Below are 57,671 nucleotides of genomic sequence, written 5' to 3'. Positions count from 1 at the left end.
TAGAGGGTCTTCACACCAAATTTGTACGCGGTCAGCAGGTCTTGCAGCAGTTTCTTCATCGGTACCTTACCGCTTTCGTAGCGTGCAGGGTCGTAGTTCGTGTTGGCTGAGATAGCCTGGTCAACAAACTTTTGCATAATACCAACCAGGTGCAGATAACCGTCGTTAGAACCGATGTTCCACAGCAGTTCGTAGTTATTCTTGAGTTCCGTGAAGTCCGGCACCACCTGTTTCAGGATGCCGTCTTTCGACGCTTTTACAGAGACGAAACCACGCGGTGGCTCAATACCGTTTGTCGCGTTGGAAATCTGAGAAGAGGTCTCAGAAGGCATCAGCGCAGTCAGTGTTGAGTTACGTAGGCCGTGCTCCATGATCTCCTGACGCAGGCCATCCCAGTCATAGTGCAGTGGCTCATCACAAATAGTATCGATATCTTTCTTGTACGTATCGATTGGCAACAGGCCTTTCGCGTAGTTCGTTTCGTTAAATGAAGGACACTTGCCTTGCTCTTTTGCCAGCTCGACCGAAGCTTTCAGCAGGTAGTACTGCATCGCTTCGAAGGTACGGTGAGTCAGGCCATTTGCACTGCCGTCGGAGTACTTCACGCCGTGTTTCGCCAGGTAGTAAGCGAAGTTAATCACGCCCACACCCAGAGTACGACGGTTCATGGTTGAACGGTACGCAGCTGGCAGCGGGTAATCTTGGTAATCAAGCAGGGCATCCAGAGCACGAACAACCAGCTCAGAAAGCTCTTTAAAGTCGTCCAGGCTTTGAATCGCGCCCAGGTTGAACGCAGACAGAGTACACAGCGCAATTTCACCGGAATCGTCTTCCACGTTGCTCAGCGGTTTGGTCGGCAGAGCAATTTCCAGACACAGGTTAGACTGACGAACAGGGGCAACTTCAGCGTCAAACGGGCTGTGGGTGTTGCAGTGGTCAACGTTCTGGATGTAGATACGTCCGGTTGAAGCACGCTCTTGCATAAGCAAAGAGAACAGCTCGACCGCTTTCACACGCTCTTGTTTCACGGACGGATCGTTTTCGTATTTCACGTACAGACGTTCGAACTCGTCCTGATCCTGGAAGAAGGCGTCATAAAGACCCGGGACATCCGATGGTGAGAACAGCGTAATGTAGCCGCCTTCAACTAGACGCTGGTACATCAACTTGTTCAGTTGTACCCCATAGTCCATGTGACGAACACGGTTTTCTTCTACACCACGGTTGTTTTTCAGAACCAACAGGGACTGAACTTCTCCGTGCCACATTGGGTAAAATACCGTTGCCGCACCGCCGCGAACGCCACCCTGAGAACAGCACTTCACCGCTGTTTGGAAGTATTTGTAGAATGGGATACAACCGGTGTGGAAAGCTTCACCGCCACGGATTTCAGAACCCAGAGCACGGATCCGGCCCGCATTAATACCAATACCGGCACGCTGTGACACATAACGAACGATTGAGCTAGCCGTTGCGTTAATTGAATCCAGGCTGTCACCACATTCGATCAGTACGCATGAGCTGAACTGACGAGTTGGTGTGCGAACACCAGACATAATCGGTGTTGGCAGAGAGATCTTAAACGTTGACGTCGCATCGTAGAAGCGCTTGATGTAGTCAAGACGCGTTGCCTTCGGATACTTAGCGAACAGACACGCCGCAACCAGAATGTAGAGGAACTGAGCACTCTCATAGATCTGACCGGTCACACGGTTTTGAACGAAGTATTTACCTTCAAGCTGTTTAACGGCTGCATAAGAGAAATTCAGATCACGACGGTGATCGATATAGGCGTCCAGCTCATCCAGTTCAGCTTTGGTGTAATCTACCAGCAGGTGCTTGTCGTACTTACCCATCTCTACCAGTTTAGAGATGTGATCGTACAGCGTTGGTGGCTCATATTGACCATACGCTTTTTTGCGCAGGTGGAATACGGCCAGACGAGCAGCCAGATACTGATAATCCGGCGTCTCTTCCGAAATCAGGTCAGCGGCTGATTTGATGATCGTTTCGTGAATATCTGATGTCGTAATGCCATCGTAAAACTGAATGTGAGCACGCAATTCTACCTGAGAGACCGAAACGTTGTTCAGCCCTTCAGCTGCCCATGTGATGACTCTGTGGATCTTATCCAGATCAATATTTTCTTTGCGGCCATCACGCTTGGTGACGGTAAGTTGTTGGTTCATTCTGCTTCATTTCCCTAACAAAACTGATTAAAGCCGCTTTTTTATGTAATTTTTGTAAATTTGATTACGGCTTTGTGATCATGGTCTACCTACATATTGTAGCTCAAACACAATATGTAGGGGTACGTTAGCTTTCGGGTTACAAGATAGTGCTATCGGATGGTTATTTCAAGGCACCAGATCTTGGATGACTTGTGGATAACTAACAAAATTAAAAAAAACGGTAAGTAACCACTAACCGATGAAATAAGGGCAGGTTTGAATGCAGAAAACTGACGTTTGAGGATCGGTTTATAAGTAACCAGAGATAAAAAAAAATTCCTTGATCTTTACCCAAAAATACAGTCAAAAATCGCCTTGGTTAAAATTGAATCTAGAGCACGTAATTCTCGAAAATTTAACTAAAAAAGGCGGTCGCTTTGTGCTACCGCCTTTGCATTTTTGTTACAGTTTTGAGACTACTCTTTAATGGTATGTACGATGTAGTTGACATCGACATTTCGGCCCAGTTTGTAGCTATCTGTCAGTGGATTGTAGTGCAAACCGGTGATGCCTTTTTCCTGCAGCGCAGTACTGTCGATCATCTTCATCATTTCAGACGGACGGATGAATTTTTCGTGGTCATGCGTGCCCTCTGGCACAATCTTGAGCAGCTTCTCCGCACCAACGATGGCGAACAGGTAAGACTTGATATTACGGTTGAGGGTTGAAAAGAATACGTGCCCTCCCGGCTTGACCAGCGCAGAACAAGAACGAATCACGGAGAGCGGGTCGGGGACGTGCTCCAGCATTTCCATGCAGGTGACAACATCGTACATGCCGGCATTGTCCTGAGCATGCTGTTCTATGGTGCTCTGGATGTACGTCAGTTGGGTGCCTGTCTCTAATGCATGCAGGCGGGCGACTTCGAGCGGCTCTTTCCCCATGTCCAGGCCCGTCACATCAGCGCCTTCACGCGCCATACTCTCGGCCAGAATACCGCCACCGCACCCGACATCGAGCACTTTCTTGCCAAACAGTCCGTCGGCGTTTTTGAGCACATACCCAAGACGTAACGGGTTGATCTGGTGCAGCGGTTTGAACTCGCCATTCAGGTCCCACCAGCGCGAGGCCATCTCTTCAAATTTTTTGATTTCGTTTGGGTCTACGTTTTGAGTATCAGTCATAGCGGTACTTCTTCTAAATGAGCGTGCTTCCGTGAATGAAGAGCATTATAGCGGTAACTGCGTCGCTGGCTACCACTTGACGAACATTCCCGTAGCGCTGAACAAAAATTAGTCTCTTTTCAGCGGGATATGTAAACAATGTGCAATTTCTCGGCATTTAATCCACAACAAAGCTCACAACCTGATAAAAGGGGAGGGAAAGTAATGCCGAACCGTTGAATTGTGTGTTATATTTTTGCACCTTAAACGTATTGTACATACGATCTATAAATAGAGGGATAATGGCTCTATGAGCGATCTAGCTAAAGAGATCACGCCCGTAAACATCGAAGATGAGCTGAGAGGCTCGTACCTCGACTATGCGATGTCTGTAATCGTTGGTCGTGCTCTTCCGGATGTGCGTGATGGCCTTAAACCAGTACACCGCCGCGTGCTTTTCGCGATGAACGTACTAGGCAACGATTGGAACAAACCATATAAAAAATCCGCCCGTGTTGTCGGTGACGTAATCGGTAAATATCACCCTCACGGTGATAGTGCTGTATACGACACAATTGTCCGTATGGCTCAGCCGTTCTCACTGCGCTACATGCTGGTCGACGGCCAAGGAAACTTTGGTTCGATCGATGGTGACTCAGCAGCAGCAATGCGTTATACCGAAGTTCGTATGGCAAAAATTGCCCACGAGCTGCTGGCTGACCTAGACAAAGAAACGGTTGACTACGTACCAAACTACGACGGTACAGAGCAGATTCCAGCCGTATTACCTACGAAAATTCCTAACCTGCTAGTGAACGGTGCATCCGGTATCGCAGTGGGTATGGCGACGAATATCCCGCCGCATAACCTGGGTGAAGTTATTGATGGCTGTCTGGCATACATCAATAACGAAGAAATCACCATTGATGAACTGATGGACTACATTCCTGGTCCCGATTTTCCAACGGCAGCATTGATCAGTGGCCGTAAGGGAATCATCGACGCATACAAGACTGGCCGCGGCAAGATCTACATGCGTTCGAAAGCGGAAGTGGAAGCCGACAAGAATGGCAAAGAGACCATTATTGTCACCGAAATTCCTTACCAGGTGAACAAAGCGCGTCTGATTGAAAAGATCGCAGAGCTGGTAAAAGACAAAAAAGTTGAAGGCATCAGTGCCCTGCGCGATGAGTCAGACAAAGACGGTATGCGCATTGTTATCGAATGTAAGCGTGATGCGGTCGGCGAAGTGGTTCTGAACAACCTCTACGCCAACACTCAGCTTCAAACAACGTTCGGTATCAACATGGTTGCGCTGGACAATGGCCAGCCTAAGCTGTTCAACCTGAAAGAAATGCTGAAGTGTTTCGTTGATCACCGCCGTGAAGTGGTGACTCGTCGTACGATCTTCGAACTGCGCAAAGCCCGCGAACGTGCTCATATCCTTGAAGGTTTGGCACTGGCACTAGCCAATATTGACGACATCATCGATCTGATTCGTAAAGCGCCAACACCAGCAGAAGCAAAAGCGGGCCTGATTGCTCGTGGTTGGGATCTGGGTAACGTTGCAGCTATGTTGGAACGTGCCGGTACTGATGCGGCTCGCCCTGAATGGTTGGAACCGGAATACGGTATCCGCGATGGCCAATACTACCTGACTGAGCAGCAGGCTCAGGCGATCTTGGATCTGCGTCTGCACAAACTGACCGGTCTGGAACACGAAAAAATTCTGGATGAATACAAAGCTCTGCTAGATGAGATTGCAGAACTGATGCACATCCTGGCCAGCACTGAGCGTCTGATGGAAGTGATTCGTGAAGAGCTGGAAACCGTTCGTGATGCATTTGGTGATGCTCGCCGCACTGAAATCACGGCAGCCAGCCATGACATCGATCTGGAAGAGTTAATTGCTCGCGAAGATGTGGTTGTGACGCTGTCGCACGAAGGCTACGTGAAGTACCAGTTGTTGAGTGATTACGAAGCTCAGCGTCGTGGTGGTAAAGGTAAGAGTGCCACTCGAATGAAAGATGAGGATTACATCGAGCGTCTGCTGGTGGCGAATACTCATGACAACATTCTGTGTTTCTCTACTCGCGGTAAGACTTACCGTCTGAAAGTGTATCAACTGCCGCTGGCTAGCCGCACTGCACGTGGTAAACCGATTGTGAATATCCTTCCGTTGGAAGAGGGTGAGCGCATCACAGCGATCTTGCGTGTGGATGAGTTCTCTCAAGACAAGTTCATCTTTATGGCGACGGGTGACGGTACAGTGAAGAAGACGTCACTGGATCAGTTTGCTAACGTACGTTCTAACGGCTTGATCGCCGTGAATCTGCGTGACGATGACTCCCTCATCGGTGTCGATATCACGAACGGTGACAGCGACATTATGCTGTTCTCGAAAGCCGGTAAAGTGGTACGCTTTAGCGAAGATAAAGTGCGTGCCATGGGCCGTACTGCGGCAGGTGTTCGTGGTATGAAGCTTGCTGATGACGATCAGGTTGTATCATTGATTGTTCCGGCAAACGAAGGCGACATTCTGACAGTGACACAGAACGGCTACGGCAAACGGACTGAACTGGCGGAATACCCAACCAAAGGCCGTGCGACTCAAGGCGTTGTGTCTATCAAAGTCTCTGAGCGTAATGGACCAGTCGTGGGTGCAGTACAGGTGGAAGAAGGCGACGAGATGATGATGATCACCGACGCTGGTACTCTGGTACGTACTCGTGTGGCTGAAGTCAGCCAGGTGGGTCGGAATACTCAGGGTGTCACCTTGATCCGTACTGCTGAAGATGAGTCTGTGGTTGGTTTGCAGCGCATTGATGAAGTTGAAGAAATCGAACTGGATGAGGAAGGCGAAGTGGTTGAATCAGTTGAGGCTGATGAAGCGACGGAAACACCGGCATCCGATGTGAGCGATGACGTAGAGTCTGACGACGCGTAACTTGAGACTTCTGATTCAAAAAACCGAGCGATGAGCTCGGTTTTTTTATACCTGAAGAAAATAACTATTTACTTTCTATGCATATTTTGATGAATTAACCGTTCGTTTTATCGATATCAAGGAGCGATATCATGTCTTTAGATACCTGGTTGCTGTATCTGGTTGCCGTATTGATACTGACGGCGTCTCCCGGGCCAAGTTCGTTATTGTGCCTGACCCGCGGTGCGTTATACGGTTGGCGAATCGGTGTATACACGGCTTTGGGAAGCTTGTCGGCGATCACCATGATTCTCACCTTGTCATTTACTGGGTTGGGCGTGCTGATTACGTCGTCAGAATTGGCTTTCAACCTGATTAAGTGGTGCGGTGCGGCTTATTTGATCTACCTCGGTTACCAGTCGCTAACCTCAACGCAGCGCGACTACACGGCAGGAGAGTCACAATATTCGGATGGTGGGAGGCGTGGATTCGTCAAACATTATGTCGCTGGCTTCATCGTTGGGGCCAGTAATCCCAAAGCGATCTTGTTTTTCACGGCCTTATTCCCCCAGTTTATCAATCCAGACGCCCCGTTAATTAGCCAATACGCGATTTTTGCCGCGACGTTTATGTCGTTGGAGATGAGCTGGTTGGCTGGATACGCTTATGCAGGCGCCAAATCGTCTGGTTGGTTGTTTGTCAGCGGGCGTGCCAGGTTATTTAACCGATTGACTGGTAGCGTATTTATTGGCGCAGGGACGTTATTATCGATGAGCAGCAGAGCATAAAACAAAGCGCCTCTTGAGGCGCTTTGTTGTCATTGGCTTAGTCTTTAGAAGGTTAGACTTCCTGGCTGATGCTGCCATAGTGCAGCATCGGCGTGGCTTCAATGTCTTCTGCATTCATCATCGACGAGATGCGTTGAACAGAGGAAAGTAGCAAACTCTGTTCCCACTCTTCCAGTTGTTGGAATTTGTTGATAAAGCTCTGCTGCAGAGGCAAAGGCGCTTTGTCCAGCAACGCTTCACCCGCTTCAGTCAGGTGAGCATGTACCTTACGCTTATCGGTCACACTGCGAATACGCTGAACATAGCCGTTTCGCTCCAGACGATCGAGAATCGTCGTCGCAGTCGCCTGGCTCATGTTGGTGTGACTGGACAGCTGTTTGATGGTCACATCACCCAGCTCTTTGATTGAACGCATCAGAATAAGCTGCGGGGCAGTGAGACCCGATTCTTTGCTCAGTTTCTTCGAATGCAGATCAATGGCGCGAATGATTTGACGTAGCGATACCAGAACTTCTTCGTGTTTTTCCAACTTGTTTAACCTGAATGTTTGAGTGTATTTAATGATGAAGATTTCAGGCGAAAATACCTGAACTTTCCTAGTATTTAAAGCAGAAAATGCTCAATAGTTTGATTCGATCTCTGAGAAAGATTTTTAAGAAGAGTAAGAAATATTAGTGCACAAAGTAATTCTTATGTTGCGCGCCTGATGTTCTGATGGTTTTCTGTTCGCTTGAATTTCATATTATTGAATTTTTGCTTTCATTTTAAACGATAAGTGGAAAGTGAGTAGAATTTCAGTAGAATGTCAGGGCTTGTTGAAACGAGCTTTATTGTTATGAGTACAAACTAAATGCTTCGGCTGGATACGAAGATGGTTCGGAGTTTATAGGAATAGAGCTCGAAGGAAAGAGAAAGAGGGGACAATGACGAAAGGTATTGATAAGTACAGTATCGACAGTACCGACTATACAGTTGGTCAGGATAATGTACAGAAGTGGGGTTTTGACGTCCATAACCCGGTATTTGGTGTAAGTGCTGGCCTGATCGCTCTCTTTATTGTGGCAGCTTTGGTGCTTGATGCTCACACAGCGAAAACCGCATTGGATGGCTTGAAATGGAGCATCATTGGTGCGTTCGACTGGCTGTTTATTTGGTCGGGAAACATTTTCGTGATTTTTTGTTTGGCGCTGGTGGTATCGCCATTTGGTAAAATTCGTTTGGGTGGTAAAGATGCCACGGCAGACTTTTCCTTTATCTCCTGGCTGTCAATGTTATTTGCCGCGGGGATGGGGATTGGCCTGATGTTCTGGAGTGTCGCTGAACCGGTTGCTTATTACACGGGCTGGTATGAAACGCCGTTGAATGTGGCACCGAACACACCGGAAGCTGCCAAAATGGCGTTGGGTGCGACGATGTTCCATTGGGGATTGCACCCTTGGGCCATTTACGGTGTTGTGGCACTGTCACTGGCATTTTTTGCCTACAACAAAGGTTTGCCGCTGTCGATTCGCTCGATCTTCTATCCGTTGCTGGGCGATCGCGCCTGGGGATGGGCTGGTCACGTTGTGGACATTCTGGCGGTATTAGCGACGCTGTTTGGTCTAGCGACATCGCTGGGTCTGGGTGCGCAGCAAGCCGCCAGCGGTATCCACCATGTGTTTGGTGTGGAATCGGGGCTGGGCCTTCAGATTATCGTGATCATCGCGGTCACGGCGCTTGCTACGTATTCCGTCATTCGTGGCCTGGAAGGCGGGGTGAAGCTGATCAGTAACATCAATATGATCGTGGCATTTTTGCTGCTGATTATGGTAGCGCTGATTGGTTACGCCATCACGTTTGGCTCGATCCCAACCACTTTTATGGCCTACGTAGAAAACATCATTCCGCTGAGTAACCCTCATGGCCGGACGGATGAAGCCTGGTTCCAGGGTTGGACAGTATTCTACTGGGCTTGGTGGATTTCTTGGTCACCATTTGTCGGCATGTTCATTGCGCGAGTCTCTAAAGGTCGTACAGTACGTGAATTCATCACTGCGGTTTTGATCGTTCCAACCTTGGTGACGCTGGTATGGATGTCTGTATTTGGCGGTATGGCAATTGAACAGGTGGTGGACAAAGTAGGCCAGCTAGGCTCGGAAGGTCTGACGGACGTATCACTGGCGATGTTTGAAATGTTCGACGTTCTGCCTATGGGTAAAGTGCTGTCGACCATCGCTGTGGTTCTGGTGCTGGTGTTCTTCATCACCTCGTCTGACTCTGGCTCTCTGGTGATTGATAGCATCACGGCCGGCGGTAAGGTGGATGCGCCTGTTCTGCAACGTATTTTCTGGGCTGTGATGGAAGGTGCAGTGGCCGCCGTTCTGCTGTGGATTGGTGGTACGGAGGCCATTCAGGCATTACAGGCCGGCGCGATTTCAACCGCGTTGCCGTTTACCATTGTGTTACTGCTCATGTGTGTCAGCCTGGTTATGGGGATGCGCACGGAGCGACAGCAATAAACACTGTGTCGCATTCAGGAAAGGGGCCATTGGCCCCTTTTTTTATTGCTTACGTTTTTGAATCGCTTGATTAGAGCAGGAAATCTTTGAGCGGTTGCTCTTTACTGTAATGGTGTGCAATTTGCGCCTGCAGTAACTCTGCGGTGGCAATCGCGTCGATCAGCGCGTGATGGGGAGTATACAGCGGCAGTCCATAACGGGAGCGACTTTGACCCAGACGTACCGACTGAGGTTTTTTGCCTTTCAGCCGATTAAGCAGACCACCGAACTGTTTCTTTTGAATTGTGCTTTCCAGTTCCATCGTGTCTACAACTGGAAATTCAATCCCTTCGCCGATGCGCGCCCGTAGCGCCGAGTCAAAAAACATCCGTTCAATCGGGTTGTAATGCACCACCGTGATTTTGCCGGCCATCTGCTCCAGCACTTCTTGGTATATCTCACTCAAATCGGGTGCATCGAGAATATCACTGTGAGTGATGCCGTGAATCACAATCGACTCTTCAGGCAACTGTTTGCTGGGGCGGACGGTCCAGTGCCTGGCTTTATTGACGAAGATCCGGTTCAGGGTAAACGGCACCGTCCCAATGGTAATGATGTCATCTTCTTTGGCATTTAAGCCGGTTGTTTCGAAATCCATCGCCAGAAATACCACATCTTCCATTGGGGTAGATGCTGGAGGCACTGCCTGACCATAGAATGCCAGCAGTGCCGGATCCTGAATCAGTTGTTGCTTCTGACGAAACTTGTTTTCCCAGTCAACCAGCGGGCTGGATACACTTCTTGTCAACATGGCGTTACCTTATTTAAAGCTTTTGCCGGCCTGATAACGGAACTTGAGGAAGTTCTGTGCGTTACTCAGGATCTGGAAGGCGTCTTTGAGGTTACGGCGCTCGAAATCGGACAGGTGCTCTGGCTCAATATTGTTGTCGGGCTCAATGTTGTTTTCGACATCGTAGGCTTGGTGACGAATTCGCACCATAGAGATGAATTCCAGTGCGTCTCGCAAATCTTCTGCTTTGCCTTTTGGCAGAATACCTGCGTCGATGATGTCATCCAGACGTTCAAAGGAGTTTTGTGAACGGGAGCCAACCGCCAGAGCGTGCACCCGGATCAAATCTGCCAGTGGCGCTGTACCGCGACGTTTAAGGTTGATCGAGTTATTGTGACGACCGTCTTTTTCCATCACAAAGTCTTTGAAGAAACCCAGAGGCGGCGTGCGGTTCAGCGCGTTGCGTGCCAGACAGGCCAGGAAGCGGTTATTTCTTCGTGCTCGACGCACAATAAAGCCGTTGAGTTGTTCTGCCCACTTCAAGCGGCCATAGACGCCATCCAGGTCAAAGAAAATAGAGGCGTTGAGCAGCGCTTTCGGGTTCGGGTTATCAATCCAGTCAGCAAAACACTCTTCCCACTCGCGGCGGGTCATCCGCCACGTTGGGTTAGTCGCCATGATGTCCCCGGTACAGTAGCTGTAGCCACATTTCGCCAGTCCGTCGCACACGAATGTCGCCAGCTCAGCAAAATAGGCGTCATGTTTGTCTTTGTCGAAACTGTCATCAAGGATAATGGCGTTATCCTGGTCGGTGACTATCAGTTGTTCGTCGCGACCCATAGAGCCCAGGGCGAGAAAACAGTATGGCACCGGAGGCTGACCAAACTGCTCTTCCGCCAACTCAAGAATACGCTGTTTGAAGCTGCGACCAATCACTGACATGGCACTGCCGACCATGTGAGAGTTGGCATCTTCGTTGACTAATCTGACAAAGCTGTCTTTGACCTGTTCTGACAGCGAAGCGAGGTCGTCTATTGTCTGCTGCTGGAAGATACTGCTGACCAGCAGCAGTGAGTTCTGTGATTCATAGCGGACGATGTCTGTGGCTTCGATGACACCAATCGGCTTTTTATCTTTGAGTACCGGCAGGTGATGCACGTTGTAACGCAGCATGGTTAGCATGGCTTCATAGACATAGGCGTTGTGATCAAGCGAAATGACTTCGGTGGTCATCACAGAAGCCACCTCATCCTGCGGATCCAGACCCGCTGCCAGAACTCGCGTACACAAGTCTCGGTCGGTAATGATACCGAGCAGGGAAGAGCTGTCATCTTCATCATCCTCTAACACTTCGGTGTCGATGATCAGCAATGACGACACATTCTCTTCAGCCATTTTGATCGCGGCGTTCTGTATGGTTTCGTTTTTCTGTACGAATGGCGCTTCACCGCTGAGCAAGGTACGCACTTTGGACGTGGTTAAGTCGTTTTGTTCGTTGCTGCTAGAGATCGCCTGACGCAAACGGGCGTTATCCTGCACCTCGACAAAATCCGCGAAGCTGTCGTGATTTTCATACAGGTCCTGGAAGATGTCTTCGGGGATGCAATAGAGCAAAGTATCTTCAGTGGCTTTGGCGGGAAAACGCACTTTGTTATTGGTCAGCAGACCCATTTGACCGAACAGCGCCCCTTGATCCAGGCGGTTATACAGTTCGCCCTTACGTCGGTAAACTTCCACGACGCCACTACGCACCACATACAAGTCATGAATTTGATCACCGAAGTGGATGATGGGCGTATCTTCACGGAAGTAAGAGATTTCAACATGTCGCGCGACATGTTGCAGAACCTCTTCCGGCAGTTCGTTAAAAGGAGGGTGTTGCGAAAGAAAATTTTGAATTTCAAGCAGTTCTGCTTCCATCATGCACTCCATTAGGGTGTTTTCATAGATACTACATGAAGAGGGTAAATATCTCTAATTGCGACGGTATTTTGTCGGAAATTAAATGACAGAGTAGTGTTAATTTATTGTCATGTGACAATAAAATGTCAAAATAAAATTGTTTAAAAACATGTGGTTATAAATTTTAAAAAAACTATCAATACTGCGTGCACATAATATAAAATCTGGTTAATATTCGCACTTCTATCTGTTCCTAAAAATAACGTAATGCCAATGAAAATTTCACTGAAACAAAAGCTGATTGGCGCCAGCCTGTCAGCGGTCGTTGCTATGGCAACGGCACTAACCTGGCTGTCGGCGGACCAACTTTTTGAACAAACCCGTAATGGCGTGTACGCCCGTGCCGAAAGTCTTGCCACCGCAGCTTCTTCCGGTATCTCTGACTGGGTTAACATCCGTAAGAGTATTTCCACTGCTTTCAACGATTACTCGCAAGAAATGGATGTTGTTCCTTATCTGCAACAGGCGCGGAAAGCGGGTGGCTTCGATGACATCTTTTTTGGGACGCCGGCTGGCGAGATGTACCGCTCTCATCCTGAACGTAATCGTGCCGATTACGATCCTCGTACGCGTCCTTGGTACAAAGACGCGCAAGCGGCAGGCAAGCAAATCATTACTACGGCCTACCAGGATGCGATCACCAATGCATTGTTGGTGACCATCGCTGAGCCAGTACGTAAAAACGGCCAGTTTGTCGGTGTTGTTGGTGCGGATGTACTGATTGATCAGTTGATCAATGATGTGATCAGCCTGGATGCCGGCGACAATGCATTCGCTATGTTGATTGACAAGCAGAACGGCACTTTCCTGGCCCACCCGGATAAATCCCTGATCCTTAAGCCCGTGAACACCATTGCCAAATCACTTACGATGAGTTCGATTGAAGATGCTGCGAATGCAAAGCGCATCGATGACATCACAGTGAGAGGTCAGGATAAACTGCTGTACTTCAAGAATATTCCGGGTACGGACTGGGTATTCGCGATCCAAATGGACAAATCCACAGAAGAAGCGGCGCACGCACAGCTCCTTCGTGGCCTGATCATTACCGCCGTGATCATCACTATCATCGTGATTGCTCTTGTTTCCTGGTTGGTGAGCTTCCTGTTCCGTGATCTGGGCCGGGTGTCTGTTGCGTTGGAAGAGATTGCATCTGGTGAAGGTGACCTGACTCAACGTTTGGAACCACGCAGTGATGATGAAGTTGGCCAATTGGCGCAAAACTTCAACGTGTTTGTGGGTAACATGCACACCATGGTCTCGAAGCTGAGCCACGTTTCAGCGGCTCTGTCTGAACAAGCGAAGCAAACCGCATCGCACGCCGAAGAGCGTAGCACCCGCATTCGCACGCAGCAGGATGAAATCAATATGGTCGCCACCGCGATCAATGAGATGGCTGCTGCGACACAAGAAATCGCAGGCAACGCGGACAACACAGCGCAAAGCTCAACTGAAGCCGTTACCGCTTCTAAGCATGGCGCCGAGCAAGTGAATCAGACTCAAGGTTCTATCCAGAATCTGGCAGAAGAAGTTCAGGTTGCAACGGAAGTGATTAAAGAGCTGGAAGTGCACGGCAACAGCATCAATACTATTTTGTCGACCATTCAGGACATCGCGGAGCAAACCAACCTGTTGGCACTGAATGCGGCGATCGAAGCGGCACGTGCGGGTGAGCAGGGGCGGGGTTTTGCTGTGGTAGCTGACGAGGTTCGTGTTCTGAGCCAACGTACGCATGCCTCAACACAAGAGATCCAGCAGATGATTGAAACGCTGCAGGGCACAACGGCGAAAGCGGTCGGCATTATGGATGACAGTCGTATGCTGGCGACCACCAGTGTTGATGACGCGAATCTGGCAGCAGCAAGTCTGACTCAGATTCAATCCGCTGTGGAGAGCATCAGCGATATGGCCACTCAGATTGCATCGGCCGCTGAAGAGCAAGCGTCGGTCACGTCGGAGATTACTCGTAACACAGTCGGTATCCGTGACGTGTCGAATGAGCTGGCAGACGAAGCGCATGAAGCCGCGTCTCAGGCTGCGCAGCTTTCTGAGCTGTCTTACGAGCTGGAACAAGAAATCAGCCGCTTCAAGCTGTAACTCCTCTCGACCAAAACAAAAACGCCAGTCTCAGACTGGCGTTTTTTTATCAGTGTCCGTTAGAATAACGAACGTCATTCATGCACGGGCGTTCTCAGTCGATCAGGCCATAAGACTGGCTCAGAACATCAATGATTTCCTGTTTCGGATTTGCGCTGAGGTGAACCGGTTGCCCAGTGATTTTCTCTGCAATGCCTGTGTAGGTGCGTGAGATCGCCATCAGAGCGTCTTGCGGCAGTTCATTGTCGTGCGCCAATGCTTCACGCTCTGGCATGCGATCTTTATTCAACAGGATATCCGGGTCTGGGAAGTAGTTGAGCAGAAACTGACGGAAGTCTTCTTTTGAGTTTTCGACTATCTCGCCATTCTGATACGCTTTCGCATCCCAAATTCGGGAGGAATCTGGTGTGCCAACTTCGTCCATGTAAATCAGCTTCTCCTGACCGGAAGCATCAGTTACATAGCCGAATTCAAATTTGGTATCAACAAAGATCTGACCCACGTTAGCCAGTGCTTCACTGATCACACCGAAACCGTCTTTAAGCAAGGTTTCATACTGAGTGATATCCGCCGCCGAGGTGAAGTTAAACGCAGCGAAATTGTCTTCTATATTCTGACGAGTGATGTTGACATCATCCGCTTCTGGAACGCCCGGAATGCCGCTCAGAATACCTTTAGTCGATGGTGTGATCAGCAATTCAGGCAATGGTTTGTCTTTCTCGAGCCCCTCCGGTAGTTGAATACCACAGAACTCGCGTTCGCCTTTGGCGTACGCACGCCACATGGAGCCTGTGATGTACTTGCGGCAAATGGCTTCAATTTTGATCGGTTTCGCTTTTTGAACGATCCAAACAAAAGGGTGAGGGATATCCAAAATATGGCTGTCGGCCAATCCATGCTGTTGGAAAAGTTTAAACCAGTGATTGGAGATCGCATTTAATGCGGCGCCTTTACCCGGTACTCCTTTCAAACCACCTTCGCCTTTCCAGATACAGTCAAAAGCGGAAATCCGGTCGCTGATCACCATGATCGCCAGCGGCGCATCCGGGGCGACATTATAGCCTTTTTCTTGAATTAGACGTTTGCTGTCCTCTTCGGTCAGCCAGTAGACGGAGCGGACTTTACCGCTATGAACCGGTAGGTGGGTACGAATGGGAAGATCGTCGTTTACGGCGAGAACTTGATCGGCAAGGCTCATTGAGACATTCCTATCTAGAGTTAAGAAGCATACAGTCGATGATTTGAGCTTCGATGCTCTGGCTCAAAACACCAGTTCGACAGGCATCATACCAGAACTATTTCTGGCTTCCAGATAAAAGCAAACGTTTGCCTTAAAATATCATGCCACCGACTGAGATCAAAAATAGACATAATAGATAGAAAAAAGCCTCCTTACAGGCGGAGGCGCAAAGACAGTCAAAAGCATGGCAGTGGGTATCACACATCGCTGTCGATTCGTTGAACTTGTTAATGGTACTGTTTGGTTCTGCCTTCAACGAAAAAAACTTCACAGTGATGCACACGACCAAAGTCTTTCAACAGGTGCTGATTGACCACATCAATTTGATTCGATGCCACAACGGCACTGGCATTGCCTGATTTGATCGCTTTTATCACGATCTCCAGTTCAGACTGAGATCGGGAAGGCTTCATCTGAATGATTTTGTTGCAGCTGACGTTAGACGCTGCAAATTGCTTGTAATCCGGACGAGGACACTCGGCGGTAAACAAAATCCATTGACCCTGAGATGATAAACCTGCCAGACGTTGCAGGGCTTCCCGAGGGATCTTCATCGGTTCAGTCGGTTGCGCCAATACATTGTATTTAGAAAATGAAGCTGAGTGTGTATGTGCCTGAAACATAACTTAACTGTCCTTATATACATGCTGTATGTGTATACAGTAGTTTTAAATAAGGAACTGATCAAGTGGTTTTTGTGTAGGGGATAGGGATAGTCGACTGGATAAATGAGAGTTTTCTTAGCCAACTATATGTAAAATAAAGATTATTTATTGGTTTCGGTGCGGGGTTTAACATTGGAAAAGTATGATGATTTGTGACCGGATATACAGTTTTGTCTTGTGCCGATGTCAGAAAAGTACTGTATACAGTAGTGAGTGTGACCTTGGGGAAGAAGGATGAGACGAAGGAAAAGTCAATAAGCGCCAACGGGCGCTTATTATCGGGTTGTTAACGTGGCTGAATTTGCTGACGTTCTCTGTGCTGAAGCTCTGCGAGGTTAAACTGGCGTACATCCAGTGAAGCTAGGTCATTGCAATTTTTGCATGAGTGGTGTGCTTTGCCGTCAATGTACTCGTGCTTTGCCAGCAAGTTTGGCTTTTTGCACCAGTCGCAGATTCCTTCAATAGTAAACATAGTCTCTCCCACCTGTGTTGAGTTAGGTGTCATTTTCGGCGGCGATTATGACATAGTTGCCTAACACGAGTTAACTATTTGTTACTCAGAGTGCGAGAGGGATCGTTTGCGTCAGTCCTTTTGATTTCGGGCTGTGTGAAACTTAATCACTTGGCTTTTTTTAGATGTGTAACTATTTATTAACAACTTTAAGTACCGTTTTCAACGCACTGTTGAGGCGCTTCATCTCTTCCTCACTGCCTTTTGAGTCGGGATGATATAGCCGGGACAACTGCTTATAACGTAGCTTGATCTTTCTATTGTCGAGTTTGTCGTCAACGGTGAATCCAAGCATCGCAAATGCTGTGGCCGTTGTGGCGTCTTCTGGTCTCGAAGGGGAGACGTTAGCCTGAGGTGGGTTTTGTGCAAACTTAAGCTGCCTGAACAAGATTTGCAGCTGTTTTTTGAGTTTCAGTAACTCGGCGTCTTTGTCCTCAATCTGACGCATTAACGTTTCACCTTCCACTACGTCATACTCATTTTCCGCTCGTTGTTTGCCTAGTCGGAAAGCGGCGTAGAGCAATACGGTTAACAGCAGCATGCCAGCGGGAATGAGATAAATCTGAGATAACCACTTGAAAGGAGAGGAAAGGGGCTGATCGTCAGAAAGTTGGTTGAGTGCCTTGAATTGATCAAGTTGCTTGGCGCGCTGTCGGTTAAACCTGATTTCCAGTAATCGGGAGTAGGCACTTTCTGCATCGGCGCTGCGTTGTGCGGCAAGTTGATACCAGCCCAGTGCGATGTCCGTTGCGTGCTTGCTTTCAAACCACTGGCCAAGCTCGTATTGGGCGTCAACGTCCCCCTGGGTGGCCGCACGATTCAGCCAAAACATGCCTTCGGCAACGTCTTGCTCGACACCGCGACCATCCAGATAAGCGTGTCCCAATCTGGCCTGCGCGGTCAGGTTACCGTTGTCTGCACTGCGTTGTAACCAATAGAAGGCATCACTGGCTTTTTCGCCAGGCGTGGTTTGGTAGTAGTGAGCCAGTTCTAACTGAGCGGCAGGGTCGTTGCGTTTTGCCTGATCCAGCAAACTGGGTGCTGGCCCGGCAACGGAAAATGCAGAAAAAAGAACCAGGAAAGGGAGTAACGGCTTCACCATCGGATTGCTTCCATCAATAACAAAGGACTCAGTATTGCTACTGAGTCCCGAATGTTACTATTTTAGCGGAAGAATTTGAATTTCCACTCGGCGGTTGCATGCGCGACCTTCAGATGTGCCGTTGGTACAGATAGGATTACGTTCGCCGTAACCACGTGCGATGGCACGGCCAGACGCTACACCCTGAGACAAGAGGTAAGAACGCACAGATTCAGCGCGACGTTCAGACAGTGACTGGTTGTAGGTGTCACTACCCGTGTTGTCCGTGTAACCGCTGATCACCAGGCTGGTATCCGGATATTCGACCAGGATTCGGGCTACGCCGGTCAAAGTGTTATGGATGCTGCTGTTCAGTTGGTATGAGTTGGTATCAAAACCAATGCCGTTTTGCATACGCAGCACCAATTGGTTTTCACCGACACGCTGAACCTGAACACCCGAGTTTAAAAGTTGTTTACGTAGCGCCGCTTCCTGTTGGTCGAAGTAGTAACCTACGCCACCACCAACCGCAGCGCCACCAGCTGCACCCCACAGGGCATGCTGACGACGTTCTTTGGCATCGTCACCTGTAGCCAGACCTACTGCCGCACCTGCCAGCGCTCCCCAAAGAGCCCCTTTTGTTGCAGAGTTGGTTTCGGTTTCGCCAGTTGTGGCATCCTGACGCTGAGTAGCCTGACAGCCGGACAGGATGACTGCAACGGCAAGAGCAAGCGTTAATTTTTTCACCGTAATCTCTCCGTGTGTTTTTTCAGATTAACACCCAAAGAATAAACGCTTTACTAATACTTATGTCAAACCGGATAAGTATAAATTGACCTAATGCTAAAAATGCTGACGTTTATTTAAGCATTTTGGGCGCTTGCGCACCATCTATCGGTCTGTTAACAGATACCGTGCGGCCTTTTTTTAACCCTTTTTCGTAATCGTCCGTGAGGTTTTTCATCGCCTCGCGTAGCTGTTGTTTGAACGTTTCCCGATCGATATTCTCAAATTCTTTATCGATGTAGTTGTTGATTTTATTGGCCGACTCTTCATCAGGCGTAATGATGGGCAACTTTTCTAAAGCCCCCTCAACCCAACCGGAAACGAACGAGTTTACCCGACGGGTGACCTCCCCGTTTGAGGTGCCGCTGCCAGCAAAGCTGTTACGGAACTGGCCTGTCTGTTCATTCATTTCGCGATAAATGATATCGAAGGCAAACGCGGCAAAGATGGCACGGTCTGCTTCACCGATAAACTCACACCGCTTCAGGCCTTTGTGATTGACCAGCACGGCTTCCACACCAAATTTTGTGTTGATGCCACGGATGATACGCAGAAGAGTGGAACTGATATTGGCAGGCAACAAATGAGTCGATTTCGTCTTGCCCATTTTGATGAATTCAATATCATCTTTGTCCAGACCGTATTTCAGCATTAACCGGTGTGCCATCTTGATGGCATTCGCGGCTTCATTAACGTTGGCTGAATTGCCAAGTTCCAGGCACTTAGCGATCTTTTTAAGGGCTTTCTGTTTATCCATTGACGAAAAAACGGCTCTCTGTTGAATCAAAAGTCCGACATTTTACCGTTTTTGGCTTGCGAGGGGAAGAAAGGAAAAAACCGCCCTCAATATTGAAAGCGGCGTTTGTGACAAGAGAAGGTTACAGCCCGAGTTCGTCCAGCAGATCGTCGGCGGAGTTATCGGCTTCCGATTGCGAGCTTTTGTTGCTCATTCTTTGTTGAGTCTGTTCCAAGATGTCGTCCGGGCTTTCATCTTCTGCGATTTCAAACTCTTCAAGCTGGATGAATTCCGTTTTATCCATTGCCAGTTCCAGGTAGAAGATGTTGTTGTTCGCGGTGGAGAAAGTGACCCGGCGCGCTTGTGGGCGATCAAGATTGGTATCCACCTGCAGAATAACCTGTTTGTTGATAGACAGCATCTTAGGCTGGTTTTGCGTGATGTTGGTTTGCAGCTCTTTGCGCACTTTATTGGTAAAGTCACCCACCAGTTGGTTCATCAGCTCACCCAGCACATCGCCGACTTCATCTGAGGTATGCAGCACAGCCAGTTCCTCTTCTGGCATGCCCATATTGCGCATGTAATTGGTGTAAATTTCCAGTGCGGCTTTCGCCGTAAAGTTGATGACAACCAGGCCAGAGAATCCGCCGTCGAACAACACAAAACAGCCAAAGTCCGGCTTAAGGCTGGTTTTGCTGATTTTCTGCACCATGGCGGAGTAAGAGACGTGGGAGTTAGTGGCGGAAGAAAGTACGCCTGAAACCGATTGGCAAAGCTTTAATAAAATGTCTTCGGTGGTGACCACTTTGTTTTTTTTCATTATGGATTCGCTCTGATAAGAATGATGATGTGAATGCGTGCGTCTCGATATTTATAGAACATTTCCATTTTGGCACCGAGATTCTGTTTTGATCACCTTTTTAAATGTTGTAAAGTGACGAAACTCAAAGATTAAAATTAAATTAACCCAGTGCTGAGAGGATCAGCACCATAGGGGCAGGAAGCAAATGTTACCAAGACTTGATACTCAGTCCGATGTCGATGCCGTTGTTTTACGTTATCTTGAGGAGCTGAGAGCCGCTGGTTTCAGCGGTGATATTGAAACTCAGTATGCCAGTCGTCTGGCTGTTTCAACCGACAACAGCGTTTACCAACAACTTCCCCAGGCGGTGGTACACCCCAAATCCACCGATGATGTCTCACTTCTCGGCAAAATTGCCAGTCAATCTGATTATGAGCGAGTGACTTTCTCACCTCGTGGAGGCGGCACTGGGACCAACGGTCAATCGTTGACCAAAGGCATCATCGTCGACTTGTCCCGTCACATGAATCAAGTGTTGGAAGTGAACTCCGAAGAAGGCTGGGTCCGTGTCCAGACTGGTGTGGTGAAAGATCAGCTTAATGATGTGGTACGTCCGTTTGGCTATTTCTTCTCGCCGGACCTGTCGACCAGTAACCGCGCTACACTGGGTGGAATGATCAACACCGATGCATCGGGACAGGGGTCACTGAAGTACGGTAAAACGTCGGATCATGTCCTGTCGTTGCAGGCCGTTTTCGCTGATGGTTCGATACTGGAATCAGACTTGTCTCATGGGGAGGCGAGCCCTGAGACGTTAGCGGCTCAGGCTGTCGATGTCGCTGAGCAGGTATGCCGTAACAAGCGCGGCCAAATTTTGGATAAGTTCCCGCCGCTCAACCGTTTTTTGACGGGTTATGATCTGAAAAATGCCTTGAATGAACAGGGCGAATTCGATTTTACTCGCATTTTGTGTGGTTCAGAAGGGTCGTTGGCCTTCATTACCGAAGCCAAGCTCAACCTGACCCCGATCCCGAAAGCGCGCACACTGGTCAATGTGAAGTACAACAGCTTCGATTCCGCATTGCGTCATGCCCCTTTTATGGTGGAAGCAAAAGCCCTTTCTGTAGAAACCGTTGACTCAAAAGTGCTCAATCTCGCCAAGCAGGATATTGTCTGGCATACCGTCAGTGATTTGCTGACCGATGTGCCAGGTAAGGACATGCAGGGCATTAATATGGTTGAGTATGCCGGTCAGGACGAACAGGAAGTCGCCGAACAGGTACGCCAACTGACCTTGCAGCTCGATAACATGCTGGAAAGTGAGCAGGCGGGCATCATCGGTTATCAGGTGTGCAGCGATTTAGCCAGCATCGGTCGCATATACAACATGCGTAAAAAAGCGGTCGGTCTGCTTGGCGCCACCAAAGGTGCGGCTAAGCCCGTGGCGTTTGCAGAAGATACGTGTGTGCCACCAGAGCATCTGGCTGACTTTATCGTCGAGTTTCGAGAGTTGCTCGACAGTAAGCAGCTTCATTACGGGATGTTTGGTCACGTGGATGCCGGAGTACTGCATGTACGCCCGGCTCTAGACATGTGTGACCCGTCGCAAGAAGCGTTAATGCACGAGATTTCCGATGACGTGGTCAAGCTGGTGGCCAAATATGGTGGTCTGATGTGGGGTGAACACGGTAAGGGGTATCGCTCTGAGTACGGTCCGGCGTTTTTTGGTGAAGAACTGTTTACTGAGTTGCGTCGCGTCAAAGCCGCGTTTGACCCGCACAACAAGATGAACCCGGGTAAGATCTGTACACCGCTGAACAGTGATGCAGAGCTGGTCAAAGTAACGGGCACCAAGCGGGGGTATTTCGACCGTCAGATTGACGTTCAGGTACGTGATAGCTTTAAACAGGCGATGGAGTGTAACGGAAACGGACTGTGTTTTAACTACGATACAGCGTCTCCGATGTGTCCGTCGATGAAAGTGACCGCTGACCGTCGGCACTCTCCGAAGGGGCGCGCGGGTTTGGTCCGTGAATGGTTACGCCAACTGACGGAGCATGGGGTAGATATTCTCGATCTCGAAAAGCAGACTCTATCTGCTTCGCCAAGCGTGAAAACCATGATTGATCGGGTGCGCAATACGTTGAACAAACGGCATGAGTACGATTTTTCTCACGAAGTGCTGGAAGCCATGAATGGTTGCCTGGCCTGTAAGGCGTGCGCCAGTCAGTGTCCAATTAAAGTGGATGTACCAAGCTTCCGCTCCCGGTTCCTGAATATCTACTATTCACGTTACCAACGCCCGGCGAAAGATTATCTGGTGGCTAATATTGAATCTGTGCTGCCTGTGATGGCCAAAGCGCCTAAAGTAGTGAATGCGGCCTTAAAGCAACCTTGGCTGAAACGCCTGACCGCATCGACGGTCGGGTATGTTGATGCGCCGCTGCTGTCGGTTCCCGTTTTGTCAAAACGATTGAGTGGTCTACCGGTCTTTGATATGCAAAAGCTGGCGTTGCTGTCCAAAGAGGAACGCAGTCAACACGTGTTGATCGTGCAGGACCCGTTTACCAGTTACTATGACGCCGGTGTGGTGGAAGACTTTGCTCATTTGGTCAAAAAGCTTGGGATGACTCCGGTGTTATTGCCGTTTAAGCCGAATGGTAAAGCGCAGCACATCAAAGGCTTCCTTCGCCAGTTTGCCAACAGCGCGCACTCAACAGCGGCGTTTCTTGAACAGGTTGCCGATTTGGGGATTGCTATGGTTGGCGTCGATCCGGCGCTGGTGCTCTGTTACCGCGATGAGTACGCGGAAGTCCTGGGTGACAAGCGGGGCGATTTTGACGTGCTGAATGTCCACGAGTGGTTGCATCCTCGTTTGCCGTCTTTCCCGGCGGCGGAGGCTGCAGAGAGCGAAGCCTGGTATCTGCTTTCTCATTGTACTGAGAAAACAAAGATGCCGAATGCAGAGAAGGAGTGGGGCGCTATTTTTACTCACTTTGGTGCTAAGCTCAATGCGATCGCTGTCGGATGTTGTGGCATGGCGGGTACATTTGGCCACGAAGTCGATAAGTTGCAGATGTCGAAAGATATTTATGGCTTAAGCTGGAAACCAAGTCTGGAATCGCTACCGAAAGACCGCTGCCTGATTACGGGGTATTCGTGCCGAAGTCAGGTGAAAAGGTTTGAACAGGTGCCGACACAGCATCCATTGCAGGCACTGCTGAAAGTTCTCGCTTAATCCTATAGCCCGGCTGAACATGCCGGGCTTAACGTTTACCGTTATGGAAGGAAAAGGATGTCTATTCATAAACTCGAGTTACGCATTCCCCCGGTCGCGCTGTTCATCGTTTGGTTGATTCTGATGGAGCGGTTTGCCTCCGTCATGACGTTTGCGTCGGTGTCGTTACCGTTTACCTGGCTGGTGGCGACGATTTGCGTGGTTTTAGCCGGTTATGTTGGCCTTGCCGGGATTCATGAATTTCGCAAAATGCAGACCACAGTCAACCCGGTTAAGCCGGAGTCCGCCTCCCGGGTTGTCGATAGCGGTATCTTTGCCTATTCTCGCAATCCCATGTATCTGGGCTTGGTGATTTTGTTGTTCGGCGCGGGCTATTGGCTGGAGAACACTGTTGCACTGGTAATGCCTTACTTTTTTATTCTTTACATGAATCGCTTTCAGATTGGACCTGAAGAGCGCGTGTTAGGTCGGCTGTTCGGAGAGGAATATAAGTCGTACTTGTCTCGCGTAAGGCGTTGGATTTAATAATATTTTTGTTATTAGTGCTTTTGCTCTTTATCTCTCATTTCAACGATAAGTTATTGATATTTTATATCCCAACCGATAACTATTCGCTATGATCTTGCTTCCAAAAAATAACGGATAATAAGGAACAAGATATGAGTCTTTCTGGCAAGGTTGTTCTGGCTTTAGGCGCCACGACGCTTGGGTTGGCCAGTGCCCAAGCGACCGAATTCACGCCATATATCATTGATGGCTTCCCTTCCAATGCGTCACAGTGGCCGTACATGACGGCGATCGTACACAAGAATCAGGAAGCGATGAGTGGTCAGTTCTGTGGTGGCACGTTATACAAAGGCCGTTATGTCATTACGGCTGCGCACTGCGTTGATAACCTGAGCGAAGATGACATTGACTTGGTGGTGGGGATTAATGATCTGACCAAAGAGTCGTCTCAGGGGATCCGCGTTGGTGCATCGAAGATTACCGTGCACTCAAGCTACCGCGCTGGCGGTTGGAATTACGACATTGCCGTGATAGAGCTGGAGCGAACGATTCCAGCGTCACAGGCGCAAAGCGTGACACTTGCTGAGGACGGGTTTAATGCCACATTACCGTTGAATACCGTGCTGACCGTAATGGGATGGGGCGATCAAGACCCGGATCCTGAAACGGCGACATACCCCGCCCAGTTGCATCAGGTCGATGTCTTTATGCAATCTGATGAAATTTGCCATGCGTCGAGTCCGAACTTTGCGAGTGTGGGAGAAGATAACTTTTGTGCTGGCCGTGCCAATGTTGAAGGTTACGATTCCTGTGGCGGTGACAGTGGTGGTCCTATTGTTTTTAATGATGGTTCGGAAATCAAACAAGTTGGTATTGTGAGCTGGGGCAGCAGTCAGTGCGGCCAGCAGGGTACCTATGGCGTGTATGCGGACATTTCCTATTTCAATGACTGGATTCAGGAAAACGCATCAGGCTTTTATGTCGAACGCAATGTTGATCTTGGCTACATTGAGCCGGGTACCGTGACGCAAACTTTTACGTTTGTAAACGACTCGACCCAGGTTGTGGACATGAATACCATCTCGACTTACGAAGACGGTAAAGCATCCTCCTCAGTATTTGATGATCAGTGTTCAGCCAAGACACTGAACCCCGGTGAGCAGTGTATTGTCAGTCTGAAGACTGAGGTGAGTGCCATTGGCAGCTATGTTTATCAACTGTCTTACGACTACAATTTTGGCGGTATGCACAATGCTGACAACGCCTGGCTGGCGTTTGAAGTCAGAAACAAGGCCAGTGATGCTGTGACCCAAGCCTTGGCCGCCATGAAAGGCGATGCGGTATTTGTGAATGATGTCCCTTGGACAACCATGAAAAATGGTGTTCGTTCGGCGCCCGCGCTGGGCTTTTTCGAAGAATCTGAAGTGGTGATTACTGGAATCCCTTCCGGCGTTGTAACCTTTGATCTAAGTACTCAATCGGACTATGACACGTTAGATGTGTACATCAACGGGAGCCTTTCTGAAAGTATTGTAGGGTCGATTGACGTGCCGGTGACACTGAAATTTGTCACCTTCGATAACACATTGAGGCTGGTCTACACTCGAGGCTTGGAGTACACCGAAGGGGATGGCGCATCCATTACCAACGTGAAGTACAGCGTGCTTGGTTCGGAAACGTCCGTCAGTTCATCCAGCTCGTCAGGCGGTGGCTCGCTGGGATTCGGAGCGTTGATGGCTTTGTTGGTGACGTTACGTCGTCGATACGCATAAATAAAAACACCCGCCATCGGGCGGGTGTTTTTATATTCAAAAGCTAGGCAGCCTGTGCGAGCTGCTTAAGAAACATATCTTTTCGCTCGTTGAAACGTGTAACCAGGTTGTCGATATCAGCTTGGTTATAAGGCTTCAACCCGCTGGCAACCATACGTTTCAAACCTTTACCGACGATTTCGCCCGCTTCTTTGAATGCGAAGTTAAGTGTGACGACGCCGCGTTTTCCTTCCACATCAAAGGTTGCGCCAGTGAACTCGACCTCTGGGTGCGTCAAATCGAGGCGTTCAAACTCCACTTCCATGCTTTCGTATATCACCAGTGGACGCTGGCAATTGATCATCATCTGCTGCTCTTCCATCAGAGGAACCATGATGTGTGGAAAATTCATGCCTGAGAACTGGACATAATTTGTCACTACGTGCTCGATGAATGCCTGATCGTGGCTTACGTTACCCTGGCGATTCATGTGCAGGTATTCTTTGCCATTGGCGTCAACTACCGCGGCCTCTTTGTCACACTTGTTTTCGATGTGCAGCGCAATTCCGTCGTTCACCATGCCGGAGAAATCAAAACGCATCTTCTGGCTGATGCCTTGTTGTTGCAGCAGAACAGCAAACAACAGGTCGCCCGGAACACAGAAGCGTTTATTGTCTTCATCATGGATAGGGTTGTAATCACCCGCGACTTTTTTAGCGAAGTGGCTCGCCTGTTCACGAGTGAACTGGAATTGGTTGTCTTGTGTCGAAAAGTAAGGTGTCAGAAACATAATGTACGCTTGTAGCCAAAACTGTCCGGCATTATATCCAACTCTATGCGTTTAATGGTCCATCCAGTGTAAGGTTTTCGCCTGCAAATGACTGCAACATAAAAAAGCCCGGCAAAATTGCCGGGCTCAAAAGGCCTGAGTGCTTGATATTACAGGCTTGGTAACAGCTGTTCTGGCATCAGGTGATTGTGTACTGACAGTTTCAACAACGCGTTGGCTTGTTCAATATCGGGCGCGAAATAACGGTCTTTATCGTAGAACGGTACTTTTTCGCGCAGGATCTGTTTGGCTTCCTCGACACGTGCTGATGATTTGTTGGGTGCACGGAAATCCAGTCCCTGAGCTGACGCCAGATACTCGACAGCCAGAATGCCACGGGTGTTTTCACCCATCTCGCGCAGCCGGCGAGCGGCGAATGTTGCCATTGACACATGGTCTTCCTGGTTGGCAGACGTTGGCAGGCTATCGACGGAAGCCGGGTGAGCCAGGGTTTTGTTTTCACTGGCCAGTGCGGCAGAGGTCACCTGGGCAATCATAAACCCGGAATTGACACCGCCGTTGTCCACCAGGAAAGGCGGCAGTTTGCTCAGTGCACTGTCGATCAGCAGTGCCATGCGTCGCTCGGACAGGCTGCCGATCTCGGCGATAGCCAGTGCCAGGTTGTCCGCGGCCATCGCCACGGGTTCGGCGTGGAAGTTTCCGCCAGAAATGATGTCACCATCATCGGCAAAAACCAGTGGATTATCCGACACAGAGTTGGCTTCGACTTCCAGAGTCTCCGCTGCATTGCGGATCTGTTGCAAACACGCTCCCATAACCTGTGGCTGGCAACGCAAAGAGTACGGATCCTGAACTTTTTCACAGCCAACATGGGAGTCGCCAATGTCGCTGCTGCTGTCGAGCATGTGGCGGTAAGCCAGCGCTGCATCCATTTGGGTACGGTGACCGCGAACGCGATGGATGCGTGGATCGAATGGACGACGGCTGCCCAGAGCGGCCTCAACCGACATGGCGCCGCATACCGTCCCAGAAGCATACAAGTCTTCGGCGATGAACAGTCCTTCCAGAGCAAACGCCGTGGAAGCCTGCGTGCCGTTCAGTAATGCCAGACCTTCTTTCGGAGCCAGTGTGATAGGTTTAAGACCTGCCACTTTGAGCGCTTCGTGGCCAGAGAGGATTTCTCCCTTGTGGCGTGCCTGTCCTTCTCCCAGTAAGACGGTACTCATGTGTGCCAGTGGGGCGAGGTCCCCGGAAGCACCGACGGAACCTTTTTGAGGGACGCAAGGGTAGACCTCAGCGTTGACCAGAGCGATCAGCGCATTGATGACCTCCAGGCGGATACCGGAGAAGCCTCGTGCCAGACTGTTAATTTTGAGCACCATCATCATACGTACGGTTTCATCGCTCATTAACTCACCGATGCCTGCCGCATGGGATAAGACGATACTGCGCTGCAGCGTTTCAAGGTCCTCTGGGGCAATCCGGGTGTTGGCCAACAGACCAAAACCGGTGTTAATACCGTATACAGTGCGATTTTCTGCGATTACCTGATCCACCACACGAGTGCTCTCTTCGATGGCGGGGATGGCACTCGGGTCGAGTGCCAGTTGGACAGGTGAGCGGCTCACCTTACGCAAATCTTTTAAGCTAATCAGACCTGGCTTTAGCGTTAAATTCAGCATGTTCATTTCCTTACTTCAGTTTGCGCAGTTCTTCGTTGAGCATAGGCAGGTCAAGGCCTTGATCTGCAGCACATTGTTTCGCGATGTCATAACCGGCATCCGCATGACGCATAACACCAGTGGCCGGATCATTGTGCAGCACGCGGGCGATGCGTGCAGAGGCGTCATCGCTGCCATCACAACAAATCACCATACCGGAGTGTTGCGAGAAGCCCATGCCCACACCGCCACCGTGGTGCAGGGATACCCAGGTTGCGCCACCAGCCGTGTTCAGCAGGGCGTTCAACAGTGGCCAGTCTGATACGGCGTCTGAACCGTCCATCATGCCTTCAGTTTCACGGTTTGGGCTGGCAACAGAACCGGAGTCAAGGTGGTCACGGCCAATCACAACCGGCGCTTTCAGCTCGCCGTTTTTCACCATTTCATTGAAGGCCTGGCCGAGACGTTCACGATCCTTCAGCCCGACCCAGCAGATACGAGCAGGCAGACCCTGGAAGTGAATGCGTTCGCGTGCCATGTCCAACCAGTTATGCAGGTGTGGATTGTCCGGGATCAGCTCTTTGACTTTCTGATCGGTTTTGTAAATGTCTTCCGGATCACCAGACAGTGCTGCCCAACGGAACGGACCGATCCCTTCACAGAATAGAGGTCGAATGTATGCTGGCACAAACCCAGGGAAGTCAAACGCGTTTTCCACGCCTTCTTCAAGCGCCATCTGGCGGATGTTGTTCCCATAATCCAGTGTGGCCGCACCGCGATCTTGTAGCTCCAGCATGGCACGGACCTGAATGGCCATCGATTCTTTGGCGGCTTTCACCACTTTGGCTTCGTCGGTTTTGCGCATTTCAGCCGCGTAATCCATGGACCAGCCAATCGGCAGATAACCGTTGAGCGGGTCGTGGGCAGAAGTCTGGTCAGTGACGACATCTGGCGTAATGTTGCGCTCCACCAGCTCAGGGAACACATCTGCTGCATTGGCCAGCAGGCCGACCGAAACAGGCGTATCTGATTCATGAACGATTGCCAACGCTTCATCTAGGCTGGTGGCTTTTTTGTCCACATAACCGGTGCGCAAGCGGTAGTCGATACGTGACTCATCACATTCAACAGCGATCATCGAAAAACCAGCCATGGTTGCGGCCAGTGGCTGTGCGCCCCCCATACCGCCCAAACCACCGGTAAGAATCCAACGACCTTTCGCCTGACCACCAAAGTGTTTTTTCGCAACCGCGACAAACGTCTCGTAAGTGCCCTGAACGATGCCTTGCGAGCCGATGTAGATCCAACTGCCGGCGGTCATCTGGCCATACATCATCAGGCCTTGCTTATCCAACTCGTTAAAATGTTCCCAGTTTGCCCAGTGTGGTACCATGTTCGAGTTCGCAATCAGTACGCGCGGGGCGTTCTTGTGAGTCGGGAAGACACCCACAGGCTTTCCTGACTGAACCACTAAGGTCTGATCGTCTGCCAGGCGCTCAAGCACTTCGACGATTTTGTCGTAACATTCCCAATTGCGCGCGGCGCGTCCGATACCACCGTAAACCACCAGTGAATGAGGGTGCTCCGCCACATCTGGATCAAGGTTGTTCATCAGCATGCGCAGTGGGGCTTCCGTAAGCCAGGATTTTGCGCGTAGCGTCGTACCGTGTGGGGCACGAATAGTGCGTGAAGTATCGAGACGCTTATCTTCGTTGTGGCGTTCCGTCATGTTGAGACTCCTTCAGTTTCACGTAATGTTATTGTGGTGTTGACTGGTCGGTCATCGCATTGGCGATGTCCCAGCACAAACGTGCCGCAAGGCGGGCTGTCTGGCTGTCGACGTCATACGTAGGGTTATATTCGGCGATATCCGCCAGTACGAGTTTGTCTTTTGCTTCCAGAATTCGCTCCATATAGGGAGACAGGTCACTGAAATGGACACCGCGCGCGGCTGGCGCACTCACGCCGGGTGCGGTCGCGGCAGGGAAAACATCCAGATCGATGCTGAGATAGAGATAGTCGCAGCTGTCGATAAAGTGTTGCAGTTGAGTCAGGTGGTACACGTGATTTAACGGGCACAATTGGGTGTCTTCGACATACCAGACATTCAGCTCTTCCGCGCGCTGGAACAGTGCGGCGGTGTTGCTGGCTTTGCTGACACCGAGGCAAGCGTAATGAAACTCCCAGTCCTGTTGCTGACAGAAGAGAGCAATCTGGTTAAACGGGGTCCCTGAGCTCGGTTTGATGTCCGTTTTGCGGCTCTCAAAAGCTCGCAGGTCGAAGTGAGCGTCCAGATTAATGATGCCAATCTTTGGCCGCTGTTGGCCTTGTTTTATCAGGTAACGAGCCAGCCCCTGAAAAGATGCCCAGGCGGTTTCATGTCCTCCACCCAGTGTGATGACCGGAACATGGGGCAGCGCTGTCGCAATAATATTGGCACAATCGGATTGCGCTTTTTCCAGTTGGTCATCATCACACAATATATTGCCAAGGTCATACCAGCGTGCCGGGGTGTGCCAGGCCATATTGGCCAAAGCCCGGCGAATCAAATCCGGCGCCTTACGTGCTCCGGTTCGTCCTTTATTGCGCGCGACACCGGCATCACAGCAGAATCCGACCAATGCGATGCTGTCCGGGTGATCTGATAATTCACTAGCCTGTACTTTTTCGACGACGTGATGAATTCGCTTACCCAGTTCACCGTCCTCAGCGTCGTGGCGGCCTTGCCAGTGAAAATCCTGATTGGTGAGTGGCAGTAAGTCAGTCATGGCTCACTTCTCCATTTACGATGCGTTGATGAAGACGCGGCAGGCCAACCTGATAGCTCAAGTCCGCCGGATGCTGGACATTCCAAATACACAAATCCGCATCATACCCGGCTTGAATCTGGCCTCGCTCAGAGCCGTACCCCAAAGCGTTCGCCGCGTGACAAGTAACACCACGTAACGCTTCTTCGGGTGTTAGTCCAAATAAAGTACACGCCATGTTCATCATCAAGCCCAAATCGGCAAACGGTGAGGTGCCCGGGTTAAAGTCGGTGGCAATCGCCATTGGGATTTGTTTGTCTCTCAGTTTGGCAATCGGAGGCTGCTGGGTCTCACGTAAGAAATAAAACGCGCCTGGTAATAAGGTCGCTACTGTGCCAGAGGCTGCCAAAGCGTCTACACCAGAGTCATCCAGGTATTCGATATGATCTGCCGACAGCCCTTGGTATTTTGCCGTCAATGCGGTTCCACCGAGATTCGACAACTGTTCGGTATGGCCTTTGACGGACAGTCCGTGTTCAGTGGCACAGCGAAAGATTTTTTCGGTTTGTTCAAGATTAAAACCAATCGATTCACAGAATACGTCAACACTGGTGGCGAGTTTCTCTTGGGCAACCACTGGGATCATGTGTTCACAGATGAGGTCAATATATTCATCGGCGCGGTCACGATATTCCGGTGGCACAGCATGCGCAGCAAGCAGAGTAGTAGTGACTTTGATGCGGCGCTGGGATTCCAGCGCTTTCGCTGCGCGCAACATTTTTAGTTCGTCAGCAACAGTCAGTCCGTAGCCGGATTTGATTTCAACCGACGTAACGCCAGAGCGGATCAGTCCATCCAAACGGGGGAGGGCCAGCTCAACCAGTTCTTGTTCGCTGGCCTGGCGAGTCGCGCTGACCGTTGCCAGTATGCCACCGCCCTGTTGGCTGATTTCGGTGTATGGTACGCCGTTTAAACGCATTTCAAATTCATTGGCACGGTTACCGGCGAAAATCAAATGGGTGTGGCAGTCAATCAGTCCGGGAGTGACCAAACGACCCTCGCAGTCAATCACTTGCTTAGCCTGTTGCTGCGACGTCTGTGTTCCGATCGCCACGATCTTTCCGTGGTCGATAGCGATGCATTGATTGTCCTGAGTCTGATAACCGCTGTTGCCAGGTTGCAAGGTAACCAGACGAGCGTTTTTTAACACCAAGTCCATATTGCCGTCTCAATGAGGTTTAAATGTATATACAAATTAAAGTGCAATTTGGAAAGATGAGCAAGAAAGATGTTGCGGAAATGTGATCAGATCTTGGTTGAAAATATTTTAATCGAGAAGGATCTTAGAGCTTAATTTGTATTTGGAGCCTGGGTGATACAGCAGGGCTGAGCTGATCAGTTTGTCGCCGCTCCAGGTTCGGCGGTTAAGCAATAAACAAGGTTCACTGTCAGACATCTTCAAAGTATGACGAATGGCCGTCTCAGCGACGATGGCCTCAACAGTGTGTTCAATAGCACTCAGTGGGCAGTTTTCCGACAAGTACTGGTTGGGTGTAATGTGGGTAAAATCTTGGTTCAGGTAGTCCGGTGCGTAATCCGGATTGACCCAGCGAATTTCCAGTTGTAGCGGTAAACTATCTGCAAAGTGAATGATTTCACTGTAGAAAACTTGAGTTCCTAACATCACACCAAGTTTAGTGGCGACGTTTTCATCGGCGTAAATTAACTGGTGTTTTACCACTTGGCTTCGGTACTGTTTGCCCCGTTGCTGTACTTCTTCAGCAATGTTTCGGATATCCAGAAGGGGAGATTCGGCCTTTTCTTCAGGCGCACAAACAAAAGTGCCCAGGCGTGGCGTCCTTTGCAATTTACCTTCTGCGACCAAATCCCGAATCGCTTTATTGACCGTCATCCGGCTGACGTCAAACTGTTCGGTCAGTTCCAGCTCCGTCGTGATCCGATGACCTACGGGCCACTGACCGGAGTCGATTTTGTCGGAGATGTATTGTTTGATTTGGATATAAAGCGGAGCGGACATTTGAATACCATTTTAATTGAATATACAAATATTTAATTAATTAGTAGACAAAAGCAAGTAAAGTGCACCGATTTACGGCAAAACTGCGTGATAGATAGAAAAAAAGCGGAAGGCGACCCTTCCGCGAAAAGGCAATGGAAAACGCTTAAATCAATTCGGCCAGCATAGTGTCGGAATATTCGGTTAGCTCGCTGCCGGATTTTACTTTGCTGATGTAGTCTGGGTTTGCAATCAGTGGACGACCGATGGCGAGCAGATCGAACTTGCCTTCTGCCACCGCTTGACGGCCGCTTTCTGGCGTAAAGCCACCCACACCAACCAGAGTTTTGCTGTAGTTGGCGCGCATGTATTGAGATGCGGTGCCACCCAGAGAGTCAAACTCCATACTGTCATCAAAAATGCCGACGTGCAGGTACGCCAGTTGACGTTTATCCAGCTCTGCGAGCAGATAATCAAAGACACTGCGGTCGCGATTATCGGCGTCAATATTGAAGTAGGCGCCCGGAGATAAGCGTAAAGCAGTACGATCTTCGCCAACCGCGGCGACCACTGCGTCTACGACGGCGAGTGGGAAGCGCGCCATGTTCTCTGCGTTGCCACCGAATTCATCATCACGGATGTTACTGCTGTAGTGCAGGAACTGATCCAAAAGATAGCCGTTTGCTCCATGGATCTCGACACCGTCAAAACCCGCTTCCAACGCATTGATGGCGGCCTGGGCGAAATCTTCAACCAGCTCTTCAATTTCTTCTTTGCTGGCGGCTTTCGGTGTGGTGTAAGTCAGTTCACGCATGCGTGGTACGGTGCCTTCTACTCTCAGTGCGGAGGGAGCAAGAACAAAGTCACCATCAAAGAAATGCGGGTGAGCGACACGACCGGTGTGCCATAACTGAGCAAAAATTTTGCCGCCATGCTCATGCACTTTGTCAGTGACTTTGCGCCAGCCAGCAATCTGCTGTGCGGTAAATAATCCCGGCGTGTTCGGATAACCTTGCCCGTCCGGACGAATGATGGTGGCTTCTGAAATGATCAGTCCGGTATCTGCTCGGCGAGCGTAGTAGTCCACCATTGCCTGTGTTGGCACCAAGTTGTCGTCAGCCATGCAGCGCGTTAGCGGCGCCATCAAAATACGGTTATCGAGTGTGATTGTGTCGTTAAGTTTAAAAGGTTGAAACAAGTCATTCATGTGAGTAAACCCTGTCAATAATTCTTGAACGTCCATTCAAAATAATTCATCTTGAACGCTCATTCAAGAAATTTTTGAATGATTGTTCAAATTCAAGTAAAATCCACACAAGTTTAGTTGTTTAAGAGAATTACGATGCGCAGTGCCGAATTTGACCGTGATGCGGTGTTACGTTCAGCGATGGAAGCCTTTCTTGTTAAGGGATACAGCAAAACCAGTATGCAGGATCTCAAGCAGGCGACGGGATTACACCCGGGGTCGATTTATTGTGCGTTTACCAATAAGCGTGGCTTGCTAATTGCTGCACTGCAGCATTACCGAGAAGAGCGCAACGCTGAGCAACAGACACTGTTTGCGGCGCATCCCACGGTGATGGCGGGCATTGAAGCTTACCTTGACCAGGTCGTGGCAGAGTGTGAGCAGGAAAATATCAAAGATTGCCTGCTGCAAAAGGCGTTGAACGAATTGGCTCAGCAAGATGAAGAAGTTGAAAGCATCATCAGTAAAATGTTGACAGAGTGGCAGGAGTCTTTTACAGCTTTGATACAAAAAGCGCTGTTGAATCAAGAACTCCAGTCATCTCGAAGCCCTGAGCAACTGGCTCAGTTTCTGGTAATGGGAATATACGGTCTGAGAACGTTTTCGCACACAAAACCAGCAGCGGGCGTATTGCGCCAATTGAGCGAGGAATTGTTGCGAGCAATCCGACACTAACACCGTTATGTAAACTTAATCAAAACGTCACCCGATATGCGTCTTGACTGCTAATGTTTATATGCAAATTTAAACATAAGGAGGCAGGGATGTTCATACGATGTGGAACGTTTAACCTATATCAGTTTGCGGCGCCGCCGTTCAGTTGGTACGAAAAAGAAAACTTTTATACAGCGGATGAGTGGCAGGCCAAAAAAGCCTGGATAATCAGCCGACTCAAGGAAATGGATTGCGATGTGATCGGCTTCCAAGAAGTTTTTAGCATTGACGAGTTGAAGGCGTTAGTCAATGCGGCAGGGTATGCGTATTTTGACGTGGTGGAACAACCAGAGCACGATTCGCATGATACCTTGATTTTTACCTCTCCGGTGGTCGCTGTTGCCGCCCGTTTTCCGCTTTCTTCCGTTCAGGCCGTCCGGTTCAGCCAACAATCTGAAGAGCAGTTGCCTGTTGAGGCTGACTTTAAATACAGTCGTACGCCAGTGCGCGCCGAGGTGGAGCTACCAGGATTTGGCAACATACTGGTGTATGTGTCTCATCTAAAGTCCAAACGAGCCATTGAACTTCAACCGGATTATGACGACGCTGATCCTTGGAAGAAAAAAGTGCTTGCCACCATGCAAGCACGTTCGGCAGGCCACGTCGCAGCGTTGTTACAACGCGGAGCGGAAGCGTACGATTTGTACATGGCCGTATCCACACAGATCGAAGCACAGCCGGATAAACCGATACTGGTGTTAGGTGATATGAACGATGACCCAGATTCGATCCCGGTAGAAGCGTTATCAAACCGGGCTTGGCTCTTTGAAGTGGATGGCGTTAAGTACCAGAACTTACCTATGGAAGCTAAAGTCAGCGCTTACCAATACAAGTTGTATGATGCCTTTAATCTGGCACCCAATCAGGATGGGCTAAAGCGCACACCGACGCATTATTATCGCGGTGAAGGCAACACGCTGGATTACATTTTTGTATCCAATGCTTTGAATGAACAAAACAACCGGGCAGTGGGGAAAGTCGTCGATTTTGTCGTGTACGATGAGCATCTTCATTCAGATGGGGTGGGCAATAAAAAGCAATCAGACCATGCTCAACCAGTGGTTCGAATTCAGCTCAATACTAATCATGAGTTGAATTTGTGATGGTTGTTTCTTTGCTTCCGCGTGAACTCGTGTCGATAAAAAGCGAATAAAAAAACGCCGCTGTTCACAGCGGCGTTCTGGTTGAAGGCGTTTAATCGCGCTTCCACAAAATATGACAGAACTTTTTGTCAGGATCGCGACTGACGAGCATTCGTGCGAATACATCGTCCAGCACGTCATTCTCTTCGTTGACCAAACCGATACGAACTTCAGCGAAGTCTTCTTTGTCTACCTCAAATCCAACATGCTGAACCCAGTCATCCCCGGTTTCTACCAGTTCTGCGGCTCCACGGTCTTCAAATTGAGCGGTAAACAGAATCACGTCGGCAGGTTCTAAATTATCCGGCGCCATTTCGAGGAAGATGTCGTATGCGGCATCAATAACGTCATCGTAAGAGATAAGATCAGACATAATATTAAGCTCGGTTCATGTATTTACGTTCGGTCGTATTCACAACGACGCGGTCACCCGTTGCAATATACTCAGGCACCTGAACAGTCAGGCCAGTCGCAAAGCGGGCTGGTTTTGTACGGGCAGAAGCTGACGCCCCTTTGATTGATGGGTCCGTTTCTTCGATCACCAGTTCAACGGACGCCGGTAGTTCCAGTGCAACAGCGGCACCGTTGACCAGAACCACGCTCAGACCCTGAATATCTTCAGTGATGAACAGCAGTTCGTCGGCGATATCGGCCTGTTTAAAAGTGAACTGAGAGTAATCATCGTTATCCATGAAGATGTACTCGTCGCCATCGACGTAAGAGAAAGAGACCGCCCGCTTGTTCATTTCAACGGTGTCCAGCACGTCGTCTGACTTAAAGCGCTCATCCACACGAGCCCCGGTCGTCAGGTCGGTGCAGCGCAGCTTGTAGATTTTCGCTCCGCCACGGCCGCCTGGGGTTGTTACTTCGATGTCTTTAATCAGCAGAGTTTTGCCATTTGACTCAATCGCAAAACCTTTCTTAAGTTCACTTGCCTTTGGCATGGAAGATTTCCTTTGTGTTTGATTTCGGCGCATTATACCAAGAGTGAGCCGGGAAGGAATATCTTGATTCAATCTCCGCTCTGAGCGAACATGATCGGGTTTAACAATAGTCAAAATGATCATATTTGTCAGATGGTTCTACCAGTAATCGATCCCAAACAAGCATTCCAGTCTGAATATCAGCCTGCGATTGATGATTTGCTTAAATGCCTCAAAGGTGGGTTAGGGGCAAATCTTCACAGTGTCTATCTGTATGGCAGCGTTGCAAACAAAACGGCGCAGCCGGGGCGCTCTAATCTGGATGTGGTCGTTGTGACCCACCGTAGCTTCAGTGATCAGCGCACCACACTGTTCAACACCATTCGCTGGCGTTTTCAAAAAGCGTTCCCATTTATTACCGCGGTGGATTTCAAAGTGGGGCTGGCACAAGACATCGCCAGCATCGAAGGGATTCTCTCTTGGGGTTTTCTGCTGCGTCATCGCGCGGTGTGTGTGTATGGGGACGATCTTTCAGAATGCTTTGGTGATTATGAGCCTAGCTGGGAGATTGCCAAACAGTGGAATATGGATGTCGAGGACTGGCTGGCGGTGTATCGCCACCGGATAGCGAAAGCGCAAACGTCAGAACAGCAGGTTAAAGCGCAGGTCATTATTGCTAAAAAGCTTTTACGGGCCAGCTACTCTCTGGTGATGCACCGGGATAAGAATTGGTTTGATGATCCGGTTGAATGTGGCCGCCACTTCCTGCGTTATTATCCGGAGCGGCAGGTGGAAATCGATCGTCTTGGCATCTTGTTGTCCGGCCGCCCGATACCAAAACGTTCGGTGATCGGCATTCTGGACGGCTTTGGTGAATGGTTGGTGAAGCAATATAAGAAAACCGAGTTCAAGATCGGTTAAGGCTAAAACAGACCAAGCTGGGGCAAACTCAGGTTGGTGAAGTCTAAGCCGATAAACGGCAGTATGGCATCACCCACGGGCTTCAACTGTTTATCAATGTAGTGTTGATAGTCTATTGGGCTTTTCAGGTATTCCTTCGGCTCAGGCCCGTTGACCGTGATGACGTATTCAATGACCCCTTTGCTCTGGTATTGCAATGGTCGTCCCAGTTGCGCGTTGATGTCATCAGCCATACGAGCGGCCCGTACCTGCGGTGGCACGTTCTTTTGGTATTCGTGTAATTTACGTCGTAAGCGCTTTTGATACACCAGTTCATCGTCAAACCGGCCAGCGAGCGTGTCTTCGACAAACTGCCGCACAAAGTCTTGTGGATCCTGTTCGTGAAACACCATCCGATAAAGTTGTTGTTGGAAGCGCTGGGCGAGCGGGGTCCAGTCGGTTCGCGCACTTTCCAACCCTTTAAATACGATTCTTTCTTGTTCGCCTTCTCCAATGAGCCCGGCGTAACGCTTTTTGGACCCCGTCTCAGCGCCACGAATCGTTGGCATCAAAAACTTGCGATAATGAGTTTCGTATTCCAGCTCCAATATTGACGTCAGGTCGTATTCTGTCTGCAGATGTTTGGTCCACCACTCATTAATGTAACGCACCAGTGTCTGACCTGTTTCATCGGCTTGCTGTTGAGTGTAGGCACCGTTGAGTGAGACAAACGTTGAGTCGGTATCGCCGTAAATCACCTGATAGCCTTTGGCCTCGATCAGCTTTTTGGTTTGCTTCATGATTTCGTGCCCACGCATGGTAATGCTTGATGCCAGGCGCGTATCAAAGAAGCGACAACCGGATGAGCCCAGAACACCGTAAAACGAGTTCATGATGATCTTAATAGCTTGTGAAAATGCCTGCTCCTGATTTTTTTTAGCCACATCCCGAGCCGCCCAGAGGTCTTCGATCATCTTTGGCAGAAAGTGCTTTTCACGGTGAAATTGACCGCCACGAAAGCCAGGGACCGCTTGATCCGGCTGGTTACCGATTTCAAGCCTTAGACCTTCAATCAGCCCCATTGGGTCAATCAAAAACGAGCGGATAATCGATGGATACAGGCTTTTGAAATCCAGTACCAGCACCGAATCATACAAATTGGGAATCGAGTCCATCACATAGCCGCCCGGACTGGCGATCCAGTTTTCCGGGTGCAGGTTTGGTGCAACGTAGCCTGCGCGGTGAATTTGTGGCAGGTAGAGATTTGTAAAAGACGCGACCGAACCGCCCACCCGGTCCAGTTCGACGCCCGTCAATCGAGAGCGTTCGATCGCAAAATCGAGCAGGTGAGTGTGACGAAAGATTTTATTGACCAGCACGCAATCTTGCAGGTTGTACTTCGCCAATGATGGCTTGTCATAGCGGAACATATGGTTAATTTCGGCCATGCGGTCGTGCACATTGTGAATCTGCTTGCCTTCGCCAAGCAACTTTTGGGACACGGATTCCAATGACCAGGAGCGGAAATGGTAAGTGGCCGTTTTGAGTGTATCAATGCCGTCCATAACCACGCGACCGGGAATGGTCACAAAGCCTTGCTGCGTTTGAGTCGATGAGCGGAACGAACTGTATTGGCCGGCCCGGCCAATACGCAGTTTCAGGTTATGCCAATCGGCACGTTTATGCAGCAGACGGAAGTCAAAATCAATCACGTTCCAGCCGACGATCACATCGGGATCGTAGCGACTGAACCATTCGATCATCGCTTCCAGCAGCGCATATTCGTCTTTGACCCACTGGATCGAAGTGTCGGCAGCTTCGGGATCGCCAATCATGATGACTCGACTGTCCATCTCGCTATCCAAACCGATGGAATACAGAATGCCTTTTTCTGAGCACTCCAGGTCGAGTGAAACGACTTTCAAATGAGGGATGTAATTACCCTGACGACACTTTGCCTGACGGACTTGGTGATAACCATTATGCGGTTGTGCGCTGCCAGCAAATTCGATACTGCCTTTTATAAAACGTTCCATCAGGTAACGGTCTGCCAATTTAATGTCGGCTTCCAGCATGAATATATCTGACTTGCTCAAGATATCGGAGAGGGTAAAACTGTCGCGAATAGTGTTGCAGTAACAGGCGGCGAGAGGATGGTGTTCGAAGCTTTTCAAGCCCAGCGGTTTGATAACGACAGTGAGACTGTGTTGATTCGCCAAAAGAGTTGCTTGCTCAATGTCATTCTGTTCAATAAAGAAGACCGGTTGTTCACCGCGGACAATCAAATTCACCGGACCTTGCTCGGTGGCAACCCACAAGTCAATTTGGGTCTGGCCTGCAATGTCCCGGGCTTGCCGGGTCAGAAGAAAACCTTGTTGAATAGTCAAAAATGGGTCCTTGTTGAACAAAAAAACGTCGTAATAGCCGGATAGAAAGGATTTTATCAAAAAATGCTGACATACACAGATTCAATCTCGGTTAGCGTTTGTTCCGCCTTGCTCAAATTCCCCTGAGTCGTGGATAAAATCAGCTACACTTAACGGAGTTGCTACTATGCGTTTTGTTGTTTATTTGTCGTTGAGAAGGCACGTTCAACAGATACAAGCGCAGAGTACGACCAACGATGAATAAAGATTGTGTTGATAGCGTGTTCTTATTCAAATTTATGCGCGTGTAGAAGATTTCAATCTAGCGGCAGTAATCAAGTCAGGATATGATAAAATATTCATTATCCTTTTAACTTATTGATTTAAAGGTTAAATGTGTACTAGTCGTCAGTTCTGAAAATAAGTACTTGCTAAAGTTTGCTTTTGCGCACATATTCAGAGTAAGTAAATTCGGCGAATTAAGTTAAAATAGGCAGCCATGCTGCTATCCACTGCCTCAAGTGGGTGCAGAGCCAATTTAAGAGTGTGGAGATACAAGTTTGATAAGTGTTTTCCTTGTAGATGATCACGAGCTGGTTCGCACAGGGATACGACGTATTATTGAAGACGTCCGTGGAATGAACGTAGCAGGGGAAGCTGACAGCGGTGAAGAAGCAGTCAAGTGGTGTCGCACTAATCATGCCGATGTCATTTTGATGGATATGAACATGCCGGGAATCGGTGGTCTGGAAGCCACGAAGAAGATCCTGCGTTTCAATCCGGATGTGAAAATCATCGTTTTAACTGTTCATACGGAAAATCCGTTTCCAACTAAAGTGATGCAGGCAGGTGCCGCAGGGTATCTGACGAAAGGTGCTGGCCCGGACGAAATGGTCAACGCGATTCGCGTTGTTCACAGCGGGCAGCGTTATATCTCACCTGAGATTGCTCAACAAATGGCGCTCAGCCAGTTTTCACCAGCGTCTGAAAACCCGTTTGCGGACTTGTCCGAGCGTGAGTTGCAGATCATGTTGATGATAACTAAAGGGCAGAAAGTGACCGATATATCTGAGCAGTTGAATCTCAGCCCCAAAACGGTGAACAGTTACCGTTACCGATTGTTCAGTAAACTGGACATCAGCGGTGACGTTGAACTCACCCATCTGGCGATCCGACACGGAATTTTAGATACCGAGACACTATAGTGACCACCACCTTTGACTCGGTTTCCTTTCTTAAGACAGTAACCAATCAGCCCGGCGTTTACCGTATGTACAGCGCCGATGCTGTGGTTATTTATGTCGGTAAAGCCAAAGATCTCAAAAAGCGCCTGTCCAGTTACTTTCGTCAGCGTGTAGACAGCGAAAAAACCAGAGCACTGGTCAGCAACATCGCAAAAATTGATGTCACGGTTACCCATACTGAGACAGAAGCGCTGATCCTCGAACACAACTACATCAAGCAGTATCTTCCCAAATACAACGTATTGCTGCGGGACGATAAATCGTACCCTTATATTTTTATCAGTGGGCATAAACATCCTCGCTTGTCGATGCATCGTGGTGCGAAAAAGCGCAAAGGGGAATATTTTGGCCCGTATCCCGACTCTGGCGCCGTCCGTGAATCTTTGCATCTGATCCAGAAAATCTTTCCGGTACGTCAGTGTGAAGACACGGTATACAGCAATCGTACCAGGCCTTGCTTGATGTATCAGATTGGACGTTGTGCGGGGCCCTGCGTAAGCAGCATTATCTCTGATGAAGAATACGCGGAGCTGGTCAACTACGTGCGTTTATTCTTACAGGGCAAAGACAAGCAGGTGCTGGAAATTCTGATTGCGAAAATGGAAGAAGCCAGTCGTACACTTAAATTTGAAGATGCGGCCAAATATCGCGATCAGATTCAAGCCATCCGCCGGGTACAGGAACAACAATTCGTTTCTGAAGACAGTATGGATGATATGGATGTATTGGGCTTTGCGCAGGAAAACGGCATTGCCTGCATCCATATTCTGATGATACGGCAAGGTAAAGTGCTGGGGAGCCGGAGTCATTTTCCCAAAGTACCGTCGAACACATCGCAGGAAGAGGTGTTTTACAGTTTTCTCAGTCAGTACTACCTCAGTCACAATGAAGCGAGAACGATCCCAACGCGGATCATCCTTAATCAAGGGCTGGTGGATGACATTAAGCCACTTCAGGATGCGCTCAGCGAAGTGGCGGGTAGGAGGGTGACGTACCATGTCAATCCGGCTGGGACACGAGGCCGCTACCTCAAGTTGGCGAATACCAATGCGCTAACCGCGATTACCACCAAGATCAATCATAAAATGACGATTTCTCAGCGTTTCAAAGCACTGCGCGAAGTGCTGGATATGGATAGCATCAACCGGATGGAGTGTTTTGATATCTCCCATACCATGGGGGAAAGTACCATTGCGTCATGCGTGGTATTCAATCCCGAAGGGCCGGTTAAGCAGGAGTACCGTCGTTATAACATTACCGGAATCACCGGCGGCGATGATTACGCTGCAATGGGACAGGCTCTGGAGCGACGCTACTCAAAACAACTGGATATTGAGAAAATCCCGGACATTATTTTTATTGATGGTGGTAAAGGTCAGCTTAACCGTGCGCATGATATCATCAGAGAATACTGGGATGACTGGCCTAAGCGCCCTAGAATGATAGGCATTGCGAAAGGTGTTACGCGTAAGCCAGGGTTGGAAACTCTGATCACCACGGACGGAGAAGAATTTAATTTACCCAGTGATGATCCCGCCTTGCATCTCATTCAGCATATTCGCGATGAAAGCCACAATCACGCGATTGCAGGTCATCGGGCGAAGCGCGGTAAAACCCGCCGTACCAGTGCACTTGAAGGTATCGAAGGTATTGGACCAAAACGTCGTCAGGCATTGCTCAAATACATGGGTGGATTACAAGAATTAAAGCGGGCGAGTGTTGAAGAAATAGCCAAAGTGCCGGGGATTAGCCATTCTTTGGCAGAAAACATTTATCAAGCATTGAAACAATAAGAAAAATCCCGCAACATTAACGCGCAAACGATAAGAGCCTAATAATATGCGTTTTAACATTCCTAATATTTTATCTCTCCTGCGACTTTTCCTGATCCCGGTATTTGTCGTCGTGTTTTATCTCCCGTACAGCTGGGCGCCTTTTGCGGCCGCTATGGTATTCTGGGTGGCTGGCTTTACTGATTGGCTGGATGGTATGTTGGCACGAAAACTGGGGCAAACCTCCCGTTTTGGCGCTTTTATTGATCCCGTGGCAGATAAAGTATTAGTGGCAACGGCTCTTATTCTTATCACGGAACATTACCACTCAATCTGGATTACGATTCCGGCATTAACCATGATAGCGCGTGAAATCATTATCTCGGCATTGCGTGAATGGATGGCCGAAATTGGTAAACGTGCCAGCGTCGCGGTTTCTTGGATCGGTAAAGTGAAAACGCTGACACAGATGTTTGCGCTGTGGGTTCTTATCTGGCGGTATGATGACTGGATGATCTGGGTTGGTTATATATCCATCTATGTCGCAACAGTATTAACCTACTGGTCGATGGCACAATATCTGGTTGCAGCGAAAGACGATTTACTTAACGAAGAACATCATTAAAAGAGCGGGCGTGAAGCCCGCTTTTTTTATGTAGGATGTGTAACGTCCTAAATAAGGTTGACACTTTCCAACCCCAAAATTGGAGAGTGTTATGAAATCAACCACTAAAAGAACTCAGCGCGATTACTCCCTCGCTTTTAAACTCACCGTAGTGGATGAGGTTGAAAAAGGCAGCCTCACTTACAAACAAGCTCAAGAGAAGTACGGCATCCAAGGTTGTTCTACCGTTTTAGTTTGGCTTCGTAAACATGGTCGACTAGATTGGTCTGAAGGGACACCTAACTTTATGTCCAAAGGAGGCTCTATGGCCGAGTTCAATTCACCGCCCACACCTGAACAACGTATTAAAGAGCTTGAGAAGAAACTGGAAGATGCACAGCTCAAAGCCGACTTCTTTGAAGCTGTCGTGAACGTTATGGAACGTGACTATGGCGTTAGAGTGACAAAAAAGCACAAAGAAGCGTTGTCCAAGAGAAAACCATAGCAGGTTTGACCGTCACGAAGTTTTGTCAGTTAGTACAAATCTCTCGTCAAGCTTATTATAAGCAGTGCCAGACTCAATCTCGTTATGAGCATCATGAGCATGCTGTCATTGGCTTTGTCCGTGAAGTCAGAATGAAGCAGCCACGCATTGGTGCGCGTAAACTGAAGTTCTTAGCCGCAATAAAGGGCCTTCAAATAGGTCGAGATAAGCTCTTTGAGCTTCTCAGAAAGCATCGTCTGTTAGTGAGAACAAGACGAGCCTATCAACGAACGACTGACAGTCGTCATCGGTTCTTCTGTCATCCTAACAAAGTGAAAGATGGACTGACACCAACGAAGCCAGAACAACTGTGGGTGGCTGATATTACTTACTTGCCGACTCAAAATGGAGAGAGCTATGTCAGTCTGGTTACGGACGCTTATTCAAGGAAGATTGTTGGTTACTATGTCGATGACAACATGAAAACGCAATCCGTTAAGCGAGCATTTATCTCAGCGCTCAGGCAACGGCGGAGTGAAGAAAAGCTAATACATCACTCAGATAGAGGCTCACAATACTGCTCGAAGGAATATCAAGATATCCATAAGAAACACAGAGTGACTTGCTCGATGACTGACGGGTATGACTGTTATCAGAATGCGTTAGCAGAGCGCGTAAATGGGATACTCAAAATGGAGCTCTTACTGAGAAAGCCGAAAGATCTGGAAGAAGCGAGGAAAATGGTAGCAGAATCCGTAGAGATCTATAATCAAATGAGGCCTCATACGGCTTTAAAATACAAAACGCCCGATGAAGTACATCGAGCGTTTTAGTTAAAAAGTGTCAACCCATATCAGGACGGGTCAGCGATTTAGCGCCAGCATCGGGGAGGAGCGGNACTTGCTCGATGACTGACGGGTATGACTGTTATCAGAATGCGTTAGCAGAGCGCGTAAATGGGATACTCAAAATGGAGCTCTTACTGAGAAAGCCGAAAGATCTGGAAGAAGCGAGGAAAATGGTAGCAGAATCCGTAGAGATCTATAATCAAATGAGGCCTCATACGGCTTTAAAATACAAAACGCCCGATGAAGTACATCGAGCGTTTTAGTTAAAAAGTGTCAACCCATATCAGGACGGGTCAGCGATTTAGCGCCAGCATCGGGGAGGAGCGGATTCACCCAGATGGTTGAGTGTCAGGGCTTCGTAAGTTTGACCCTGACAGGTATCGAGGTGCTGTCGGGTTGCCGTTTGTGGCAGTGCACGGATCTGGTACCCCTGAGTCGAGGCTGAAACGCTGAACTGATAGCGTGACGGGTCTGAATCACACACCAGACAGATGCCAGCCGAGATTACCGTACCGGCATGATAACCACTGCGATAGTGCTGCTCTAAATAGAGCTGAATACGGCTCAGGTCGCTGAGTGCCTGATGGCGGTGCGCACTACGTACGTGTGCGGTGTAACTTGGGTAGACAAACGCCGCCAGCAGTCCAATTATAGCGAGCACTATCAGAAGTTCGATCAATGTCATTGCATTTAATCGATGGATGAAAGGCTTACATTGTTTTCTTCGAATCATTTCCAGTCCTTCCTTATCTGATGGGGACTCATTTTTCGCAACTGGTAGCATAGGCGCAAGTTGATTGTGGCGGATTTCGTCAGTTACACAGGATTTTGGGAAATGGTTCGCGGGTTCACTTTGATGGAATTGTTGATTACGCTCGGTATTACTCTGACTATGTTGATGACGGCAGTACCGGCTTACTCAGCTTTGTCCGACTATTTCAAAATGACTCAACTGGCGCGCTCGTTAGAGAGCTTTTTGCATCAGGCTCGGGCCGAAGCCGTGTACCGAAATCAAGATCTCTGGGCGCATGTCGAGGTCAGTCAGCGACCGGATGTGAGCGGAGAGTGGCAGATCTGGTTGAGTGATTCTGATGAGTCGGGAAAGGGGGCGGTATTGCTGCGTTTTTCGGGGCAGCGTTATCACGGTATTGCCTTTGAGTCTCAATTTAGCTCAGAACAAATCAAATTTGATGGGGTGCGAGGCAAAATCAAAAACGGTTCAATCTATCTGTATCCAAAGCAGCATCGCGAGCGGGCGCTCAGAATTGGCACGTCGTTCGGCGCCAGTCGGATCAAGTTATGTGGGCTGGAAGGTGAACAATATGGTTATCCGGCGTGTTAGTCAGCGTGGCGGTTCACTGGTGGAACTGATGGTGGCCAGTCTATTAGGACTGTTGGTACTTGCCATGATCGGCTCATTGATGATAAGCATGCAGCGTATGCTGACAGAGCGTGGTCTTCGGTTGTTGTTGGCACAAAACCTCAGCAGTGCCATTCAGCAAATGAAAGAAGACGCGCAGCGCGCCGGTTACAATGGCATCGAGGCTTCATCACTGATGTTATCGGGTGCAGATGCTGTGCTGCACGTTGAGTCGGATCCAGCCCTGTTGGGGTATGTTTACCGGGTTGCTTCTTCCGGCAATGAGGCGTTCCGGCATGTGGTGTACCGGCTTGAGGAGGGCAAGCTGAAATTGTGTGAGAAAGATCAGCCTGATATTCTGACCGTCGTATCGGCAGCAGTCTCCGGGTATCAAGGGGTATGCTTTTCACTGTTTGAACCAGCGCAGATCCGAGTGACGGCTTTTCGGCCGACGACACAGGTGTTGATCAGTAATGCGACTCGCTCCGGATTCACGTCGATCACGCTGGAGGCGCAATTGGCGGCCAAACCAGCCGTGAGTCAGGCGGTATCGGTGGCATTGAAACACAGGAACTGGCAATGATGATACGCCAGCACGGTAGCGCCATCTTACTGGTGACGAGTGTGCTGCTACTGGTGGTGTTAGTGGTCACGCTGGGCTCGGCGCGGCAGATGTTTTTTCTGCTGAAACAGGCGAACAATCACATCAAAAGCCGTCAACAACACTGGTTGGCGGAAGGCGCTCTGGAGTGTGCCATGGCTCAGATCCAGCCGTTGAAAGCGTGGCCGGACATCTTGAGCGATTGTCTTGATGGCAAAGGCATCTTGCCGCAGGTAACGTCCACGACGACGGGTTTTTTGGTGAGCGCCAACGCGGGTTTTGCACATTTGCGTAAAGAAATTCAAATAGGCGGTGACTTATCCTCTGGAGCACTTCAGTCGAGCGCGGACCTTTATTTTCATGGTTCAGCCTCCTTCTCTACTCCCGATCCCGGGGCCGTGACAGAGCAGGGCTGGCAATGCGTTGCCATTCGTTACCGGGATCAACTGGTGACCACAGGGGCAGAAAACAAAGGGCTAAGTGCCATCACGCCACCATACACCGGTTTTCCTGAACCGGGGATGCCAGGTTATTGTGCGGCGAGGCATCAAACCCGTTCATCCAGTGGCACTGATTTAGGGCAGGACTTCGTCCGGGATAAGAGCGTCGAGCCGTTTTCGGCATTCTTCGGTGTGCAGGCCGGGCAGTATGCACGGATTCGTGATGCCGGTAGTTTTACCGTGCTTCATGGTAGCGGCCTGCCTGTCCGGGTTGAGGCGTGCGGGAGCAAAGTGGCGAATTTAGTGGAGATGGGACAGCGACATATCTGGGTGGAAGGGGGCTGTGAAATCGAGCCTCAGGCCTATGCGCGCCTGGTGCAAGCCAGTCAGATGACCGACGGGATCATCCTGTTGATCCACGATGGCGTGTTTTCGCTGATGAGTGACGCCAGCGCAGCTACGCTGCCAGCGCTGAAAGGAGTGATGTTCCTGGTTAACCACGATTACACTCCGCAGCTGGCAGATTGGAGCGGATTTGAGGCGGCAAGTTATCTGCAGCACGAGCCGAATGATATCGCCATCGAGGTTCGCCAGAGAGCAGCGTATTTTCAACATGGTGCGGTCAGCGTTTCCGGTGGACAGTTCTTTGCAGCAACGGGGCAGGCTGCAATCTTCTACACGACACTGGATTTTGCTTACAACCGTGACACGGTCGATGCCATTCGCCGTACCCACGCAAAAATAGTCTGGCGCGAGGGCAGTTGGTATGCGCGTTAGTCTTGCTGGTTTCAGTCTGATTGAAGTTTTAATCTCGCTGATGTTGATCAGTGTAGCGGCGCTTGGCTTTGTCAGGCTCCAGACTTATGTTGAGCGTCAAACCGACTATGTCAGCAACGCGGTGAATGCATTACATCTGGCGGAAACTCAGTTAGAGTGGTTTCGTACACGCGGGGTGTCGTCGGCTCTGACGGCAAACTTTGATCGTGATGTCATCTCAGGTCAGACTTGGTCGGCCCCTTTTTACACGGTGAACTGGGCAGTCGCTGCCGCACCGTTGTCCGCCAGCCTCAAATCGATCTCGGTGAGCGTGAGTTGGCCAGACCGGCATGGAACGCCTCAGCACGTTGAGTTGTCCACGCTTCTTTCGCGTTACAGTGAGTTCGATACGTCAATGCAATCCGGTGACTAAGGCCTGATATGAATAGCCTTTAGCTAACGACGTACGTTATATATTGCATTTTGGTTTCAAGATTGTTTACTTGTGGTGGGTGATGATGTGTCTCGTCTGTTACTCTGCTATTGCGTTTTTGCAAAATATGTCTCCATTTTTGTAATTCCCTTTGGAATCTTGTGCTTTTGAAAAGGCATTTTAATAAAATGTGTCCTGAAATAGAGGCACAAATCATTATTAAAACAGCGGGTGTCAGCGTCGGTTGATATCCGGATGCCGGGGCAACAACATCATAAAATGGAGTTACCATGAGTAACCAAGCTGTAAATCAGGCGCCATCTCAGAAGCCGAGTGGGATGGATCGCTTTCTCAACTTTATCGAACGGGCTGGTAATAAGATCCCTGACCCGGCGATTCTGTTCTTCTGGGCACTGGTCATTGTCTGGGTTTCGTCCGCCCTTTTGTCAAATGTTACGTTTGACCTTATCAACCCTCGAACCGGCGAAGCACTACAGGTTAACAACCTCCTGACCGGTCAGGCACTGGCCAGTTTTCTGGCCAATATGGTCTCAACCTTTACTGGCTTCGCCCCGCTTGGGATCGTGCTGGTCGCGATGCTCGGGGTCGGTGTGGCAGATTCGTCCGGCTTTATTACCACCGGGCTGAAAAAAATGCTCAACTTCACGCCGGCCAGATTGCTGACACCTATGTTGATTCTGGTGGCGATTGTGTCCCACACCGCGGCGGATGCCGGGTATGTGTTGGTTATTCCATTGGGCGGGATCATTTTCCATGCCGCTGGCCGTCACCCTCTGGCGGGTATTGCTGCGGCATTTGCTGGCGTTTCAGGCGGTTTCTCCGCGAACTTCATTCCTTCAGGAATCGATCCCTTGCTGGCGGGGTTCACCCAGACGGCGGCGCAAGTGCTGGATCCCGACTACGTAGTGAACCCGCTGGCGAATATTTTCTTCACCGGGTTGTCGTCGGTGATCATTGTGGCAATCGGCTGGTACGTGACGGAAAAAATTATTGAACCCCGTTTGCGTCAGATGCCTGTGGATGAAGATGCTGAAGCGGCCCCAGATCTCGGTTCATTTAGCGCAACGGAGTCCAAGGCATTTCGCTACGCTGGCTGGGCGATGTTGGCTGGTATTGCACTGCTGATTTTTGCTGTGTTGCCAGAAGACTCCGCCTTGCGTTCGTCGGAAGGGGAAATCACCGCATTTTCCGCACCGCTGATGAAGTCGATTGTGCCACTGATCTTCATTCTGTTTATCATTCCGGGCATCGTTTACGGCCGTGTAGCCGGCACGTTCAAGAGCAGCAATGATGTGATTAAAGCCATGTCTGATACCATGTCGACCATGGGCGCGTACATTGTGATGTCGTTTTTTTGTGCCCAGTTCCTGGCTGCTTTTGGTCAGTCTAACATCGGTACTATGCTGGCGCTGTATGGTGCTGAGGGACTGAAAGCATTGAACTTACCGGGACAGGCTACCATCATCGGTATGATTCTGCTGACGGCGGCAGTGAACCTGTTGGTCGGCTCTGCATCGGCAAAATGGGCGCTGATTGGCCCGATTTTGGTGCCAATGCTGATGGCTGTGGGGATTTCGCCGGAACTGTCACAAGCAGCGTATCGAGTGGGAGATTCCGTGTCGAACATCATTTCACCACTGATGGTATTCTTCCCGCTGGTGGTGGTGTACTGCCAACGTTATGTAAAGTCGACCGGCATTGGTACGCTGGCATCGCTGATGATGCCGTTTTCTATCGCGATGCTGATCGGGTGGTCGATATTCCTGCTGGCGTATTGGGGGCTGAGTATTCCACTTGGGATCCAGGCACCGTACACCTACTCTATGTAAAGTCGTTGCCGAAGAAAAAACGCAGGCCTTTGCCTGCGTTTTTTATTAGAGTGGGCGGCTTGTCCGGTGACTATCCTCGTTAACGACTTACCGTTATAATTTTGTCAGTGTTGTTATTAATCTCTTTGTCGGAGCTACTGTGTCGCAATCCCCGTTTTCCCCTCAAGATGAACATTTCATGCGCCGTGCGATAGAGCTGGCACGTCGGGCGGAAGCCGAAGGGGAAGTGCCGGTCGGAGCGGTGCTGGTGAAAGACGGCCAGGTGATCGCGGAAGGATGGAACCGTTCTATTTGCAGCCATGACGCGACAGCGCATGCGGAAATTCAAACGCTGCGTCAGGCGGGTCAGGTGCTGCAGAACTATCGTCTGCTGGATACCACGCTGTACGTAACTCTGGAACCTTGCCCTATGTGTGCGGGCGCTCTGTTGCATAGCCGGGTGAAAAGAGTGGTGTATGGTGCGCCGGATCTGAAAGCCGGAGCTGCCGGAACTGTGTTGGATCTGTTTGCCAGTCAGGCTGCGTATCACTACGCCGATGTGGAGTCTGGTTTGTTGGAGCAGGAGTGTCGCGAGCAGCTTCAGGCGTTTTTTAAGCGTCGCCGTAAAGAAATCAAAGCACTGAAACAAGCGAATAAGGCAGCAGGAGAAGAGTAAGACCAGACAGCAAACACCCGCCGAGGCAGATGTCTGCTCATTGATGATCAGGCCATGCAGGCTTGCATGAAAGCGCGGTTACGCCAGATGATTTTCTTTTTGTTGTTGGCCAACATACGTTTACGACGATTGGTCGCAACGGTTTTATACAGGCGTTTCGATTGCATTTTACGTTTCAGCATAAAACCACCCCCCTAGTAAAATCCGTCACCTCTGTATGGGTGACGTGCTTGGTTGATATTCAAAATACCGTTATAACTGTCCAATATGACTGAACGATGAAACTCAGCAAGAATCTGAATTTGGCTAATATGTATGGCTTTTTCGCCTAAAAATCAAGAGGGCAGCGCGATATTCGCGCTGCCCTCGGCGTTTAGGTGAGGTTGCAATTACGGCGTGTCAATACCGGTGCCGGCGGCCGATTGGGCAGGATTCGGCGCGGTGTCTACGGCTGAGCTCTGCGTCTCTGGCTCACTGATGATATCTGGCAGCTCTTCTTCCGGCGCGGCGATCACGGCCAGATCATTGATGTCTGCATCGGCATCATTGGCCGTTTGCTGCTCCACATGGCCGATGATGCTTTGATAGTAGCGGCGGATGTTTTCCACGTAATTCTTAGCCTCGTCGCCCCGGGCATAGCCATAACGGGTTTGACTGAAATAGCGTTTTTGGCGCAGCAGTGGCAGACGATCTTTTACGTCATTCCAGGCATCCGGGTTTGCTCCCTGCTTTTTGGTCAGGCGGCGAGCATCCATCATATGGCCGTAGCCTACGTTGTAGGACGCCAATGCAAACCAGATCTTTTCATGTTCGTTGATGCTGTCCGGGACCCGTTCGACCATTCGGCGTAAATATTCCACGCCGCCCAGCACAGATTGCTCAGGATCCAGTCGGTCCTGCACGCCAACGCTTTTGGCGGTGGGCAGGGTTAGCATCATCATGCCGCGTACACCAGTGGGTGATTTCGCGGTTGGATTCCAGTGGGATTCCTGATACGCCAACGCGGCAATCAACCGCCAGTCAAACTCTTTAGAGTATTTTTTAAACAGTGGTGACCATTTGGGCAGCTTGTCATCCAGCGCGCGGATAAATGCACGGGTATCAACGTAATCGAAGCTGCCGACGTGACCAATGTATTTCTCTTCCAGATTGGCCAGATGGCCAGACTGTTTCAGGTTGCCAAAGAATTCGATCATCAGCGCATAGAGACTTTCATCTTCTGAGCGACGAATAAACCAGGAGATCGGTTGATCTTCGGTCAGTTCAAACGCCAGTGCTAAATCCGGATAAACACGTTGCGACAACGAGACTTCAATGGAGTCGGCCACAGTAAAGCGTATTTTACCATCGGAGACTTTTTTCAACTGATCGTTGACGTCTGAGTTGGTGTCAATCTGATAGCGAAATTGCGGATACTGGCGCTGAATGTCCGTCAGAGTCTTTTTGAAGTGGGAGTCATTGACGATCTCAATCACAGGTCTGTCGTTGGTGTCATCGCTGAGCGTATTTTGTCGGTTGACCAGCTGTTTTACCGAGCGTGGGCGCCATTGACCTTTTTTATACACCAACTGTTGGCTGACGTAGTAGTAGGCAGGGCCAGCACGAAAACGTGACAGGCGCTCTTCGGACTGGGACAGACCTGCGGCGATCAGATCGATTTCACCACGTTCCAGCGCCGGGTAGAGGCTGGAGATACGGTACGCGGGTTTCATCTCGAGTTTGACGCCCAACTCATTTGCGAATTCACGCGCCAGTTCGTAGTCCAGGCCTGCCGGGCCATCCGGGCCAATGTAATAGGAGAGCTGGTTGTTGAGCGTACCGACTCGCAGAACGCCGCGCTCGCGGATCTGGTCCAGTTCACTTTTGGGCTCAGATTCAATCTGGCATCCCTGGAGAAAAAGGGCGAGCAAGAACAGCGTCAGGGCGCGGTAGAGTCGTCGCATATAGTTATAATTCATGAATGATAAATCTCGTACTTCCGGTGCGGCTCAAAGAACCAGTGTTCATTTGAGTTCCGACATTTATATCAAAGAGGCATAAGTTGGCAAAGTCCGGTAAGGTAAAGATTTGTCGATCTGCGTTCAATGCTGCCAATTTTGGCCTAATTCAAAAATGACAAAAAAAGTGACGCAAACGGTTGCTTTTGGTGTTACATCACAAAAACAATTCCTATATAATGCGCTCGCAAAGGAGAGGTGAAATCGGTATAAGTTCTGGGTTTTATTGTAACTTTCTGAATTTATTCCAATATTACCTTAATCACTTGCATAAGAGACCTAAGCACATGAGAATTTTGCGTGGCTCCCCAGCTCTTTCTGAGTTTCGTGTCAGTAAATTACTGGAACTTTGTCATGAACAAACTCTGCCGGTAACCGGTATTTACGCAGAGTTTATGCACTTTGCTGATCTGACCGCTGATCTGGATGCACCTGAGTTAGAGAAATTAGAAAAACTTCTGACGTACGGCCCAACGATCGAAGAGCACGAGCCTCAAGGTCTTTTGCTTTTGGTGACTCCGCGCCCGGGTACTATCTCACCTTGGTCTTCAAAATCCACCGACATTGCAAAAAACTGTGGTCTGAGCAAAGTGAAGCGCCTTGAGCGCGGCACCGCTTATTACGTAGAATCTTCGACAACGCTATCGGACGCGCAAGTGGATGCGGTAAAAGCGCTTATCCACGATCGTATGATGGAAACCGTGTTCACGGAACTTGAAGCCGCGTCAGCATTGTTTACGGTCGCAGAGCCTAAGCCTGTCGCGCACGTTGATATCTTAGCGGGTGGTCGTGTTGCACTTGAAGAAGCAAACGTTTCCCTAGGTTTGGCGCTCGCAGAAGATGAAATTGATTACTTAGTCGAGAACTTTACTAAGCTAGGTCGTAACCCTAACGACATCGAGCTGATGATGTTTGCTCAGGCGAACTCAGAGCACTGTCGTCATAAAATCTTTAATGCAGACTGGACTATCGATGGCGTAGACCAAGAAAAGTCGCTGTTTAAGATGATCAAAAACACATTCGAAACTACACCAGACCACGTTTTGTCTGCTTACAAAGATAACGCAGCAGTAATGACCGGTTCGAAAGTGGGTCGTTTCTTCCCTGACCCTAAATCTCGTCAATACACTTACCACCATGAAGATGCACACATCTTAATGAAGGTAGAGACGCACAACCACCCAACGGCAATTTCTCCATGGCCGGGGGCATCAACCGGTTCTGGCGGTGAAATCCGTGACGAAGGCGCTACGGGTATTGGCGGTAAACCCAAAGCGGGTCTGGTTGGCTTTACAACGTCTAACTTGCGTATTCCTGGTTATGAACAGCCTTGGGAAACCGACTTCGGTAAGCCGGGTCGTATCGTAAACGCATTAGATATCATGCTGGAAGGTCCTCTGGGCGGCGCGGCATTCAACAACGAATTTGGTCGTCCAAACCTATTGGGTTACTTCCGTACTTACGAAGAAAAAGTGACCTCTCACGCGGGTGAAGAGGTGCGTGGTTACCACAAACCAATCATGATCGCGGGCGGTATGGGTAACATCCGTGACGAACACGTACAAAAGAAAGAGATCCCTGTGGGGGCGAGCCTAATCGTACTTGGTGGTCCGGCAATGAACATCGGTCTTGGTGGTGGCGCTGCGTCTTCAATGGCGTCAGGCCAGTCAGCTGAAGATCTGGATTTTGCTTCTGTACAACGTGAAAACCCAGAGATGGAGCGTCGTTGTCAGGAAGTGATCGACCGTTGTTGGCAGCTAGGTGAAGACAACCCAATCGCCTTTATCCACGATGTGGGCGCGGGCGGTATCTCGAACGCACTACCTGAGCTTTGTGACGACGGTGAGCGTGGCGGCAAGTTCCAGCTACGTGATGTACCAAATGATGAATTGAGCATGAGCCCGTTGGAAATCTGGTGTAACGAATCTCAGGAACGTTACGTTCTTGCCGTCGCACCAGAAAACATGCAAGCATTTGATGCCATCTGTAAGCGTGAACGTGCACCTTACGCTGTGGTTGGGGTGGCAACAGAAGAGCGTCATCTGACACTAGAAGACTCACACTTCGACAACACGCCAATTGATATGCCAATGGATATCCTGCTTGGTAAAACACCGAAGATGCACCGTGAAGCGACGACGTTGAAAGTCGATAGCCCAGCGATTGCACGCGATGGTATTGAAATTAACGAAGCGGCAGAGCGCGTACTGCGTCTACCAACGGTTGCTGAGAAAACCTTCCTGATTACAATCGGTGACCGCTCAGTAACGGGGCTGGTGGCCCGTGACCAGATGGTTGGTCCTTGGCAGGTGCCTGTCGCGAACTGTGCGGTTACGGCGGCAAGTTACGACACCTACCACGGCGAAGCAATGTCGATGGGTGAGCGCACGCCGGTTGCGTTACTCGACTTCGGCGCATCGGCTCGTCTGGCGGTAGGTGAATCACTGACTAACATCGCGGCGACAGACATCGGCGATATCAAACGTATTAAACTGTCGGCGAACTGGATGTCTCCAGCGGGTCACCCGGGCGAAGATGCGGGTCTTTACGAAGCAGTGAAAGCGGTCGGTGAAGAGTTGTGTCCGGCGCTGGGTTTGACTATCCCGGTTGGTAAAGACTCCATGTCGATGAAGACCAAGTGGGAAGAGAATGGCGAAAGCAAAGAAGTCACTTCACCGTTATCGTTGGTTATCACTGCGTTTGGCCGTGTTGAAGACGTACGTAAGACCGTAACGCCTCAGCTTCGTACCGACAAAGGTGAAACGTCGCTGGTGCTGGTTGATCTGGGCAACGGTAAGAACCGTCTTGGCGCTACCGCATTGGCGCAGGTGTACAAGCAACTGGGGGACAAACCCGCTGACGTCGACAACGCAGAGCAACTGAAAGGTTTCTTCGATGCGATGCAAAAACTGGTGCGAGCCGACAAACTGCTGGCTTACCACGACAAAGGCGATGGCGGCTTGCTCGTCACGCTCGCAGAAATGGCTTTTGCGGGTCACTGCGGTGTGAAAGCCAACATTGCTGAGCTAGGCGAAGATACGCTGGCGGCGCTATTTAACGAAGAACTTGGTGCGGTTGTTCAGGTTAAGAACGACAACTTGGATTCAGTGCTGTCTACGCTAGCGGCAAACGGCTTAGAATCATGCTCACATGTGATTGGTTCCGTTGATGCTTCAGACCGCTTTGTTATCACCTCTGGTGATGTCGTCGTACTTGAGCGTTCACGTACCGAGTTACGTGTTATCTGGGCAGAAACGACGCATAAAATGCAGGCACTGCGTGATAATCCAGCGTGCGCCGACCAGGAATTTGAAGCGAAGAAAGATAATTCGGATCCGGGTCTGAACGTCTCACTTAGCTTTGATGTCAACGAAGATATCGCCGCGCCGTATATTGTTAAAGGTGCGAAACCTAAGATGGCGATTCTGCGCGAGCAGGGCGTGAACTCTCACGTTGAAATGGCGGCAGCGTTTGACCGTGCGGGCTTCGAAGCAACCGATATCCACATGAGTGACATTCTAACAGGTCAGGCGGCACTGGATGAGTATCAGGGGCTGGTGGCTTGCGGTGGTTTCTCTTATGGTGACGTACTCGGTGCAGGGGAAGGGTGGGCGAAGTCTATCCTGTTTAACGCCCAAGCGCGTGAGCAATTCCAAGCCTTCTTCAACCGTGAAGAGACGTTCTCTCTCGGGGTGTGTAACGGTTGTCAGATGTTGTCGAACCTAAAAGAACTGATCCCAGGAGCGGAGCTGTGGCCACGTTTTGTTCGCAACGAATCGGAACGTTTTGAAGCGCGCTTTAGCCTGGTTGAAGTGCAGAAATCGGATTCTGTCTTCTTTGATGGTATGGCGGGATCTCGTATGCCTATTGCGGTTTCTCACGGTGAAGGCCGCGTGGAAGTGCGTGGTGGTGAGCACCTAAACGCCATTGAAGCATCCGGTACTGTCGCGCTGCGTTACGTTGATAATAACGGTAACCCAACACAGCAATATCCGAATAACCCGAATGGTTCACCAAATGCGATTACTGGCCTGACAACCGCAGACGGCCGCGTGACCATCATGATGCCGCACCCTGAGCGGGTATTCCGCACAGTGGCGAATTCCTGGGCGCCGGAAGGCTGGGGTGAAAATGGCGCTTGGATGCGTATGTTCCAGAATGCACGTAAAAACATGGGTTAAGTTTGATTGTTTTCACCATATTAATCGCGCAGGTCTGTTGGCCTGCGCTTTTTTGTATGGAGAAAACCCCCAGCTAGGCTGGGGGTTCCGTAAAGCTTACAGCTATAAGTTAGTTATATAACCCCTTTCAATTTGATAAAAACGTCTTGTGGTCTGGCAACTGCAAGAGTTAATTAAGAATTGAAAGGGGGTCCCAATGGGGGACGAAAAGAGCTTAGCGCACACGCGATGGAATTGTAAATATCATGT

General features: G+C 49.7%; 46 protein-coding genes and 1 pseudogene (1 of these 47 running past the window's edge). 22 read left to right on the top strand and 25 right to left on the bottom strand.

Annotated elements, in window-relative coordinates; translation table 11 throughout:
- Both nrdA and ubiG read right to left on the bottom strand, forming a co-directional pair.
- A protein-coding gene (gene nrdA / locus CAG64_RS17670; RefSeq protein ID WP_161447697.1) for a class 1a ribonucleoside-diphosphate reductase subunit alpha crosses the window boundary here: on the bottom strand, nucleotides 1–2,189 show its 5' portion. It extends 94 nt beyond the left edge of the window; only the first 2,189 of its 2,283 coding nucleotides appear in the window; it begins with the start codon at nucleotides 2,187–2,189; the stop codon falls past the left edge of the window.
- A 458-nt stretch (nucleotides 2,190–2,647) separates the two neighbouring features.
- On the bottom strand, nucleotides 2,648–3,355 hold the full coding sequence (gene ubiG / locus CAG64_RS17665) for a bifunctional 2-polyprenyl-6-hydroxyphenol methylase/3-demethylubiquinol 3-O-methyltransferase UbiG (RefSeq protein WP_021705455.1): 708 nt from the start codon (nucleotides 3,353–3,355) through the stop codon (nucleotides 2,648–2,650).
- 289 nt (nucleotides 3,356–3,644) lie between these two features.
- Between ubiG and gyrA the strand changes: the two genes are divergently transcribed.
- Entirely contained in the window at nucleotides 3,645–6,281 is a 2,637-nt protein-coding gene (gene gyrA / locus CAG64_RS17660) for a DNA topoisomerase (ATP-hydrolyzing) subunit A (RefSeq protein WP_021705456.1), read from the top strand.
- Between the two features lie 131 nt (nucleotides 6,282–6,412).
- On the top strand, nucleotides 6,413–7,048 hold the full coding sequence (locus CAG64_RS17655) for a LysE family translocator (protein WP_161488966.1): 636 nt from the start codon (nucleotides 6,413–6,415) through the stop codon (nucleotides 7,046–7,048).
- A 52-nt stretch (nucleotides 7,049–7,100) separates the two neighbouring features.
- Here the strand turns inward: CAG64_RS17655 and CAG64_RS17650 are convergent, their stop codons facing one another.
- Nucleotides 7,101–7,577: a MarR family winged helix-turn-helix transcriptional regulator gene (locus CAG64_RS17650; RefSeq protein WP_021705458.1), complete on the bottom strand. Its 477-nt coding sequence runs from the start codon at nucleotides 7,575–7,577 to the stop codon at nucleotides 7,101–7,103.
- A 394-nt stretch (nucleotides 7,578–7,971) separates the two neighbouring features.
- On the opposite strand from CAG64_RS17650, the gene CAG64_RS17645 reads away from it, so the two are divergent.
- Nucleotides 7,972–9,546, top strand: a complete 1,575-nt coding sequence (locus CAG64_RS17645) for a BCCT family transporter (protein WP_021705459.1) — start codon at nucleotides 7,972–7,974, stop codon at nucleotides 9,544–9,546.
- Between the two features lie 70 nt (nucleotides 9,547–9,616).
- Here the strand turns inward: CAG64_RS17645 and CAG64_RS17640 are convergent, their stop codons facing one another.
- Both CAG64_RS17640 and CAG64_RS17635 read right to left on the bottom strand, forming a co-directional pair.
- Nucleotides 9,617–10,336 carry a 3'-5' exonuclease gene (locus tag CAG64_RS17640; protein ID WP_161454733.1) on the bottom strand — a complete coding sequence of 240 codons (720 nt, stop codon included), beginning with the start codon at nucleotides 10,334–10,336 and terminating at the stop codon, nucleotides 9,617–9,619.
- A 9-nt stretch (nucleotides 10,337–10,345) separates the two neighbouring features.
- Nucleotides 10,346–12,235, bottom strand: a complete 1,890-nt coding sequence (locus tag CAG64_RS17635) for a DUF294 nucleotidyltransferase-like domain-containing protein (RefSeq protein WP_161454736.1) — start codon at nucleotides 12,233–12,235, stop codon at nucleotides 10,346–10,348.
- 255 nt (nucleotides 12,236–12,490) lie between these two features.
- On the opposite strand from CAG64_RS17635, the gene CAG64_RS17630 reads away from it, so the two are divergent.
- A complete protein-coding gene (locus CAG64_RS17630) occupies nucleotides 12,491–14,374 on the top strand; it encodes a methyl-accepting chemotaxis protein (protein WP_161454732.1) in 1,884 nt (627 codons plus the stop codon).
- A gap of 94 nt (nucleotides 14,375–14,468) precedes the next feature.
- Here the strand turns inward: CAG64_RS17630 and CAG64_RS17625 are convergent, their stop codons facing one another.
- From CAG64_RS17625 to CAG64_RS17595, 7 genes are all read right to left on the bottom strand, one after another.
- The gene (locus CAG64_RS17625; RefSeq protein WP_161457679.1) at nucleotides 14,469–15,572 is read right to left on the bottom strand and encodes a phosphoribosylaminoimidazolesuccinocarboxamide synthase; all 1,104 of its coding nucleotides are present in this window, start codon (nucleotides 15,570–15,572) and stop codon (nucleotides 14,469–14,471) included.
- Between the two features lie 269 nt (nucleotides 15,573–15,841).
- Nucleotides 15,842–16,237, bottom strand: coding sequence for a SulA-like leucine-rich domain-containing protein (locus tag CAG64_RS17620; RefSeq protein ID WP_161454730.1), 396 nt, complete (start codon nucleotides 16,235–16,237; stop codon nucleotides 15,842–15,844).
- A 328-nt stretch (nucleotides 16,238–16,565) separates the two neighbouring features.
- Nucleotides 16,566–16,751: a hypothetical protein gene (locus tag CAG64_RS17615; protein ID WP_161454729.1), complete on the bottom strand. Its 186-nt coding sequence runs from the start codon at nucleotides 16,749–16,751 to the stop codon at nucleotides 16,566–16,568.
- Nucleotides 16,752–16,923: 172 nt separating this feature from the next.
- Nucleotides 16,924–17,892, bottom strand: coding sequence for a tetratricopeptide repeat protein (locus CAG64_RS17610; RefSeq protein WP_161454728.1), 969 nt, complete (start codon nucleotides 17,890–17,892; stop codon nucleotides 16,924–16,926).
- Nucleotides 17,893–17,949: 57 nt separating this feature from the next.
- Nucleotides 17,950–18,618 (bottom strand): OmpA family protein, encoded by a 669-nt coding sequence (locus CAG64_RS17605; RefSeq protein WP_021705467.1) that lies wholly within the window; start codon nucleotides 18,616–18,618, stop codon nucleotides 17,950–17,952.
- 112 nt (nucleotides 18,619–18,730) lie between these two features.
- On the bottom strand, nucleotides 18,731–19,414 hold the full coding sequence (locus CAG64_RS17600) for a DUF2786 domain-containing protein (RefSeq protein ID WP_161454727.1): 684 nt from the start codon (nucleotides 19,412–19,414) through the stop codon (nucleotides 18,731–18,733).
- Between the two features lie 121 nt (nucleotides 19,415–19,535).
- Nucleotides 19,536–20,213 carry a DUF3334 family protein gene (locus tag CAG64_RS17595; RefSeq protein ID WP_021705469.1) on the bottom strand — a complete coding sequence of 226 codons (678 nt, stop codon included), beginning with the start codon at nucleotides 20,211–20,213 and terminating at the stop codon, nucleotides 19,536–19,538.
- Between the two features lie 187 nt (nucleotides 20,214–20,400).
- On the opposite strand from CAG64_RS17595, the gene ydiJ reads away from it, so the two are divergent.
- The 3 genes from ydiJ to CAG64_RS17580 all read left to right on the top strand — a co-directional run bounded on the left by ydiJ (nucleotide 20,401) and on the right by CAG64_RS17580 (nucleotide 25,712).
- Complete coding sequence (ydiJ, locus tag CAG64_RS17590; RefSeq protein WP_161454726.1) at nucleotides 20,401–23,433, top strand: D-2-hydroxyglutarate dehydrogenase YdiJ; 3,033 nt, start codon at nucleotides 20,401–20,403, stop codon at nucleotides 23,431–23,433.
- A 57-nt stretch (nucleotides 23,434–23,490) separates the two neighbouring features.
- The gene (locus tag CAG64_RS17585; protein WP_202599469.1) at nucleotides 23,491–23,958 is read left to right on the top strand and encodes a methyltransferase family protein; all 468 of its coding nucleotides are present in this window, start codon (nucleotides 23,491–23,493) and stop codon (nucleotides 23,956–23,958) included.
- 134 nt (nucleotides 23,959–24,092) lie between these two features.
- A complete protein-coding gene (locus CAG64_RS17580; RefSeq protein ID WP_161448354.1) occupies nucleotides 24,093–25,712 on the top strand; it encodes a S1 family peptidase in 1,620 nt (539 codons plus the stop codon).
- A gap of 43 nt (nucleotides 25,713–25,755) precedes the next feature.
- Here CAG64_RS17580 and CAG64_RS17575 read toward each other — a convergent pair whose 3' ends face one another.
- The 7 genes from CAG64_RS17575 to CAG64_RS17545 all read right to left on the bottom strand — a co-directional run bounded on the left by CAG64_RS17575 (nucleotide 25,756) and on the right by CAG64_RS17545 (nucleotide 34,113).
- Entirely contained in the window at nucleotides 25,756–26,481 is a 726-nt protein-coding gene (locus CAG64_RS17575) for a DUF3581 domain-containing protein (protein ID WP_161448353.1), read from the bottom strand.
- Nucleotides 26,482–26,630: 149 nt separating this feature from the next.
- A complete protein-coding gene (gene hutH / locus CAG64_RS17570; RefSeq protein WP_021705474.1) occupies nucleotides 26,631–28,163 on the bottom strand; it encodes a histidine ammonia-lyase in 1,533 nt (510 codons plus the stop codon).
- A 10-nt stretch (nucleotides 28,164–28,173) separates the two neighbouring features.
- On the bottom strand, nucleotides 28,174–29,871 hold the full coding sequence (hutU, locus tag CAG64_RS17565; protein ID WP_161448351.1) for a urocanate hydratase: 1,698 nt from the start codon (nucleotides 29,869–29,871) through the stop codon (nucleotides 28,174–28,176).
- Nucleotides 29,872–29,899: 28 nt separating this feature from the next.
- Nucleotides 29,900–30,910 carry a formimidoylglutamase gene (gene hutG / locus CAG64_RS17560; RefSeq protein ID WP_161448349.1) on the bottom strand — a complete coding sequence of 337 codons (1,011 nt, stop codon included), beginning with the start codon at nucleotides 30,908–30,910 and terminating at the stop codon, nucleotides 29,900–29,902.
- Entirely contained in the window at nucleotides 30,903–32,108 is a 1,206-nt protein-coding gene (gene hutI / locus CAG64_RS17555) for an imidazolonepropionase (protein ID WP_161448347.1), read from the bottom strand. The genes hutG and hutI overlap by 8 nt, the downstream gene beginning before the upstream one ends.
- A gap of 108 nt (nucleotides 32,109–32,216) precedes the next feature.
- A complete protein-coding gene (hutC, locus tag CAG64_RS17550; protein ID WP_161448345.1) occupies nucleotides 32,217–32,927 on the bottom strand; it encodes a histidine utilization repressor in 711 nt (236 codons plus the stop codon).
- A 145-nt stretch (nucleotides 32,928–33,072) separates the two neighbouring features.
- A complete protein-coding gene (locus CAG64_RS17545; protein ID WP_161448343.1) occupies nucleotides 33,073–34,113 on the bottom strand; it encodes an alkene reductase in 1,041 nt (346 codons plus the stop codon).
- Between the two features lie 135 nt (nucleotides 34,114–34,248).
- Here CAG64_RS17545 and CAG64_RS17540 point away from each other — a divergent pair, with 135 nt between their 5' ends.
- Both CAG64_RS17540 and CAG64_RS17535 read left to right on the top strand, forming a co-directional pair.
- Entirely contained in the window at nucleotides 34,249–34,827 is a 579-nt protein-coding gene (locus CAG64_RS17540; RefSeq protein ID WP_161448341.1) for a TetR/AcrR family transcriptional regulator, read from the top strand.
- A gap of 89 nt (nucleotides 34,828–34,916) precedes the next feature.
- Entirely contained in the window at nucleotides 34,917–35,969 is a 1,053-nt protein-coding gene (locus tag CAG64_RS17535) for an endonuclease/exonuclease/phosphatase family protein (protein WP_161448339.1), read from the top strand.
- Nucleotides 35,970–36,060: 91 nt separating this feature from the next.
- Here CAG64_RS17535 and CAG64_RS17530 read toward each other — a convergent pair whose 3' ends face one another.
- On the bottom strand, nucleotides 36,061–36,381 hold the full coding sequence (locus CAG64_RS17530; protein ID WP_021705482.1) for an HI1450 family dsDNA-mimic protein: 321 nt from the start codon (nucleotides 36,379–36,381) through the stop codon (nucleotides 36,061–36,063).
- Between the two features lie 4 nt (nucleotides 36,382–36,385).
- Nucleotides 36,386–36,952, bottom strand: a complete 567-nt coding sequence (yeiP, locus tag CAG64_RS17525; RefSeq protein ID WP_021705483.1) for an elongation factor P-like protein YeiP — start codon at nucleotides 36,950–36,952, stop codon at nucleotides 36,386–36,388.
- Nucleotides 36,953–37,084: 132 nt separating this feature from the next.
- Between yeiP and CAG64_RS17520 the strand changes: the two genes are divergently transcribed.
- A complete protein-coding gene (locus CAG64_RS17520) occupies nucleotides 37,085–37,852 on the top strand; it encodes a nucleotidyltransferase domain-containing protein (protein ID WP_161448336.1) in 768 nt (255 codons plus the stop codon).
- 2 nt (nucleotides 37,853–37,854) lie between these two features.
- On the opposite strand, the gene CAG64_RS17515 is transcribed toward CAG64_RS17520, so the two are convergent.
- On the bottom strand, nucleotides 37,855–40,218 hold the full coding sequence (locus CAG64_RS17515; protein ID WP_161448335.1) for a DNA polymerase II: 2,364 nt from the start codon (nucleotides 40,216–40,218) through the stop codon (nucleotides 37,855–37,857).
- 539 nt (nucleotides 40,219–40,757) lie between these two features.
- Between CAG64_RS17515 and uvrY the strand changes: the two genes are divergently transcribed.
- The 5 genes and pseudogenes from uvrY to CAG64_RS17490 all read left to right on the top strand — a co-directional run.
- Nucleotides 40,758–41,402 carry a UvrY/SirA/GacA family response regulator transcription factor gene (gene uvrY / locus CAG64_RS17510; protein WP_021705486.1) on the top strand — a complete coding sequence of 215 codons (645 nt, stop codon included), beginning with the start codon at nucleotides 40,758–40,760 and terminating at the stop codon, nucleotides 41,400–41,402.
- Nucleotides 41,402–43,234, top strand: coding sequence for an excinuclease ABC subunit UvrC (gene uvrC / locus CAG64_RS17505; protein ID WP_161453797.1), 1,833 nt, complete (start codon nucleotides 41,402–41,404; stop codon nucleotides 43,232–43,234). Before uvrY ends, uvrC begins: the two co-directional genes overlap by 1 nt.
- Before the next feature lie 46 nt (nucleotides 43,235–43,280).
- Nucleotides 43,281–43,838 carry a CDP-diacylglycerol--glycerol-3-phosphate 3-phosphatidyltransferase gene (gene pgsA / locus CAG64_RS17500; protein WP_021705488.1) on the top strand — a complete coding sequence of 186 codons (558 nt, stop codon included), beginning with the start codon at nucleotides 43,281–43,283 and terminating at the stop codon, nucleotides 43,836–43,838.
- 91 nt (nucleotides 43,839–43,929) lie between these two features.
- Nucleotides 43,930–45,134, top strand: a protein-coding gene (locus CAG64_RS17495) for an IS3 family transposase (RefSeq protein ID WP_161448537.1) whose coding sequence is annotated in 2 segments (ribosomal slippage) — nucleotides 43,930–44,296 and nucleotides 44,296–45,134 — 1,206 coding nt in all. Because the reading frame shifts where the segments join, the coding sequence is not laid out codon by codon here.
- 68 nt (nucleotides 45,135–45,202) lie between these two features.
- A pseudogene (locus CAG64_RS17490) lies at nucleotides 45,203–45,412 on the top strand (integrase core domain-containing protein); the annotation flags it as partial.
- Between the two features lie 38 nt (nucleotides 45,413–45,450).
- Here CAG64_RS17490 and CAG64_RS17485 read toward each other — a convergent pair.
- Nucleotides 45,451–45,882 (bottom strand): type IV pilin protein, encoded by a 432-nt coding sequence (locus CAG64_RS17485; RefSeq protein ID WP_021706637.1) that lies wholly within the window; start codon nucleotides 45,880–45,882, stop codon nucleotides 45,451–45,453.
- Between the two features lie 123 nt (nucleotides 45,883–46,005).
- Between CAG64_RS17485 and CAG64_RS17480 the strand changes: the two genes are divergently transcribed.
- From CAG64_RS17480 to tadA, 6 genes are all read left to right on the top strand, one after another.
- Nucleotides 46,006–46,491: a GspH/FimT family pseudopilin gene (locus CAG64_RS17480; RefSeq protein ID WP_237668147.1), complete on the top strand. Its 486-nt coding sequence runs from the start codon at nucleotides 46,006–46,008 to the stop codon at nucleotides 46,489–46,491.
- On the top strand, nucleotides 46,472–47,092 hold the full coding sequence (locus tag CAG64_RS17475) for a pilus assembly protein PilW (RefSeq protein ID WP_161447674.1): 621 nt from the start codon (nucleotides 46,472–46,474) through the stop codon (nucleotides 47,090–47,092). Before CAG64_RS17480 ends, CAG64_RS17475 begins: the two co-directional genes overlap by 20 nt.
- Nucleotides 47,089–48,327: a hypothetical protein gene (locus CAG64_RS17470; RefSeq protein ID WP_161447672.1), complete on the top strand. Its 1,239-nt coding sequence runs from the start codon at nucleotides 47,089–47,091 to the stop codon at nucleotides 48,325–48,327. The genes CAG64_RS17475 and CAG64_RS17470 overlap by 4 nt, the downstream gene beginning before the upstream one ends.
- Nucleotides 48,317–48,739 carry a type IV pilus modification PilV family protein gene (locus CAG64_RS17465; protein ID WP_161447670.1) on the top strand — a complete coding sequence of 141 codons (423 nt, stop codon included), beginning with the start codon at nucleotides 48,317–48,319 and terminating at the stop codon, nucleotides 48,737–48,739. Before CAG64_RS17470 ends, CAG64_RS17465 begins: the two co-directional genes overlap by 11 nt.
- Before the next feature lie 290 nt (nucleotides 48,740–49,029).
- Nucleotides 49,030–50,589, top strand: coding sequence for an AbgT family transporter (locus tag CAG64_RS17460; RefSeq protein WP_021706642.1), 1,560 nt, complete (start codon nucleotides 49,030–49,032; stop codon nucleotides 50,587–50,589).
- A 139-nt stretch (nucleotides 50,590–50,728) separates the two neighbouring features.
- The gene (gene tadA, locus CAG64_RS17455; RefSeq protein WP_161447668.1) at nucleotides 50,729–51,244 is read left to right on the top strand and encodes a tRNA adenosine(34) deaminase TadA; all 516 of its coding nucleotides are present in this window, start codon (nucleotides 50,729–50,731) and stop codon (nucleotides 51,242–51,244) included.
- A 47-nt stretch (nucleotides 51,245–51,291) separates the two neighbouring features.
- Here tadA and CAG64_RS23990 read toward each other — a convergent pair whose 3' ends face one another.
- Nucleotides 51,292–51,426 (bottom strand): hypothetical protein, encoded by a 135-nt coding sequence (locus tag CAG64_RS23990; protein WP_021706644.1) that lies wholly within the window; start codon nucleotides 51,424–51,426, stop codon nucleotides 51,292–51,294.
- Between the two features lie 207 nt (nucleotides 51,427–51,633).
- Entirely contained in the window at nucleotides 51,634–53,202 is a 1,569-nt protein-coding gene (gene mltF / locus CAG64_RS17450; protein WP_161447666.1) for a membrane-bound lytic murein transglycosylase MltF, read from the bottom strand.
- 326 nt (nucleotides 53,203–53,528) lie between these two features.
- On the opposite strand from mltF, the gene purL reads away from it, so the two are divergent.
- Nucleotides 53,529–57,422 (top strand): phosphoribosylformylglycinamidine synthase, encoded by a 3,894-nt coding sequence (purL, locus tag CAG64_RS17445; RefSeq protein ID WP_161447664.1) that lies wholly within the window; start codon nucleotides 53,529–53,531, stop codon nucleotides 57,420–57,422.
- Nucleotides 57,423–57,671: the final 249 nt, after the last annotated feature.

The sequence above is a fragment of the Vibrio sp. V38_P2S17PM301 genome, from assembly GCF_009904845.1.
GTDB classification, from domain to species: Bacteria; Pseudomonadota; Gammaproteobacteria; order Enterobacterales; family Vibrionaceae; genus Vibrio; species Vibrio proteolyticus.
The sequence above is the reverse complement of the archived record's forward strand: the minus strand, read 5'-3'. Positions and strand labels throughout refer to the sequence as shown.

Coding starts and splice junctions, on each gene's coding strand:
- ubiG (WP_021705455.1), bottom strand. CDS start 3,355: ATGACTGATACTCAAAACGTAGACCCAAACGAAATCAAAAAATTTGAA.
- gyrA (WP_021705456.1), top strand. CDS start 3,645: ATGAGCGATCTAGCTAAAGAGATCACGCCCGTAAACATCGAAGATGAG.
- CAG64_RS17655 (WP_161488966.1), top strand. CDS start 6,413: ATGTCTTTAGATACCTGGTTGCTGTATCTGGTTGCCGTATTGATACTG.
- CAG64_RS17645 (WP_021705459.1), top strand. CDS start 7,972: ATGACGAAAGGTATTGATAAGTACAGTATCGACAGTACCGACTATACA.
- CAG64_RS17640 (WP_161454733.1), bottom strand. CDS start 10,336: ATGTTGACAAGAAGTGTATCCAGCCCGCTGGTTGACTGGGAAAACAAG.
- CAG64_RS17635 (WP_161454736.1), bottom strand. CDS start 12,235: ATGGAAGCAGAACTGCTTGAAATTCAAAATTTTCTTTCGCAACACCCT.
- CAG64_RS17630 (WP_161454732.1), top strand. CDS start 12,491: ATGAAAATTTCACTGAAACAAAAGCTGATTGGCGCCAGCCTGTCAGCG.
- CAG64_RS17625 (WP_161457679.1), bottom strand. CDS start 15,572: ATGAGCCTTGCCGATCAAGTTCTCGCCGTAAACGACGATCTTCCCATT.
- CAG64_RS17620 (WP_161454730.1), bottom strand. CDS start 16,237: ATGTTTCAGGCACATACACACTCAGCTTCATTTTCTAAATACAATGTA.
- CAG64_RS17615 (WP_161454729.1), bottom strand. CDS start 16,751: ATGTTTACTATTGAAGGAATCTGCGACTGGTGCAAAAAGCCAAACTTG.
- CAG64_RS17610 (WP_161454728.1), bottom strand. CDS start 17,892: ATGGTGAAGCCGTTACTCCCTTTCCTGGTTCTTTTTTCTGCATTTTCC.
- CAG64_RS17600 (WP_161454727.1), bottom strand. CDS start 19,414: ATGGATAAACAGAAAGCCCTTAAAAAGATCGCTAAGTGCCTGGAACTT.
- CAG64_RS17595 (WP_021705469.1), bottom strand. CDS start 20,213: ATGAAAAAAAACAAAGTGGTCACCACCGAAGACATTTTATTAAAGCTT.
- ydiJ (WP_161454726.1), top strand. CDS start 20,401: ATGTTACCAAGACTTGATACTCAGTCCGATGTCGATGCCGTTGTTTTA.
- CAG64_RS17585 (WP_202599469.1), top strand. CDS start 23,491: ATGTCTATTCATAAACTCGAGTTACGCATTCCCCCGGTCGCGCTGTTC.
- CAG64_RS17580 (WP_161448354.1), top strand. CDS start 24,093: ATGAGTCTTTCTGGCAAGGTTGTTCTGGCTTTAGGCGCCACGACGCTT.
- CAG64_RS17575 (WP_161448353.1), bottom strand. CDS start 26,481: ATGTTTCTGACACCTTACTTTTCGACACAAGACAACCAATTCCAGTTC.
- hutH (WP_021705474.1), bottom strand. CDS start 28,163: ATGCTGAATTTAACGCTAAAGCCAGGTCTGATTAGCTTAAAAGATTTG.
- hutU (WP_161448351.1), bottom strand. CDS start 29,871: ATGACGGAACGCCACAACGAAGATAAGCGTCTCGATACTTCACGCACT.
- hutG (WP_161448349.1), bottom strand. CDS start 30,910: ATGACTGACTTACTGCCACTCACCAATCAGGATTTTCACTGGCAAGGC.
- hutI (WP_161448347.1), bottom strand. CDS start 32,108: ATGGACTTGGTGTTAAAAAACGCTCGTCTGGTTACCTTGCAACCTGGC.
- hutC (WP_161448345.1), bottom strand. CDS start 32,927: ATGTCCGCTCCGCTTTATATCCAAATCAAACAATACATCTCCGACAAA.
- CAG64_RS17545 (WP_161448343.1), bottom strand. CDS start 34,113: ATGAATGACTTGTTTCAACCTTTTAAACTTAACGACACAATCACACTC.
- CAG64_RS17540 (WP_161448341.1), top strand. CDS start 34,249: ATGCGCAGTGCCGAATTTGACCGTGATGCGGTGTTACGTTCAGCGATG.
- CAG64_RS17535 (WP_161448339.1), top strand. CDS start 34,917: ATGTTCATACGATGTGGAACGTTTAACCTATATCAGTTTGCGGCGCCG.
- CAG64_RS17530 (WP_021705482.1), bottom strand. CDS start 36,381: ATGTCTGATCTTATCTCTTACGATGACGTTATTGATGCCGCATACGAC.
- yeiP (WP_021705483.1), bottom strand. CDS start 36,952: ATGCCAAAGGCAAGTGAACTTAAGAAAGGTTTTGCGATTGAGTCAAAT.
- CAG64_RS17520 (WP_161448336.1), top strand. CDS start 37,085: ATGGTTCTACCAGTAATCGATCCCAAACAAGCATTCCAGTCTGAATAT.
- pgsA (WP_021705488.1), top strand. CDS start 43,281: ATGCGTTTTAACATTCCTAATATTTTATCTCTCCTGCGACTTTTCCTG.
- CAG64_RS17485 (WP_021706637.1), bottom strand. CDS start 45,882: ATGATTCGAAGAAAACAATGTAAGCCTTTCATCCATCGATTAAATGCA.
- CAG64_RS17480 (WP_237668147.1), top strand. CDS start 46,006: ATGGAATTGTTGATTACGCTCGGTATTACTCTGACTATGTTGATGACG.
- CAG64_RS17475 (WP_161447674.1), top strand. CDS start 46,472: ATGGTTATCCGGCGTGTTAGTCAGCGTGGCGGTTCACTGGTGGAACTG.
- CAG64_RS17470 (WP_161447672.1), top strand. CDS start 47,089: ATGATGATACGCCAGCACGGTAGCGCCATCTTACTGGTGACGAGTGTG.
- CAG64_RS17465 (WP_161447670.1), top strand. CDS start 48,317: ATGCGCGTTAGTCTTGCTGGTTTCAGTCTGATTGAAGTTTTAATCTCG.
- CAG64_RS17460 (WP_021706642.1), top strand. CDS start 49,030: ATGAGTAACCAAGCTGTAAATCAGGCGCCATCTCAGAAGCCGAGTGGG.
- CAG64_RS23990 (WP_021706644.1), bottom strand. CDS start 51,426: ATGCTGAAACGTAAAATGCAATCGAAACGCCTGTATAAAACCGTTGCG.
- mltF (WP_161447666.1), bottom strand. CDS start 53,202: ATGAATTATAACTATATGCGACGACTCTACCGCGCCCTGACGCTGTTC.
- purL (WP_161447664.1), top strand. CDS start 53,529: ATGAGAATTTTGCGTGGCTCCCCAGCTCTTTCTGAGTTTCGTGTCAGT.